This is a genomic window from Caulobacter sp. 17J80-11 (genome assembly GCF_014349105.1).
GTDB lineage: Bacteria > Pseudomonadota > Alphaproteobacteria > Caulobacterales > Caulobacteraceae > 17J80-11.
Map to the genome: position 1 here is coordinate 163,124 of NZ_JACSJI010000003.1, position 54,172 is coordinate 217,295.

At 70.5% G+C, this 54,172-nt stretch carries 58 protein-coding genes, 1 tRNA gene and 1 pseudogene (1 of these 60 only partly in view); 33 read left to right on the forward strand and 27 right to left on the reverse strand.

Annotated elements, in window-relative coordinates:
- The first annotated feature begins 26 nt into the window (after positions 1-26).
- Genes H8B08_RS04860 through H8B08_RS04885 form a run of 6 tightly spaced genes read left to right on the forward strand, consistent with a single transcriptional unit; the run spans position 27 to position 6,617 of the window.
- Positions 27-1,070: a rod shape-determining protein gene (locus H8B08_RS04860; protein ID WP_163263387.1), complete on the forward strand. Its 1,044-nt coding sequence runs from the start codon at positions 27-29 to the stop codon at positions 1,068-1,070.
- Between the two features lie 60 nt (positions 1,071-1,130).
- Positions 1,131-2,234, forward strand: coding sequence for a rod shape-determining protein MreC (mreC, locus tag H8B08_RS04865; protein WP_187449076.1), 1,104 nt, complete (start codon positions 1,131-1,133; stop codon positions 2,232-2,234).
- Positions 2,231-2,746, forward strand: a complete 516-nt coding sequence (locus H8B08_RS04870) for a hypothetical protein (protein WP_187449077.1) — start codon at positions 2,231-2,233, stop codon at positions 2,744-2,746. The genes mreC and H8B08_RS04870 overlap by 4 nt, the downstream gene beginning before the upstream one ends.
- Complete coding sequence (gene mrdA, locus H8B08_RS04875; protein WP_187449078.1) at positions 2,743-4,779, forward strand: penicillin-binding protein 2; 2,037 nt, start codon at positions 2,743-2,745, stop codon at positions 4,777-4,779. Before H8B08_RS04870 ends, mrdA begins: the two co-directional genes overlap by 4 nt.
- Entirely contained in the window at positions 4,776-5,930 is a 1,155-nt protein-coding gene (gene rodA / locus H8B08_RS04880) for a rod shape-determining protein RodA (RefSeq protein WP_187449079.1), read from the forward strand. Before mrdA ends, rodA begins: the two co-directional genes overlap by 4 nt.
- A 51-nt stretch (positions 5,931-5,981) precedes the next feature.
- Positions 5,982-6,617, forward strand: a complete 636-nt coding sequence (locus H8B08_RS04885) for a DUF6173 family protein (RefSeq protein ID WP_187449080.1) — start codon at positions 5,982-5,984, stop codon at positions 6,615-6,617.
- A gap of 1 nt (position 6,618) precedes the next feature.
- Here H8B08_RS04885 and pip read toward each other — a convergent pair whose 3' ends face one another.
- Both pip and H8B08_RS04895 read right to left on the reverse strand, forming a co-directional pair.
- On the reverse strand, positions 6,619-7,593 hold the full coding sequence (gene pip, locus H8B08_RS04890; RefSeq protein WP_187449081.1) for a prolyl aminopeptidase: 975 nt from the start codon (positions 7,591-7,593) through the stop codon (positions 6,619-6,621).
- 26 nt (positions 7,594-7,619) lie between these two features.
- A complete protein-coding gene (locus H8B08_RS04895; protein WP_187449082.1) occupies positions 7,620-7,994 on the reverse strand; it encodes a DUF423 domain-containing protein in 375 nt (124 codons plus the stop codon).
- 62 nt (positions 7,995-8,056) lie between these two features.
- On the opposite strand from H8B08_RS04895, the gene H8B08_RS04900 reads away from it, so the two are divergent.
- Positions 8,057-9,217, forward strand: a complete 1,161-nt coding sequence (locus H8B08_RS04900) for an MFS transporter (RefSeq protein ID WP_187449083.1) — start codon at positions 8,057-8,059, stop codon at positions 9,215-9,217.
- 37 nt (positions 9,218-9,254) lie between these two features.
- On the opposite strand, the gene H8B08_RS04905 is transcribed toward H8B08_RS04900, so the two are convergent.
- From H8B08_RS04905 to H8B08_RS04915, 3 genes are all read right to left on the reverse strand, one after another.
- Complete coding sequence (locus H8B08_RS04905; RefSeq protein ID WP_187449084.1) at positions 9,255-11,726, reverse strand: tipN; 2,472 nt, start codon at positions 11,724-11,726, stop codon at positions 9,255-9,257.
- A 123-nt stretch (positions 11,727-11,849) separates the two neighbouring features.
- Entirely contained in the window at positions 11,850-12,035 is a 186-nt protein-coding gene (locus tag H8B08_RS04910; protein WP_187449085.1) for a hypothetical protein, read from the reverse strand.
- Between the two features lie 134 nt (positions 12,036-12,169).
- On the reverse strand, positions 12,170-12,814 hold the full coding sequence (locus tag H8B08_RS04915) for a beta/gamma crystallin-related protein (RefSeq protein ID WP_187449086.1): 645 nt from the start codon (positions 12,812-12,814) through the stop codon (positions 12,170-12,172).
- 138 nt (positions 12,815-12,952) lie between these two features.
- On the opposite strand from H8B08_RS04915, the gene H8B08_RS04920 reads away from it, so the two are divergent.
- Entirely contained in the window at positions 12,953-14,470 is a 1,518-nt protein-coding gene (locus H8B08_RS04920) for a phospholipase D-like domain-containing protein (RefSeq protein ID WP_255500663.1), read from the forward strand.
- On the opposite strand, the gene H8B08_RS04925 is transcribed toward H8B08_RS04920, so the two are convergent.
- The 4 genes from H8B08_RS04925 to H8B08_RS04940 are packed head-to-tail and all read right to left on the reverse strand — an operon-like array spanning position 14,443 to position 17,390.
- A complete protein-coding gene (locus tag H8B08_RS04925) occupies positions 14,443-15,198 on the reverse strand; it encodes an endonuclease/exonuclease/phosphatase family protein (protein WP_187449087.1) in 756 nt (251 codons plus the stop codon). The two genes, H8B08_RS04920 and H8B08_RS04925, sit on opposite strands and share 28 nt — an antisense overlap.
- Positions 15,199-15,224: 26 nt before the next feature.
- The gene (locus H8B08_RS04930) at positions 15,225-15,911 is read right to left on the reverse strand and encodes a TPM domain-containing protein (protein ID WP_187449088.1); all 687 of its coding nucleotides are present in this window, start codon (positions 15,909-15,911) and stop codon (positions 15,225-15,227) included.
- Position 15,912: 1 nt separating this feature from the next.
- Entirely contained in the window at positions 15,913-16,719 is an 807-nt protein-coding gene (locus H8B08_RS04935; RefSeq protein WP_187449089.1) for a YgcG family protein, read from the reverse strand.
- On the reverse strand, positions 16,716-17,390 hold the full coding sequence (locus H8B08_RS04940; protein WP_187449090.1) for a LemA family protein: 675 nt from the start codon (positions 17,388-17,390) through the stop codon (positions 16,716-16,718). The genes H8B08_RS04935 and H8B08_RS04940 overlap by 4 nt, the downstream gene beginning before the upstream one ends.
- Positions 17,391-17,548: 158 nt before the next feature.
- Between H8B08_RS04940 and H8B08_RS04945 the strand changes: the two genes are divergently transcribed.
- Together H8B08_RS04945 and H8B08_RS04950 are read left to right on the forward strand one after the other, a co-directional pair.
- Positions 17,549-19,807: an ATP-binding protein gene (locus H8B08_RS04945; RefSeq protein WP_187449091.1), complete on the forward strand. Its 2,259-nt coding sequence runs from the start codon at positions 17,549-17,551 to the stop codon at positions 19,805-19,807.
- A gap of 53 nt (positions 19,808-19,860) precedes the next feature.
- The gene (locus H8B08_RS04950) at positions 19,861-20,280 is read left to right on the forward strand and encodes a secondary thiamine-phosphate synthase enzyme YjbQ (RefSeq protein ID WP_187449092.1); all 420 of its coding nucleotides are present in this window, start codon (positions 19,861-19,863) and stop codon (positions 20,278-20,280) included.
- 53 nt (positions 20,281-20,333) lie between these two features.
- Here the strand turns inward: H8B08_RS04950 and H8B08_RS04955 are convergent.
- Positions 20,334-20,409 (reverse strand) — tRNA-Lys (locus tag H8B08_RS04955).
- A 466-nt stretch (positions 20,410-20,875) separates the two neighbouring features.
- Here H8B08_RS04955 and H8B08_RS04960 point away from each other — a divergent pair.
- The 3 genes from H8B08_RS04960 (at position 20,876) to H8B08_RS04970 (ending at position 25,107) form a co-directional block, all read left to right on the forward strand.
- Positions 20,876-23,950: a TonB-dependent siderophore receptor gene (locus tag H8B08_RS04960; RefSeq protein WP_187449093.1), complete on the forward strand. Its 3,075-nt coding sequence runs from the start codon at positions 20,876-20,878 to the stop codon at positions 23,948-23,950.
- A 249-nt stretch (positions 23,951-24,199) separates the two neighbouring features.
- Positions 24,200-24,658 (forward strand): MarR family winged helix-turn-helix transcriptional regulator, encoded by a 459-nt coding sequence (locus H8B08_RS04965; protein ID WP_187449094.1) that lies wholly within the window; start codon positions 24,200-24,202, stop codon positions 24,656-24,658.
- A 92-nt stretch (positions 24,659-24,750) separates the two neighbouring features.
- On the forward strand, positions 24,751-25,107 hold the full coding sequence (locus tag H8B08_RS04970) for an Hpt domain-containing protein (RefSeq protein ID WP_187449095.1): 357 nt from the start codon (positions 24,751-24,753) through the stop codon (positions 25,105-25,107).
- Here H8B08_RS04970 and H8B08_RS04975 read toward each other — a convergent pair.
- Positions 25,086-25,436: a chorismate mutase gene (locus H8B08_RS04975; protein WP_187449096.1), complete on the reverse strand. Its 351-nt coding sequence runs from the start codon at positions 25,434-25,436 to the stop codon at positions 25,086-25,088. The genes H8B08_RS04970 and H8B08_RS04975 overlap by 22 nt on opposite strands.
- Before the next feature lie 135 nt (positions 25,437-25,571).
- Between H8B08_RS04975 and H8B08_RS04980 the strand changes: the two genes are divergently transcribed.
- The gene (locus H8B08_RS04980) at positions 25,572-26,648 is read left to right on the forward strand and encodes an NAD(P)/FAD-dependent oxidoreductase (protein ID WP_187449097.1); all 1,077 of its coding nucleotides are present in this window, start codon (positions 25,572-25,574) and stop codon (positions 26,646-26,648) included.
- Positions 26,649-26,830: 182 nt separating this feature from the next.
- Here H8B08_RS04980 and H8B08_RS04985 read toward each other — a convergent pair whose 3' ends face one another.
- Both H8B08_RS04985 and H8B08_RS04990 read right to left on the reverse strand, forming a co-directional pair.
- Positions 26,831-28,132, reverse strand: a complete 1,302-nt coding sequence (locus tag H8B08_RS04985; RefSeq protein WP_187449098.1) for a hemolysin family protein — start codon at positions 28,130-28,132, stop codon at positions 26,831-26,833.
- 96 nt (positions 28,133-28,228) lie between these two features.
- Positions 28,229-28,738, reverse strand: coding sequence for a 3D domain-containing protein (locus H8B08_RS04990; protein WP_187449099.1), 510 nt, complete (start codon positions 28,736-28,738; stop codon positions 28,229-28,231).
- Between the two features lie 362 nt (positions 28,739-29,100).
- On the opposite strand from H8B08_RS04990, the gene H8B08_RS04995 reads away from it, so the two are divergent.
- Genes H8B08_RS04995 through H8B08_RS05015 form a run of 5 tightly spaced genes read left to right on the forward strand, consistent with a single transcriptional unit; the run spans position 29,101 to position 31,651 of the window.
- Positions 29,101-29,694: a glutathione S-transferase family protein gene (locus H8B08_RS04995; RefSeq protein ID WP_187449100.1), complete on the forward strand. Its 594-nt coding sequence runs from the start codon at positions 29,101-29,103 to the stop codon at positions 29,692-29,694.
- Between the two features lie 57 nt (positions 29,695-29,751).
- Positions 29,752-30,084, forward strand: a complete 333-nt coding sequence (locus H8B08_RS05000; protein WP_222934313.1) for a 2Fe-2S iron-sulfur cluster-binding protein — start codon at positions 29,752-29,754, stop codon at positions 30,082-30,084.
- Positions 30,081-30,545 carry an NUDIX domain-containing protein gene (locus tag H8B08_RS05005; protein ID WP_187449101.1) on the forward strand — a complete coding sequence of 155 codons (465 nt, stop codon included), beginning with the start codon at positions 30,081-30,083 and terminating at the stop codon, positions 30,543-30,545. The genes H8B08_RS05000 and H8B08_RS05005 overlap by 4 nt, the downstream gene beginning before the upstream one ends.
- Positions 30,538-31,017 carry an STM3941 family protein gene (locus H8B08_RS05010; protein WP_187449102.1) on the forward strand — a complete coding sequence of 160 codons (480 nt, stop codon included), beginning with the start codon at positions 30,538-30,540 and terminating at the stop codon, positions 31,015-31,017. Before H8B08_RS05005 ends, H8B08_RS05010 begins: the two co-directional genes overlap by 8 nt.
- Positions 31,018-31,030: 13 nt before the next feature.
- The gene (locus H8B08_RS05015; protein ID WP_187449103.1) at positions 31,031-31,651 is read left to right on the forward strand and encodes a class I SAM-dependent methyltransferase; all 621 of its coding nucleotides are present in this window, start codon (positions 31,031-31,033) and stop codon (positions 31,649-31,651) included.
- Here the strand turns inward: H8B08_RS05015 and H8B08_RS05020 are convergent.
- Positions 31,648-33,123, reverse strand: coding sequence for an MATE family efflux transporter (locus tag H8B08_RS05020; protein ID WP_187449104.1), 1,476 nt, complete (start codon positions 33,121-33,123; stop codon positions 31,648-31,650). The two genes, H8B08_RS05015 and H8B08_RS05020, sit on opposite strands and share 4 nt — an antisense overlap.
- Before the next feature lie 186 nt (positions 33,124-33,309).
- Between H8B08_RS05020 and H8B08_RS05025 the strand changes: the two genes are divergently transcribed.
- Together H8B08_RS05025 and H8B08_RS05030 are read left to right on the forward strand one after the other, a co-directional pair.
- Entirely contained in the window at positions 33,310-33,486 is a 177-nt protein-coding gene (locus tag H8B08_RS05025) for a CsbD family protein (RefSeq protein WP_187449105.1), read from the forward strand.
- Positions 33,487-33,558: 72 nt separating this feature from the next.
- Positions 33,559-33,735: a CsbD family protein gene (locus H8B08_RS05030; RefSeq protein WP_187449106.1), complete on the forward strand. Its 177-nt coding sequence runs from the start codon at positions 33,559-33,561 to the stop codon at positions 33,733-33,735.
- A gap of 47 nt (positions 33,736-33,782) precedes the next feature.
- Here H8B08_RS05030 and H8B08_RS05035 read toward each other — a convergent pair whose 3' ends face one another.
- Genes H8B08_RS05035 through H8B08_RS05050 form a run of 4 tightly spaced genes read right to left on the reverse strand, consistent with a single transcriptional unit; the run spans position 33,783 to position 37,297 of the window.
- Positions 33,783-34,958, reverse strand: coding sequence for a VWA domain-containing protein (locus H8B08_RS05035; RefSeq protein ID WP_187449107.1), 1,176 nt, complete (start codon positions 34,956-34,958; stop codon positions 33,783-33,785).
- Positions 34,959-34,964: 6 nt separating this feature from the next.
- Positions 34,965-35,672, reverse strand: a complete 708-nt coding sequence (locus H8B08_RS05040; protein ID WP_187449108.1) for a hypothetical protein — start codon at positions 35,670-35,672, stop codon at positions 34,965-34,967.
- Between the two features lie 57 nt (positions 35,673-35,729).
- Positions 35,730-36,251 carry a GNAT family N-acetyltransferase gene (locus H8B08_RS05045; RefSeq protein WP_187449109.1) on the reverse strand — a complete coding sequence of 174 codons (522 nt, stop codon included), beginning with the start codon at positions 36,249-36,251 and terminating at the stop codon, positions 35,730-35,732.
- Between the two features lie 38 nt (positions 36,252-36,289).
- Complete coding sequence (locus tag H8B08_RS05050; protein ID WP_187449110.1) at positions 36,290-37,297, reverse strand: zinc-binding alcohol dehydrogenase family protein; 1,008 nt, start codon at positions 37,295-37,297, stop codon at positions 36,290-36,292.
- 99 nt (positions 37,298-37,396) lie between these two features.
- On the opposite strand from H8B08_RS05050, the gene H8B08_RS05055 reads away from it, so the two are divergent.
- From H8B08_RS05055 to dxs, 7 genes are all read left to right on the forward strand, one after another.
- Complete coding sequence (locus H8B08_RS05055) at positions 37,397-37,774, forward strand: helix-turn-helix domain-containing protein (protein ID WP_187449111.1); 378 nt, start codon at positions 37,397-37,399, stop codon at positions 37,772-37,774.
- Positions 37,774-38,697, forward strand: a complete 924-nt coding sequence (locus H8B08_RS05060; RefSeq protein WP_187449112.1) for a histone deacetylase family protein — start codon at positions 37,774-37,776, stop codon at positions 38,695-38,697. Before H8B08_RS05055 ends, H8B08_RS05060 begins: the two co-directional genes overlap by 1 nt.
- 62 nt (positions 38,698-38,759) lie before the next feature.
- Entirely contained in the window at positions 38,760-39,386 is a 627-nt protein-coding gene (locus H8B08_RS05065; protein WP_187449113.1) for a histidine phosphatase family protein, read from the forward strand.
- A 113-nt stretch (positions 39,387-39,499) separates the two neighbouring features.
- Entirely contained in the window at positions 39,500-39,745 is a 246-nt protein-coding gene (locus H8B08_RS05070) for an exodeoxyribonuclease VII small subunit (protein WP_163260983.1), read from the forward strand.
- On the forward strand, positions 39,745-40,107 hold the full coding sequence (locus H8B08_RS05075) for a tRNA-binding protein (protein ID WP_187449114.1): 363 nt from the start codon (positions 39,745-39,747) through the stop codon (positions 40,105-40,107). The genes H8B08_RS05070 and H8B08_RS05075 overlap by 1 nt, the downstream gene beginning before the upstream one ends.
- 29 nt (positions 40,108-40,136) lie before the next feature.
- Positions 40,137-41,012 (forward strand): polyprenyl synthetase family protein, encoded by an 876-nt coding sequence (locus H8B08_RS05080; RefSeq protein ID WP_370545406.1) that lies wholly within the window; start codon positions 40,137-40,139, stop codon positions 41,010-41,012.
- Between the two features lie 52 nt (positions 41,013-41,064).
- Positions 41,065-42,975 (forward strand): 1-deoxy-D-xylulose-5-phosphate synthase, encoded by a 1,911-nt coding sequence (gene dxs, locus H8B08_RS05085; RefSeq protein ID WP_187449116.1) that lies wholly within the window; start codon positions 41,065-41,067, stop codon positions 42,973-42,975.
- A gap of 6 nt (positions 42,976-42,981) precedes the next feature.
- Here the strand turns inward: dxs and H8B08_RS05090 are convergent, their stop codons facing one another.
- From H8B08_RS05090 to flgF, 9 genes are all read right to left on the reverse strand, one after another.
- Positions 42,982-43,461, reverse strand: coding sequence for a hypothetical protein (locus tag H8B08_RS05090; protein WP_187449117.1), 480 nt, complete (start codon positions 43,459-43,461; stop codon positions 42,982-42,984).
- Positions 43,462-43,504: 43 nt separating this feature from the next.
- Entirely contained in the window at positions 43,505-43,981 is a 477-nt protein-coding gene (locus tag H8B08_RS05095) for a hypothetical protein (protein WP_187449118.1), read from the reverse strand.
- Positions 43,978-44,535 (reverse strand): hypothetical protein, encoded by a 558-nt coding sequence (locus tag H8B08_RS05100; protein WP_187449119.1) that lies wholly within the window; start codon positions 44,533-44,535, stop codon positions 43,978-43,980. Before H8B08_RS05100 ends, H8B08_RS05095 begins: the two co-directional genes overlap by 4 nt.
- An 82-nt stretch (positions 44,536-44,617) precedes the next feature.
- Positions 44,618-45,025: a hypothetical protein gene (locus H8B08_RS05105; RefSeq protein ID WP_187449120.1), complete on the reverse strand. Its 408-nt coding sequence runs from the start codon at positions 45,023-45,025 to the stop codon at positions 44,618-44,620.
- A gap of 18 nt (positions 45,026-45,043) precedes the next feature.
- Entirely contained in the window at positions 45,044-45,502 is a 459-nt protein-coding gene (locus H8B08_RS05110; RefSeq protein ID WP_163260975.1) for a hypothetical protein, read from the reverse strand.
- Between the two features lie 96 nt (positions 45,503-45,598).
- A complete protein-coding gene (flgH, locus tag H8B08_RS05115; protein WP_370545399.1) occupies positions 45,599-46,324 on the reverse strand; it encodes a flagellar basal body L-ring protein FlgH in 726 nt (241 codons plus the stop codon).
- Between the two features lie 9 nt (positions 46,325-46,333).
- Complete coding sequence (flgA, locus tag H8B08_RS05120) at positions 46,334-47,104, reverse strand: flagellar basal body P-ring formation chaperone FlgA (protein WP_255500664.1); 771 nt, start codon at positions 47,102-47,104, stop codon at positions 46,334-46,336.
- An 8-nt stretch (positions 47,105-47,112) separates the two neighbouring features.
- On the reverse strand, positions 47,113-47,901 hold the full coding sequence (gene flgG, locus H8B08_RS05125; protein WP_187449123.1) for a flagellar basal-body rod protein FlgG: 789 nt from the start codon (positions 47,899-47,901) through the stop codon (positions 47,113-47,115).
- A gap of 11 nt (positions 47,902-47,912) precedes the next feature.
- Positions 47,913-48,653, reverse strand: a complete 741-nt coding sequence (gene flgF / locus H8B08_RS05130; RefSeq protein ID WP_187449124.1) for a flagellar basal-body rod protein FlgF — start codon at positions 48,651-48,653, stop codon at positions 47,913-47,915.
- 184 nt (positions 48,654-48,837) lie between these two features.
- Between flgF and H8B08_RS05135 the strand changes: the two genes are divergently transcribed.
- From H8B08_RS05135 to H8B08_RS05155, 5 genes and pseudogenes are all read left to right on the forward strand, one after another.
- Positions 48,838-49,476: a flagellar basal body-associated FliL family protein gene (locus tag H8B08_RS05135; protein ID WP_187449125.1), complete on the forward strand. Its 639-nt coding sequence runs from the start codon at positions 48,838-48,840 to the stop codon at positions 49,474-49,476.
- Positions 49,477-49,559: 83 nt separating this feature from the next.
- Positions 49,560-50,549: pseudogene (gene fliM / locus H8B08_RS05140) on the forward strand (flagellar motor switch protein FliM); the annotation flags it as partial.
- Positions 50,546-51,028, forward strand: a complete 483-nt coding sequence (locus H8B08_RS05145; RefSeq protein ID WP_187449126.1) for a DUF6468 domain-containing protein — start codon at positions 50,546-50,548, stop codon at positions 51,026-51,028. The pseudogene fliM and the gene H8B08_RS05145, both read left to right, overlap by 4 nt.
- Positions 51,025-51,756: a MotE family protein gene (locus H8B08_RS05150; RefSeq protein ID WP_187449127.1), complete on the forward strand. Its 732-nt coding sequence runs from the start codon at positions 51,025-51,027 to the stop codon at positions 51,754-51,756. The genes H8B08_RS05145 and H8B08_RS05150 overlap by 4 nt, the downstream gene beginning before the upstream one ends.
- 295 nt (positions 51,757-52,051) lie before the next feature.
- Positions 52,052-54,172, forward strand: the 5' portion of a protein-coding gene (locus tag H8B08_RS05155) for a tetratricopeptide repeat protein (RefSeq protein WP_370545400.1). The gene runs 813 nt beyond the window's last position; the window shows 2,121 of its 2,934 coding nt (coding positions 1-2,121); the start codon lies at positions 52,052-52,054; the stop codon falls past the right edge of the window.

A 54,172-nucleotide genomic window follows, 5' to 3' on the forward strand; every position in this document is an offset into this window, starting at 1 on the left:
GCATCATCGACGGGTCCCGTACGCCCATGCTCCAGCCCCTGTTCGGCATGATCTCGAACGACATCGCGATCGATCTCGGCACGGCCAACACCCTCATCTACATGAAGGGCAAGGGCATCGTGCTGAACGAGCCGTCCGTCGTCGCTCTTCGTAACGTCGGCGGCCGCAAGGTCGTTCACGCCGTGGGCATCGAGGCCAAGCAGATGCTGGGCCGCACCCCGGGTCACATGGAGGCGATCCGCCCCATGCGCGACGGCGTCATCGCCGACTTCGAAGTCGCCGAGGAGATGATCAAGCACTTCATCCGCAAGGTTCACAACCGCAAGAGCTTCGTGAACCCGAAGGTGATCGTGTGCGTGCCCTCCGGCGCCACCGCCGTCGAGCGCCGCGCCATCAACGATTCGTGCCTGAACGCCTCGGCCCGCCGCGTCGGCCTGATCGACGAGCCGATGGCCGCCGCGATCGGCGCCGGCCTGCCGATCCACGAGCCGACCGGCTCGATGGTCGTCGACATCGGCGGCGGCACCACCGAGGTGGCGGTTCTGTCCCTGTCCGGCATCGTCTACTCGCGCTCGGTGCGCGTGGGCGGCGACAAGATGGACGACAGCATCATCTCCTACATGCGCCGCAACCATAACCTGCTGATCGGCGAGACCACCGCCGAGCGCATCAAGAAGGACATCGGCACCGCCCGCGTCCCGCACGACGGCGAAGGCCTGTCGATCGAGGTCAAGGGCCGCGACCTGATGCAGGGCGTGCCGCGCGAAGTGCGCATCTCCGAGCGCCAGGCCGCCGAAGCGCTGGCCGAGCCGGTGTCGCAGATCATCGAAGCGGTGAAGGTCGCGCTGGAAGCCACTCCGCCGGAGCTGGCCGCCGACATCGCCGACAAGGGCATCATGCTGACCGGCGGCGGCGCGCTGCTGCGCGGCCTGGACGCCGAGATCCGCGACCAGACCGGCCTGCCGGTGTCGGTCGCCGACGATCCGCTGTCCTGCGTCGCGATCGGGTGCGGCAAGGTGCTCGAGCATCCGCGGTGGATGAAGGGCGTTTTGGACGCGACTCTCCCCTAAGATGACATCATGTCCGGACAGAAGGTCGGGACGAGACAGGGTTAAAAGGGGGCGACGGCGTTGTCTTTCCGAGACGGACCGTTCGAGAATCTGAAGGTGCCGCTGACCTGGACGGCGGCGGTCGCCCTCATACTCGCGGGAGCCGGTGCGCTCCTGCTGCTGCTCAACGACAAGCGTGAGCAACTGGACGCCAAGGCCTACGGCGCGCGCGGCGCGTTCGACGCCATCGCGGCGCCGGCCAACGGCATGTTCGCCCACCCGGTGCGCTGGGTCGGCCAGGCGTCCGACTGGGTCGACGACTACTTCTTCGCCGTCAGCGAGAACCGTCGCCTCAAGAAGCAGGTGGCTGAGCTCGAGGCGTGGCGCGACGCCGCCGTGGCGCTGAAGAACATCAACTCCCGTTACGAGTCGATGCTGCAGATCCGCACCGAGCCGCCGGTCCCGATGGTGACCGCGCGCGCCGTGTCGGAATCTCGCGGCCCGTTCGTCAACGCCCGCCTGATCGACTCCGGCTCGCGCAAGGGCATCAAGGTCGGCAACCCGGTGATCAACGAGCACGGCCTGGTCGGCCGTGTGGTCGGCGCCACCGCCTCGGTCAGCCGCGTGCTGCTGCTGACCGACGTGGCCAGCCGCACGCCGGTGCTGGTCAACCGCACCGACGCGCGCGCCATCCTGGTCGGCGACGGCAGCGGCAATCCCAAGCTGGAGTTCATCCGCGGCAAGGACGCGGTGAAGGCCGGCGACCAGATCCTCAGCTCAGGCGACGGCGGCGTGTTCCCCCGCGGCCTGCCGATCGGTGTCGCGGCCAAGGGCCTGGACGGCTCCTGGCGCGTGAAACTCTATTCCGACCGCGGCGCCGTGGACTTCGTGCGGGTGCTGCTGTTCGAAGACTTCGCCCAGCTGGTCAACCCGGAGGCGCTGAACGCTCCGCCGCTGACCGCGCTGAACAAGGCCGCGCCGCCGCCGTCGCCGGAACTGGCGGCCCGCATCGAGGCCCTGCACCCGACGCCCCACCCGGGCGCCGTCGCCGCGGCCCAGCCGCCGGCCGTGACCCTGGCCACGCCGCGTCCGGCCGCCACGGCCGCGCAGCCGACCGCCACGCCGCCCAAGCCCGCGGCGCCCGCCGCCGCCGCACCGACTCAAGGCAACGGGGGCCGGCCATGAGGGGGCGCGCGGTCCGCGTCGTGGGGCCGCTTCATTGGATCGGGTACCCCGCGCTCGCCGTCGTCGCCGCCACCCTGGTGTTCGCCACCCCGGTGCGGCTGTTCAGGCTCCCCCTGCCGGAGCCGATCTTTCCGATGGTCCTGGCCTTCGCCTGGCCGCTGATCCGGCCGTCCATGCTGGCCCCGGCGGTGCTGCTGGTGGTCGGCCTGTTCCTCGACCTGCTGTGGGGCGGACCCATGGGGCTGTGGGCGCTGAGCCTGCTGTGCGCCTATGGGGTGATCCTGTTCGCCCGGCCGCTGATCGTGGGCCAGGACGTGCGGGCCCTGCTGGGCTGGTACGTCGGGGCCACCATCCTGGCCTACGCGCTGGGCTACGTGTTCACGGCCATGGACGTGAAGGCCGCGCCCAGCCTGGTCGGCGCCTTCTTCCAGGTGCTGGTGACGGTCCTGCTGTTTCCACTGGCCAATAATCTGATCGAGCGCTTCGACGACGGGGACGTGCGCTTCCGATGAGCGAACCGGCGATCTTCTTCTCCGACGTCAACGAACGTCAGGGCGGGTTCCTGCGCCGCGCCATGCTGATGGGCGGGCTGACCAGCGCGGGCATCCTCGCGCTCGGCGCGCGCCTGGGCCAGCTGCAGCTGGTGCAGACCGGCCGCTACCAGACCATGTCGGCGGAAAACCAGTTCAACTTCCGCCTGGTGCCGCCGCCGCGCGGCCGCATCCTGGACCGCAACGGCGTGGTGCTGGCCGGCAACCGGCCGAGCTTCCGCCTGCTGGTGGTGCGCGACGAGACCAAGGATCTGGACGCCACGCTCGACGCCGTCGAGAAGCTGGTGCCCGAGACGGCCAACCGCCGCCGCTCGATGATCCGCGACATCAACCAGAGCCCGCGTTTCGCCCCGGTGCCGGTGGCGAACGACCTGACCTGGGAGGAGTTCGCGCGGGTCAACCTGCACGTCTCCGAACTGCCCGGCGTCATGGCCGACATGAACGAGGCGCGCTTCTACCCGTACGGCGGCGCCTTCGCCCACGTCATCGGCTACGTCGCCAAGGTGTCCGACAAGGACGTCCAGAAGGCTAGGGAAGGCGGCAAGACGCCGGACCCGATCCTGTTCAACCCCGGTTTCCGCATCGGGAAGCAGGGCATCGAGAAGGCGCTGGACGAGGACCTGCGCGGTGTTCCAGGCGGCCAGAAGGTCGAGGTGGACGCGCGCGGCCGGGTGGTCGGCGAGGATAATGAAGGCTCCCGGCCGGCGGTCCCCGGCAAGGAGGTCGTGCTCACCCTCGACGCCGACGTGCAGAACCGGGCGCTGGAGGTGTTCGGCGAGGAATCCGGCGCCTGCGTGGTCATGGACATCCGCACCGGCGACCTGCTGTGCCTGATGTCGGCCCCGGCCTTCGACGCCAACCTGTTCGTCGGCGGCGTTCCGTCCAAGGTCTATCGCGCGCTGGCCGACTACGAGCGCAAGCCGCTGCTCGACAAGGCTCTGTCCGGCACCTTCCCGCCGGGTTCGACCTTCAAGACGATGACCGGCCTGGCCGCCCTGCAGGCGGGCATCGACCCCAAGCGCCGCGTCCACTGCTCGGGCGGCTGGAGCTTCGGCGGGCGCACCTTCCGCTGCTGGAAGAAGGGCGGCCACGGCTCGCAGGACCTGCACGACGCCATCAAGAACTCCTGCGACACCTACTTCTACACCATGTCGCTGGAGATCGGCCCGGACCGCCTGGCCGAGGTGGCCAAGGCGTTCGGCCTGGGCGACACCTTCGACATCGGCATCTCCGGCCAGAAGAAGGGCATCGTTCCTTCGACCGCGTGGAAGAAGGAATACTTCAAGAAGGCGTCCAATCCGGACGCGCGGCGCTGGTGGCCGGGCGAGACGCCCAGCTACGCCATCGGCCAGGGCGCGCTGGCGGTGAACCCGCTGCAGCTGTGCGTGATGACCGCCCGCCTGGCCAACACCAAGAAGGCCATCCGGCCGCGCCTGATCAAGTCGATCGGCGGGGTGGAGCAGCCGTCCGGGGCCGAGGCGCCGGACCTGCCGTTCCCGCACGAGCACCTGGAGATTGTCCGCGGCGGCATGGCCGCGGTGGCCAACGACGTCACCGGCACCGCCTATCGCGCCAGCCAGCTGGGCCTCGGGCCCATCCAGATGGCCGGCAAGACCGGCACGGCCCAGGCCCGCAACTACAAGTCCGGTGAATCACGCGGCCCCCGCAACGCCAACTGGCAGCTGCGCGACCACGCCTGGTTCGTGGCCTTCGCGCCCTACGACGACCCGCGCTACGCCATCTCGCTGCTGATCCAGCACGCCCCGGCCGGCGGCGCCGCCGACGCCGCGCCGCGCGCGCGGGAGATCATGAAGGTGGTGCTGCTGAAGGATCCCGAGATCCGAAAGCGCATCGAACAGCCCTACGTCGAGCCCGCCGCTCCGGTCGACACCGGCGCGCCGCAGGACGAGCCGGACAGCTTCATCGGCTCGGAACCCACGGCGCCCGCGCCGCAAGGAACGCCGCAAGGAACGCCCCAAGGAGCGCCCACGTGACCGCCTCCGCCCTGACGCGTCCCGGCGAGCGGGACCGCCTTTCGGTCAAGTTCAGCGAGATCGACTGGCGCTTCGCCGGCCTGCTGTTCGCCATCGCCGGCGCCGGCTCGATGATGCTCTATTCGGTGGCCGGCGGCTCGTGGGAGCCCTGGGCCGCCAACCACCTGATCCGCTTCAGCCTCTGCTTCGCCCTGATGATCGCGCTGGGGCTGGTGGACCTGCGGGTGTGGATGGCGTCGGCCTATCCGGTCTACGCCATCGGCCTGGTCCTGCTGATCTGCGTGGAGCTGTTCGGCTACACCGCCATGGGCGCGACCCGCTGGCTGAACCTGGGCTTCACCCGCATCCAGCCGTCCGAGATCATGAAGATCGGCATCGTGCTGGCCCTGGCGCGCTTCTACCACGGGGCCTCGGCCAAGGACGCGTCGTTCTCCTTCAAGCTGCTGATCCCCGCGGCCATGATCGGCGCTCCCGTGCTGCTGGTCGCGCACCAGCCCGACCTCGGCACCGCCATGCTGATCGCGCTCACCGGGGCTGCGGTGATGTTCATGGCCGGGCTGAGCTGGAAGATCATCTTCACCGGCGTCGCCGGCCTCGCCGCCGCCGTCCCGCCGTTCGTCATGTTCGTCATGCACGACTACCAGCGGAAGCGGATCCTGACCTTCCTGGACCCGGAGTCCGACCCGTCGGGGTCCGGCTACCACATCATGCAGTCGACCATTTCGATCGGCTCGGGCGGACCGCTGGGCAAGGGCTACATTCTGGGCTCGCAAAGCCAGCTCGAGTTCCTGCCGGAAAAGCAGACCGACTTCATTTTCGCCGCCCTGGCGGAGGAGTTCGGCTTTGTCGGCTGCTTCTCGCTGCTGCTGCTCTACGCCGCCGTCATCCTGATCGCGCTGCGCATCGCCAGCCTGTCGCACAGCCACTTCGGCCGGCTGAGCGCGGCCGGCGTGACCGCCACCTTCGCCCTCTACGTGCTGATCAACGGCGCGATGGTGATGGGCATGGCGCCGGTCGTGGGCGTGCCCATGCCGCTGCTGTCCTATGGCGGCACCGTCATGCTGACCGTGATGATCGGCTTCGGCCTGGTGATGTCGACGCGGGTGCACCGCTATCTCGAACTGCCGAGCGGCCGCGGGTTCTTCTTCTAAGAAGGCCCCGGCCGCGCCGGAACGTCCTCGGCTTCCGAGGGTTGCCGGGGCATGGACGATCACGACCTTCGCAAGCTGGCCCTGCGCCTGTCCGTGGAAGCCTCGCCGGAAGCGCCCACGGGCGAGGGGCTGGGCCCGTGCGAGCCTTCCACGCCGCCGGCTACCCCGGCGGACGCCAAGGCGGCCTCCACGCCGGACGAAGAAGCGCAGGCCCTCGTGCCGATCAGCGCCTGGACCTCGCCGGAGGACGCCAAGGTCATGGCCGCGGGCATGAAGGCCAAGGCCAATCCGGCCGAGTGGACCTTCGAGCGCCTGTGCCGGATGATCGAGGACTTCGAGAACAAGCTCAGCGCCGACGAGGAGATCGGCGCCACCATCGTCGGCGCGCCCGGCGAGGGGGCCTTCCGGGTCGACGACATCGGCTTCTGGGGCCCGGACCTGATCATGTTCTACGGCAAGAACCAGCACGGTCGCGCCGTTCGCCTGATCCAGCACTATCAGCAGCTGTCGGTGCTGCTGTCGGCCCTCCCGCGCGAGGAGGAGGCCAGGCCGGCCCGCCGCATCGGCTTTGCGCTCCGCTCGCGCATGGAGGAGGCGGCGGCCGACAATGCGCCGGCCCCGCCGCCGGGCGGTCAGGCGCAGGCCGGGCCGGGGAAGGCGCCCGTGGGCAGAGGCGAACGCCCCTGACCTAGAGCTTCAGCGCCGTGTCCGTCGCCCGGACCAGGGCGTCGACTATGCCGGGTTCGGTCGAGGCGTGGCCGGCGTCGGGGATCACGTCCAGCCGGGCCTCGGGCCAGGCCTTCTTCAGCGACCAGGCGCTCTCCATCGGCGTGACCACGTCGAAGCGGCCCTGCACGATCCAGGCGGGGATGTGACGGATCTTGTCGATGTTCTTCAGGATCCAGCCGTCTTCCGGCAGGAAGCCGCCGTTGACGAAGTACCAGCACTCCAGCCGCGCGAAGGCGGTGGCGAAGTCGGGCTGGGCGAATTTGTCGGGCCGCGCCTCGGGACCGCGCACCGAGATGGTGTCGCCCTCCCACGAGCTCCAGGCGATCGCCGCCTCGGTCTGCACGACCGGGTCGCGATGGGTCAGGCGTTTGAAGTAGGCCGCCATCAGGTCGCCGCGCTCGGCCTCCGGGATCGGGGCCAGGAAACGCTCCCAGGCGTCGGGGAACAGCATGGAGGCCCCGTCCTGGTAGAACCAGGCCAGCTCCCGCTTGGTCAGCAGGAAGATCCCGCGCAGGATCAGCGCCTCGACCCGGTCGGGGTGGGTGATGGCGTAGGCCAGCGCCAGGGTCGACCCCCACGAGCCGCCGAACACCGTCCACTTTTCGATGCCGCAGCGCTCGCGCAGCCGCTCGATGTCCTCGATCAGGGTCCAGGTGGTGTTGTCTTCCAGCACCGCGTGTGGGCGGGACTTGCCGCAGCCGCGCTGGTCGAACAGCACGGTGCGCCAGGAGGTCGGATCGAAGAACCGGCGCATGCCGGGGTTCACGGCCCCCCCGGGGCCGCCGTGCAGCACCACGGCCGGCTTGCCGCCGGGCGCGCCGCATTCCTCGTAGTAGACCTCGTGGACCGAGCCCGTCGGCATCCAGCCGTAGGCGAACGGTTCCACTTCCGGATAGAGGCCGCGTCGGGCGGCGTCGATATTGAAGGCGGCCATCGCGTTCCTGTCTCCGAAACCGATGGTCACCCGTCAAGTTTTTCGTGCGGCGAAGCTTTCACCCGGACCGCCGTCCAGGCGAGCGCGGCCCAGCCCGCCAGCATCAGGACGCCGCCGATCGGCGTGACCGCGCCCAGCACGCGCGGGCCGCCCAACGCCATGGCGTAGAGGGTGGCGGCGAACACCGCCCCGCCCAGGTTCAGCAGCAGGGCGGCGGTCCGCGAGCGCCCGGCGCAGGCCAGGGCGGCGACCGCGTGCGCCAGCTGGTAGGCCGAACCGGTCCGCAGCCACGCGACCGCCTGCGGATCGCTCACGGCGTGGGCGGCGAAGGCGCCCAGGGCCACCGCCGCGAAGCCGTTGCCGGCGGCGAACAGGACGGCGGCGCGGTCTTGCCGATACATGTCAGGCTCCGTTTGCGTAGCGAGCCCTACCGCGTGGCGTCGACTCTGGTAAGCGGAAACCCGTGAAGGGCTCCACCCGTATTTCCGTCGCCTACGCCCTGCTGTTCACCGGCACCGGCGTCAGCCTGCCCTACATCTCGCTGTGGCTTCGGGCGGAGGGGCTGAGCGGGGCGGACATCGGCGTGATACTGGCCGCGCCCATGCTGGCCCGCATCGTCACCGGTCCCTTGCTGGCCGTATGGGCCGACAGCTTCCGGCTGCGGCGCACGGCCGTGGCGGTGCTGGCCTCGGTCACCTTCTGCGCCTACGTCGGCATGGCGCTGACCCGCGGCTTCGCGGCCTGGCTGCCGCTGTGGTTCGTGGCCGCCTCGTGCCTGGGCGCGATCCTGCCGCTGCTGGACGTGTTCTGCCTGCGCCGGTCGCGCAAGGACGGCTTCGACTACGCCCGCCCGCGCGGCATCGGCTCGCTGGCCTTCGTCGTCGCCAACGTGACCATGGGGGCCCTGCTGGCGATCTACACGACCGAGCTGATCATCGTCTGGGTCGCCGCGGTCAACGCCCTGCTGGCCCTGGCCGCCTGGCGGATCCTCCCCCACGAGCCGGTGGCCGACGACGGCGTGACGACCAGTCACGCGGACCGGTTCGCGGGCCTGGGCCGGCTGCTGGGCGACCCGACCTTCATGACGGCCATCGTGTCGTTCGGCCTGATCCAGGCGGCCCACGCCTTCTACTACGGCTTCTCCATCCTTAGCTGGAAGGCGCAGGGCGTCCCCCAAGCCTGGCACGGCCTGCTGTGGGCCACCGGGGTGGCGGCCGAAATCGTGTTCATGTGGTTCATGCAGCCGTTCCGCCGCCGGATGGGCCCCTGGCGGCTGGTGATGCTGGGCGGAGCGGCGGCGATGGTGCGCTGGACCGCCATGGCGTTCGCCCCGCCGTTGGCCTGGCTGTGGCCGCTGCAGATGCTGCACGCCTTCAGCTTCGCGGCGGCCTTCCTTGGCGGCCTGCAGATCATCGAGAAGCTCACGCCGCGGGAGAGCTCATCGGCGGCCCAGACCCTGAGCTCGGCCCTGTCCAGCGGCCTCCTGACGGGGCTGGGCACCATCATGGCGGGGCCGCTGTACGACCGCTACGGCGCCGGCGGCTACCTGGCCATGACGGCCATGGCCGGGCTGGGCCTGGTCGGGGTGTTCCGCCTGCGCAGGATGGTCGAGGCGAAGGGCTGAGCGCCCGTTCCGGATGGCGACCATCCGGAACGGGATCTCAGGCGTGGTCGCCGATGGCCGCGTCGATCAGCAGGTAGGTGCGGCCGGGTTCGGAGGAGAGCAGGGCGATCGTCATGTAGCCGTCCTCGTCCTTGCGCCGGGCGTCCTCCAGCAATTCCTCGTAGCGGGTCACATAGCGCTCGGCCTGGGCGCGCAGGCCCTTGTCCGACAGCACGCGGCGCGAGATCCGGCGGATCGCCGCCGGAGCCACGCGGCGGACCACCTCGCGGGCGGTGTCCGGATCGCCCTCATGGAAGGCGGCGGCGGCCTCCTCGACCCGCGCGCGGGGCAGCAGGGCGTTGGGATCGACGCCCAGGGCCTCGATCTCGTCGATCAGGCGGTCGGCCAAGTGCTCGTCGTCGACCTCCGGCTCGCCGGCCGGCGCCTTGTCCATGCCGCCCAGCAGGTCGCGCCAGGTCCAGCCGTCGGGCTCCTTCTTGCCGGCGGCGGCGTCGAACACGGTCTTGAACTCGTCGTCGGTCGCGGTCGGCGTCAGCTTCAGGCGAGGACGCAGGCCGGCGGGCGGCGCGGCGGGCGCTTCCGGCTCCGGACGGCGCTCGCGGCGCGCCGGCGCGGCTTCCGGCTGGGCCGGCGCCCGAGGGGCCGACGCGCCGTCGCCGGTGACCATGCCCATCATGCGCACGGTCTCCGACAGCATCTCGTAGTTCCGCTTCACGCGCTCCTGGAAGGCGGCGTCGACAGACTCGGTCTCCTCGGCCGCGCGGCGGGCGGCCGAGGCCAGGGCTTCGAGCCCCTGCTCGACGGCTTCCTTGATGTCGGCGACGTGGGCGTGGGCCTCGCGCGGCAGGCGGGCGACCCGCTGGTCGATCTCGCCCAGCGCCGATTCCACGTCGATCAGGGCCCCGCGCAGGGCGTTCAGGTTGGCGTCGAGGCGCGCGCCGGCGCGTTCGCCGGCCTCTTCGACCAGGGCGGAGGATTCGTCGATCAGGCGACGGGCCGTGTTCATCCGCGAGTCGAAGGCGTCGTCGGCCCGCTTGCCGGCCTCGAAGGCGGCCTCGCCCAGCCGGTCGACCCGGGCGCGGGCGGATTCCACCGAGGCGTCGGCCGAGCGGCGCGCCTCCTCGGCGGCGGCGGACAGGTCGGCCACGGCGCGGCTGGCGTCCTCGACCAGCTCGTCGCGGATCTGGGCGGCGGCGTCGGCCAGGCGTTCGATCGCCTCGCGGGTGCGGGTCTCGGACAGGTGGCGCTCGGCCTCAGACATCTCCGCCAGCTCGCGGAACTGCACGGCGGCCCCCTGCACCAGGTCGCGCATGGCTTCGGCGCCCTTGGCCGAGGTCTCGCCCAGTTCGCCGGCGGCCAGACGGGTGTGCGACAGGGCTTCGGTCAGCTGGGCGCGCTGGGTCTCGACCTGGGCGGAGAAGTCCTCCTGGTCGGTGCGCAGGGCGTAGGCGGCGGCCACCAGGGCCGCGCGGCTCTGCGACAGGCTCTCTTCGACCGAGCGGATCTGCTCGGCCACGCCGGTGCCGGCGGTCTCCAGGCGCATGGTCTGGCGGGCCAGGTCGTCGGCGGCCAGGCGCGCGGCGTCCTGGGCCTCGCCGGCGGCGGCGGCCAGGTCGGCGGCGCGCGCGGCCAGGGCGGCCTCGGCTTCGCGCAGCTGGGTCTGGGCGAGGTCGGAGGCGTCGGCGATCATCCGCGCCTGGCGCTCGACCGCGTCGACCACGCCCACCGACTGTTCGTCGAGGGTGCGGCCCAGCTTGCCCATCTCCTCGCGTTCGCGGCCCAGGGACTCGCCCAGGGCGCGGGCCGCGCGCGCGGCGGTCTCGGCGGCTTCGTTGAGGCGACGGGTCTCCACTTCCAGCGCGTCGCGCAGGGCGGCCAGTTCGGTCCGCGCCCGATCGGCCGCGCCGGTGGCCTGGTCGATCTCGGCGCGGATCTCGCGCACCACCTCGGCGGAGCGCTCGGACGCCAGGGCGGCCGGGGCCACCATGGCTTCGGACAGGTCGCGGGCGCGGCGGACCTCGGCGGCCAGGCGCGAGCCCTGACGGGCGACGTAGGCCATGACGAACAGCAGGCCGGCCGGGCCGATCGCCAGCAGGGCCAACAGCGCGGTGCGCAGCGGCGTCAGTTCGAAGGCGTTCTCGTAGCCGATGATGTAGGCGCCCACGCCGCCGACGCAGGCGGCCCACATCACCGCGGCCAGGGCGGCCAGCAGGTAGAGCAGGGTCGGCTTGTCCTTGGCGGCCGGCCGCTGGCCCGGACGGCGGTCGCGCGGGGCCGGGGGACGCGACAGCGCCGCCGGCGGCGTCTCGAACGCCTTGGCCACGGGCGCGGGCGTGTCCTGCACGGGCGGTTGCGGCTGCGGCGGCAGGCTCGGCTCAGGCCGGCCCTCGCCGCCGTCGGGTTCCGCCTTCGCCTCGACCGGCGGTTCCTCGCGCGCGGGCGCGACGGTCGCCGGATCCGGATCGACCTTTTGCGTCAGGGTCAGGGGCGGGCGGGATCGAACTCTCATGCGCGGCTCGTCTTGATCGCGCGCAGGCACGCAGACTGCGTATTTTCGCGCGTAAGACGAAACCTAGCCGCAAGTCCCGGACTCGGGAAGCGGAATGCGATTCGGGCGCGCGCCGTGGCGCGCTCAGCAGTCCTCGCCGGTCTCGGCCTTAGAAGTCGTCTCGGCGGCCGTCTGTTCCGGCTGGCCCGTGCGCTGGATCTCCGGCCGGTCGCCGGCTTGCGGCGCGTGCAGGTCGATCCCGAACTGGGCGAACAGGGCGACCGCCAGCGAAGTCACCACCGCGGCGATGAACTCGACGATCCCCTCCACCGCCCGCCTCCTCGGACTGCGATGGCGGCGTTATCTGACGAACATGGCCGCCCGGCAATGTGGGCGGCCATGAACTTTCGTTACGAGAGGGCGCGGCCCTTTCCGGGGGAGGGCGGAAAGGGCCGCGGGTCGGGTCAGCGCTTGCGGCAGAGCACGTCGCGCAGGACCGGCTGGTTGAAGACGACCCGGCCGGTGCGGTCGATAGCGCGCCGCGCGGTCTCGCTGTCGTCGTAGAAGGCCGGGGCGCCCAGGCCCAGGCGACGGCAGAAGAACTCCGCGCCGCCGCGCGCCGAGGCCACGTCGAGCCCGTTCAGCTTCGGCTGCCGGAAGAAGACCGTGGCGCGGCCCTCGTAGCCGTCGCGGATCGTGGAGGAGCCGCCGGTGGGGCGGTCGTCCCCCGGACGGTCGTCGCGCAGGGGCTCGGCCGACGAGACCATGCGGTTCAGGTTGAACCGGCCGAGGTCGCGCACGTCGCCGCTGACGGTCTGGCAGCGGCCGCCGAAGTCGGCGTGCTCGCAGATGCGCCACGCCCCGTCGCCGTCCACGCGCAGGCTCTGGGCCTTGTCGTTGAAGCCGCTGCGGGTGAAGTCGCGGTCGCGGGCGTCCAGCGTGAACGAGCGGCCCTGGAAGTTCGGATATTCGTAGAAGGTCACGCGGGCGCGGCCCTGGTCGCCGGGCCAGTCGCCGCGGCGGATCTCGGCGCTCTGCGACTGGGCGGAAGCGGCCGTCGCGCCGAGGACGGCGAGGCCGGTGAGGACGAGGGCGAGGGGCCGTTTCATGATTTTGTCTCCGGTGAGCTCGTTTGCTCTTGAGGACACCATAACAGCCAAGCCTGAACCGGCGTCGAACGCGGATCTTCATCTCGCGTTCACCTTCAGCGCGGGCCTGGGAAACCGCCGCGCTTCCCGGGTGTTGTCATGCCGACCGGAAACGCCATGGCGGCGGCCGGGGAGGGACCGACCGTCTTGCTGCTGCTGCCCGGAGCCACCTGCTGGCGTGTCGAGCGCGCCGGACGGGCGTCATTCCTTATGGAGAACGCGGCCTACTTCGCCGCGCTTCGGGACGCCCTGCTGAACGCACGGCGCTCGATCCTCCTGCTCGGCTGGCAGTTCGATCCGCGCACACGGCTGGATCCGGCCGCGCCGGCCCACGACCGCACCGGCGAGATCGGTTTTCTGCTGCGCAAGCTGGCGCGCGAGAACCCGAACCTGGACGTCAAGCTCTTGATCTGGCGCTCGCCCCTGCCGATCGCCTGGTCCCAGGACTTCTTTCCGATGCGGGCCGGGGCCTGGTTCAAGACGCAGGCGGTCGACTTCCGCCTCGACCGCGCCCGGCCGCTGGGGGCCTGCCACCACCAGAAGGTCGTGGTGATCGACGACAAGCTGGCCTTCTGCGGCGGCGGCGACGTGTCGGTGGACCGCTGGGATACCGCCGAGCACCTCGACCACGATCCGCGCCGCTGCACGCCGACCGGCCTGATCTGCCAGCCGCGTCACGAGGTCATGGCCATGGTCGACGGCGCGGCCGCGCGCGCGCTGGGCGATCTGGCGCGCGAGCGCTGGCGGGAGAAGACCGGCGAGCGCCTGCTGCCGGTCGAGGCGGAAGGCGATCCCTGGCCCGAGGGGGTGAAGCCCGACCTGCACGACGTGCGCGTCGGCATAGCCCGCACCGAGCCGGCCTGGCGCGGGCGCCCCGGCGTGCGCGAGAACGAGGCCCTGCACCTGGAGGCGATCGCCTCGGCGCGGAAGCTGATCTACCTGGAAAACCAGTACGTCACCTCGCCGGTGATCTCGGCGGCGCTGGCCCTGCGGCTCCAGGAGCCGGACGGGCCGGAGGTGGTCATCGTCTCGACCGCGCGGAGCCCCAGCTGGTTCGACCAGGCGGCCATGGACGGCGCACGCGGCGCCCTGCTGGCCCGCTTGCGGGCGGCTGACGCGCACGGGCGGTTCAGCGCCTGGACGCCGCTGACCGAGGAGGGCGGGGTGGTCGTCGTGCACTCCAAGGTGACGATCGTCGACGACCGCTTCCTGCGGGCAGGGTCGACCAATCTGAACAATCGCTCCTGCGGGTTCGACACGGAGTGCGACGTCGCCGTGGAGGCCGAGCGGGAAGGCGACGCGACGGCCCGCTTCATTCGCGCCTTCCGCCGCCGGCTGATCGGTCATTTCGTCGGGGTCTCGACCGAGTCCTATGCGGCGGCCGAGGAGGTGTTCGGCGGCGAGGTGGCCGGCACGATCCGGGCGCTGGATCCGGAAGGGCGGCGCCTGGCGCCGCTGGCGACCCGGCCGGCCTCGCGGGTGTCGAAGCTGATCGCCTACTGGCAGCTGGGCGATCCGTTCTCCCCGTCCGACGCCTGGCGACCGTGGCGGCGAAGACCGCTGGCGCGGCTGGTCAAGACCGCGGCGGCTCAGCCGGGCGAAGCGGCCCCGGACTGATCGAGCTCGAAGTCGATCACAAGCGGCAGGTGGTCCGAGGCCATGCGGGCCAGCGGCGAGAACGGGGCCTGCACGCCGGTGATCCGCACCGAGGGGCTGATGAAGCAATGGTCGATGCGCAGCACCGGGAAACCCGACGGGAAGGTCGGCACGGTGCGGGGGACGGCCGGCGTCTTCTGGGCGTCGCGCAGGCGGCTGGCGACCCGGGCGTAGGGACGGGTGACCGAGGTGGCGTTGAAGTCGCCGACCAGCATCACCGGATCGCGGCAGTCGGGATGGCCCAGCCATTCACGCCCGACCAGGGCGGCGGCCTGCAGGCGCTGCTCGCGCGGCACCAGGCCGAGGTGCGTGTTGAGCACCTGCAGCTCGACCCCGCCGACGTCCACCGCCACCCACAGCGCCCCGCGCGGCTCGTTGCCCGGCACGCCGGTGATGCCGGGCAGGGAGGCGGCGTGCACCAGCCGCTCGGGGAGGTGGGTCAGGACCGCATCGCCGTAGAGCTCTTCCTCCACCCGCATGGCCGGATGGAAATGGAAGGTCATTTCCAGCCGCTTGGCGATGGCGTGGGCCTGGTCCACGCCCTGGGTGCGGGCGCGGCCGACGTCGAGCTCCTGCAGGCACACGATGTCGGGCTCGGAGTCGGCGATCACCGCCGCGATCCGTTCCACGTCCAGCTTCCGGTCCACGCCGACGCAGCGGTGGACGTTGTAGGTCATGATCCGAGGCATGGCGCTCGGTGACTAACGCGGGGCGATCAGATTTCGACCAGTCGGTCCGGCAGTTCGTTCGGGTTTTCCGCGCCGGGCGGGAAGTGCTCGGCCAGCACCTTGCCGCACATGCCGATGGCCTCGACGAAGCCGTCGGCCGGGCGGCCGGCCTTGACCTGACGGACCAGGGCGGCGACCGCGTCGCCCCAGTGCTCCGCGCCCACCTTGGCGTGAATGCCCTCGTCGGCGACGATCTCGACGTGGTGGTCGGCCATGGAGGCGAAGATCAGCACGCCCGTGCGTCCGGCGGTCAGGTGCATGCCCTTGGCCAGGAACTGCTCCATCGCCGCCTTGTGCACCCGCTGGCGCTTCAGGCTGCGCGGGGTCAGGAAGCGGCGCACCGGCGGCAGGGAAGCGATCAGCAGCACCAGCACGAACACCGCCGCCTGCACCAGGGCGTAGGCGGTCAGCGCCGCGCCGACCGCGGCGTCGGTGGCCGACAGGTGCGCGGCGGTCCAGCCGCCGTCCAGGCCTCGCAGCCAGCCCAGGTCGAAGCCGAACGGCACCAGGGCCAGCGGCGCCAGCAGGGCGGCGACCGCCGCCCAGGCCAGCGGCACTTCGCGATAGTCGGAGACCTCGCGGGCGATCACGCAGATGATCTCGCCGGAGGTGTTGGCCTCGGCTTCGGCGATGGCCGCGTCGACGCGCGCGTGATCGGCGTTTGAAATCTTCATCTCACCACCCCCCCGAAGCGCCGCCGCCACCGAACGAACCGCCGCCGCCGCTGAAGCCGCCGCCGCCGCCGCCGCTGCCGCCGCCGCGACCGCCGCCGCTGCTGAGCAGGCTCCACAGGATGATCGGCAGCAGGCCGCTGTCGCGGCCGGGACGCCGGCGGCCGAAGCCGAGCGCGCGGAACACCGAGGTGAGGATGAAGAAGGCCACGAAGGCGATGAAGATGATCGCTTCCGGCTCGATCCGCGCCGGCTTGGCCTTCATCTCCTCGGCCGCTTCCTTGGCGCGCGCCTGCGCCTCGGCCGGGTCGAGGGTGAGTTGCTGGATCACCGCGTCGGTGCCGGCGACCACGCCGCCGGGATAATCGCCGTCGCGGAAGCGGGGCAGGATCTTCTGCTGGATGATGACGCTGGACAGGGCGTCGGTCAGGACCGGCTCCAGGCCGTAGCCGACCTCGAGCCGCACCTTGCGCTCGTTCGGCGCGACGATCAGCAGGACGCCGTTGTCGGCGCCCTTCTGGCCGATCTGCCAGTGCCGGCCCAGCTGGTAGCCGTAGTCCTCGATCTCGTAGTCCTGCAGCGAGGGCACGGTGACCACCACCATCTGGTCGGTGGTCGCCTGCTCCAGCGCGGCGAGCTTCTGGTCCAGCTCGGCCTCGGTCTCGGGCGGCAGGATGTTCGCCTGATCGACCACGCGGCCGGTCAGGGGCGGGAACTTCGGTTCCGCCTGGGCCCCTGGCGCGAACGCCAGGACGGCCACGAACGCGAGCGCCGTCGTACGGACGGCGCTCGCCAGGTTCGAGAGGATCATCGGGCCGGGGCGGGCGCCGTCGAGCCCGGCGCCGCCGAGGAAGCGCCGCTCGCCGGGGCGGGCCCGCCGAGGTTGAAGTTCACGCTGGGCGCGGCCTGGGCGCCGGCGGCCGCTTCGAACAGCTGCATCGGCTTGGAGCCGGCGTGGATGGTCTTGGCCCAGATGACGGTCGGGAAGGTGCGCAGCGAGATGTTGTAGTCGGTCGCAGCCTGGTTGTAGTCGCGCCGGGCGATGGCGATCCGGTTCTCGGTGCCTTCCAGCTGCGACTGCAGGGCCAGGAAGTTCTGGTTGGACTGCAGCTGCGGATAGTTCTCGACCACCAGCAGCAGTCGGCCCAGCGAGCTCGACAGCTCGTTCTGGGCGGCCTGGAACTGCTTGAACTTGGCCGGGTCACTGAGGTCGTCGGCGCTGACGTTGACCGAGGTCGCGCGAGCGCGGGCGTTCACCACGTCGGTCAGCACGGTGCGTTCCTGCACCGCCGCGCCCTGCACGGTGGCCACCAGGTTCGGCACCAGGTCGGCGCGCCGCTGGTACTGGGCCTGCACGTCGCCCCAGGCCTGCTTGGCCCGTTCTTCCTTGGTCGGGATGGTGTTGATCCCGCACCCCGCCAAAGCCACCGCGCCGGCCGCCACGGCCAGCAAAGCCATCAGACGTTTGGCTACGATCTTCATCTCGGTCCCCCTGCGCCAGCGCGCCGGTTTTCATATCAGGCGCAAGTGACAGCGTTATTTCACCGGAAAGGCAAGGGCCGCCTTTGTTCGCTGGCCCTCCAACCAAGGAAAATTAATCACCTTCTGGAATCCTGGCGGACCGAAGGAAAGGCGCCTGGGTGTTCCGGATCCTCTCTTGCCTGACGACCGCGCATGATTGGCGCCTCGTTCCGGTGGCGGCGCTGGTCTGTCTGGCGGCGACGCTCACCGCCTTCCGGCTGTACGCCAAGGCTTGCGCCTACAAGGGCGGACTGCGCGCGACCTGGACCGGCTTCACCGGCGTGGCCGCCGGGGCGGGGGTCTGGGCCACCCACTTCATCGCCGTGCTGGCCTACGAGCCGGGTTTCCGCACCGGCTACGCCCTGGGCCCCACCGCCCTGTCCCTGCTGGTCGCGATCGCGAGCACGGCGGCGGGCTTCGGCCTGGCCAGCTTCGGCGGCCCGCGCTGGCGCGCGGCCGGCGGCGCGCTGCTGGGCCTCGGCGTCGGCGCCATGCACTACACCGGCATGTCCGGCCTGCGGACCGAGGGCGTGCTGAGCTGGGACCCGGGCCTGGTGCTGGCCTCCCTGGCCGTGGGCGCGACCCTGTCGACCGCCGCCCTGTTCGCGGCCGGGAGCGCGACGAGCTGGCGGCGTTCCGCCGGCGCGGCGGTGCTCTACATGCTGGCCATCTGCAGCCTGCACTTCACCGGCATGGGCGCGATCACCATCGTGCCGGACTCCTCGGTCGCCGTTCCGCCGGAGCTCTTGGACCACCACACCCTGGCGGTCGCGGTCACCAGCCTGGCCGTCATGATCCTGTGCGCCGCGGTCGGCGCCACGGTGATGGAAGGGGTCGGCCGCCGGGACTCGCTGCGAAGCCTGCGCGGGGCCGTGGAGGCCTTGCCGCAGGCCATGTGCCTGTTCGACGCCGAGGACCGCTGCGTGATCTGGAACTCGCGGTACGAGGCGCTGAACATCGACAGCGTCGTGCGGCTGCGTCCCGGCCTGCCGTTCCGCGAGATGCTGGAAGCGGACCTGGCCGCCGGCCAGTATCCGGAGGCCGCCGGCCGCGAGGCGGAGTGGCTGGACGAACGCCTGGCCGCGCGCCGCGCCGCGCCCTGTACGCTGGAGCAGCGCACCGTCGACGGGCGCTGGATTCGTGTCGAGGACCGCCGCGCCGCCGACGGCGGGGTGGTCTCGGTGCTGACCGACGTCACCGACCTGAAGCGCGACGCCGAGGTGCTGGCCCAGGCCCGTGACGCGGCCGAGGCCGCCAACCGGGCCAAGAGCGAGTTCCTGGCCAATATGAGTCACGAAATCCGCACGCCCCTGAACGGCGTGCTGGGCGTGGCGGACGTGCTCGCCGGCCGGCCGATGGCCGCGAACGATCACGAACTGGTCGAGGTGATCCGCGCCTCGGGGCGGACCCTGGAGCGCCTGTTGTCGGACGTCCTCGACCTCGCGCGCGTGGAATCCGGGCGGCTCGATATCCAAACCGAGGCGTTCGATCTCGGAGACGCGGTTTGTTCCGTCGCGGCGCTGGCCGTGCCGCTGGCCGAAGCCAAGGGCATCGCTCTGAAGGTCGAGGCGGCGATCGACGCCGATCACGTCTTCGGCGATCCGATCCGCCTCAAGCAGGTGCTGACTAACCTGATCAGCAATGCGGTGAAGTTCACGGAGCGCGGTGAAGTGACCGTGCGGATCGTCCGGAACGGCGACGTCTACGAGTTCTCCGTGCGCGACACCGGGCTCGGCTTCGACGCCGCAACCAAGGCGCGCCTGTTCGACCGCTTCGAACAGGCCGACGGTTCGATCACCCGACAGTTCGGCGGCGCCGGCCTTGGATTGGCGATCTCGCGCCAGCTCGTCGAGCTTATGGGCGGGCGGCTGGAGTGCGACAGCACACCCGGAGCAGGCTCGACGTTCACCTTCGCCCTGCCGCTGCCGTCGGCCCCCAAAGCTCCCCCGGCGGACTTTCCGGCGACGGCTCCAGCGGTCGGGGCCGACCGGCCGATGCGCGTACTGCTGGCCGACGACCATCCGACCAACCGCCGGGTGGTGGAGCTGGTGCTCGACCAGGCCGGGGTGGAGCTGACCGCGGTGGCCGACGGCCTCGCCGCGCTGGAGGCTTTCCGCGTGGGCGCCTACGACGCCGTGCTGATGGACATGCAGATGCCGGTGATGGACGGGCTCTCGGCCACCCGGGCGATCCGCGACTACGAGCGGGATCGGGGGCTTGTCGCCACGCCGGTGATCATGCTGACCGCCAACGCCCTTCCCGAGCACGTCGAGGCGGCTCTGGACGCCGGCGCCGTGCGCCACCTGCCCAAGCCGATCTCCGCGCCTGGCCTGCTCATGGCCCTGGCCGAGGTCGTCGAAGAGCGCGCCGCCGCCTGAGCGGCCTCCGCCCGGCTTGCGCAGGCGGCCGAAGCGGTCCTGAGTGCCCGGCCATGCGTCAGGCCGTCCACACTCTCGAGATCGCCACGCCGGGGCGGGGCCTGACCGACGTCACCCGTCCGACCCGGGCCTGGGTCGACGCCCAGGGCATGGGCGAGGGCCTGCTGACCGTGTTCTGCCGGCACACCTCCGCCTCTCTGCTGATCCAGGAGAACGCCGACCCGGACGTGCGCGCCGACCTGGAGGCCTTCTTCGCCCGTCTCGCGCCGGAGCAGCCGGGCCTCTACCGGCACGACGCCGAAGGGCCGGACGACATGCCGGCCCACATCCGCGCGGCCCTGACTCAGACCCAGCTGTCGATTCCGCTGGTCGGCGGCCGCCTGGCGTTGGGGACGTGGCAGGGGATCTATCTGTTCGAGCACCGCCGCCGGCCGCACGCGCGCGAACTGGCGCTGCACCTGATCGGCGCCTGAAGCGGCCGCAGCGCCCGGAGGGGTCGCGCTGTCAGATTATGCGGAAGGAAGAATGGTGGGTGTACAAGGATTCGAACCTTGGACCCGCTGATTAAGAGTCAGCTGCTCTACCAACTGAGCTATACACCCGTCGCCGAAGCGAGGGCGCTCCTATAGGGGCTCACGCGCGGCTGGGCAAGCGCTCAATTCACTCGCGCGCCGCTTTGATGAGACCGACGTTCGGTCAACGGCAGACCCCGCCCGCAGATGCGCCGCCAGACAGGGCCTGAGTCGGGCGCCGACCGGCCTCAGGCCACTTCGTCGACCCGCGAAATCCTTGCGCGTCCGTAATGATACGGACGCTAAAACATCGGTTTTCTATAAAGATTACATGCATTTAATTTCGGCGCGCGATCGTGGCCCCGTGCGAAAACCCTTATTTTATTGGGAACTCGATTGTTGGATTGTTGCAGATTCGTAACAAGCTGAAGCGGGTATGACACCGGTGTTACAAAGCGTCTGGCCGGGCGTGCGCGCCCGTAGCTAAGCCTCTCCCCCTGCGACAGTCGCAGGCCGGGTCGCACGCCCGGTTGTTTTTGGGGGAAGTGAAATTCTCATGCTTAAAAGGCATCTGCTCGGCACCACCGTGGTCGCCGGGTTTGCCGCGCTCGGGGCGATGTCCATCGCGCCGGCCGCTTACGCTCAATCTGACGAAGCCAAGCCCGCCGAGGCTTCGGATCAGGAAAAGGCCGCCGACCAGGCCAACGTCGACGAACTGGTCGTCGTGGGCTCGCGTCTGCGTCGCGACACCTTCAACTCGCCCTCGCCGGTGCAGGTGGTGACCCGCGAAGAAACCATCATGGCCGGCTACGCTTCGGCCACCGCCGCCCTGCAGGGCACGGCGGTCACCGGTGGCGGCGCGCAGATCAACAACGCCTACGGCGGCTTCGTGACCAACGGCGGTCCGGGCGCCAACACCATCGGCCTGCGCGGCCTGGGCGCCGGGCGCACCCTGGTGCTGATCAACGGCCGCCGCGTGTCGCCGGCCGGCACCCGCGGTTCGGTCGGCTCGGCCGACCTGAACGTGCTGCCGAACGCCATGATCGACCGCGTGGAAATCCTGCGCGACGGCGCCTCGTCGATCTACGGCTCCGACGCCGTCGCCGGCGTGGTCAACGTCATGACCCGCAAGAGCGTCGACGGCCTGGAGTTCGAAGGCCAGTACAACATGCCGGCGCACGACGGCGGCGACGAGTCCCGCTTCTCGATCGTCGGCGGCACGCACGGCGACAACTGGCGGATCTCGGGCTCGTACGAGCACTACGAGCGCTCCGACCTGACCCTGGCCGATCGGGAATGGACGCGTTGCAACCGCGACATGATCCTGAAGAACTCGAACGTCCCGGCCAGCCTGCGCGAGACGATCGACCCGGTCACCGGCAAGGAAAAGTGCTACCCGATCACCGCGACCGGCTCGAACGGCGTGACGATCAACACGCTGGGCACCAGCAACATCAGCGGCGGCGTCGCGGCTCCGGGCGCGACGGGCACGACCTTCAACCGCTGGCGTCCGAACTCGGCGGTGACCACCGGCCTCGTCGGCTGGGAAGGCGTCGGCGGCGGCTCGACCACGAACACCAACATCCGCGACACCTTCGATCCGCGCACCCTGAACCGGTCGCTGATCTCGCCGGTGCAGATCGACACGGTGTTCGCCCAGGCCAGCTACGACCTGCACGCGCTGGGCGACGCCGAAGTGTACGGCGAGCTGCTGATCAACCAGCGTGACTCGCAGCAGACCGGCTACCGTCAGCTGTCGCTGGACTACCTGAAGGGCAGCCTGCTGATCCCGACCAACCTGCAGGGCAGCACCCTGGCGTCGGGGGCGACCAACACCTTCAGCGGCATCTTCCCGGGCCGTGACATCGGCGTGCGCAGCTTCATCGGCTTCGGCAACGACAAGAGCTCGCAGGGCGTCGACTTCACCAAGTTCACCGCCGGCGTTCGCGGCGACTTCTTCCTGCCCGAGTGGCGCTACGACGTGAACGTCACGTCCTCGCGCTCGGACTCGACGTACTCGCAGCAGTCCTGGATCACGCCGCGTCTGGGCGAGTCGCTGGACGTGGTGGCCGCTCCGGCCAGCATGGACCCGGCCCTGGTCCGCAAGGGCGCCGACGGCGTGACCAACGTCACCTGCGCGGTGAACATCACCAACCCGACCATCCGCTGTATCCCGGCTCCGGTGGTCAACGCCCAGAGCGTCGGCGGCGACCTGCCGGCGGACTGGATCAACTACACCTGGAAGACGGTCACCGGCTCCACCAAGTACAAGGAGACCCTGGTCAGCGCTTCGGTCGACGGTCCGCTGTTCGACCTGCCGGCGGGCAAGGTGATCGGCGCCTTCGGCGTCGAGTTCCGTGACGCGCACATCGACGACTCCCCGGCGCCGGAAAGCGTCGCGTCGCAGCTCTACAACCTGACCTCCTCGCAGCCGACCCGCGGCGAAGATTCGGTTTGGGAAGCTTTCGGCGAAGTCGAAGTGCCGATCCTGGCCGATCTGCCGTTCGCCGACGAGCTGACCGTCAACCTGTCGGCCCGTTACACCGACTACGACTCGTACGGCGCGGACTGGACCCACAAGGTGGCGGGCGTCTACAGCCCGTTCAGCTGGGCCTCGCTGCGCGCGTCCTACGGCACCTCGTTCCGCGCCCCGGCGCTGTTTGAGCAGTTCCTGGGCGCCACCACCGGCTTCGCGCAGGCCACGGTCGACCCGTGCACCCCGGGCGGCCTGGGCGCGAGCGATCCGGTCGTCATCGCGAACTGCCTGGCCGAAGTCGGTCCGGGCTTCACCCAGACCAGCGGCATCACCATCTACGGCGGTGGCGGCGCGGCTCAGGGCCTGAAGGCCGAAACCTCCGAGAACGTGACCTTCGGCCTGATCCTGCAGCCGGAACTGCCGAGCGCCTTCGGCAAGCTGGACGTGGCGGTCGACTACTTCGAGGTCGACATCCGCAACGGCGTGAACCGCATCGGGTCGAACAACCTGATGAGCCTCTGCTACTCCGACCCGAACTTCCGCGGTCCGGGCAGCGAAGGCTGGTGCCGTTACGTCACGCGTGACTCCGGCAAGAAGCTGACCATCTACGACAGCTACACCAACGTCTCGCGCCAGTACGTCGAAGGCATCGACTACAACGTGCGTTGGTCGCGTGAAGTCGGCCCCGGCGATCTGCGCGTCACCGCCGGCGTCACCCAGTACCTGTCGCAGGCCTCGGCCACCTTCGAGGACGCGCCGCTGATCGAGTCCAACGGCAGCCTGACCTCGCCGGAGTACACCGGCACCCTCGACGCCAGCTACAAGCTGGACAAGTGGACCTTCCGCTACGGCGCGGAATGGGTCGGGGCTCAGGACAGCGCGTTCCGTCGTCCGGCCACCGTTCCGGGCTTCCCGACCGTGAAGTGGACCGACGTCTACGACGTGAGCGTGCCGGACTACTTCCTGCACCACCTCTCGGTCCGCTACCAGGCGGACGACTGGTCGGCCATCGTGGGCGTCCGCAACGTGTTCGACGAGGAGCCGCCGACCATCTCGGCCGACGGCCGTACGAACCGTATCGGCAACGCGCCGCTGTACAGCGGCTACGACTACGTGGGCCGGTCCTTCTTCGTGAACCTCTCGAAGAAGTTCTGATCCAGGCGTAGCCACGGGAATTTGGGCGGCGGACTCCGGTCCGCCGCCCATTTTTTTTATGAAGCCGGTCAAAGGCCTCGCTTATCCCGTAGCGCTACGGACAAAAAATGGTCACAATTGCGCCGGGAGCCGGACATGATTCCGGGCGGGCGCGGGCGGGCGTCCGCATCTTCCTTATTCCGCCCGGTCGGACCAAGTATCCCCGATGGAGAGTTCCCCATGGCCGCGGCCCTTCCGGCAGGAGCGACGATGGACGAAGACGCGCCGATCGACGTGGGCGACGTCATGACTCTCATAGGGATGGAGCTGCGCCGCGCGCAGATCGCCTCGACGCGGCGGTTCGGCGAGCTGCTCGGGCCCAAGGGCGTCGCCCCCGGCCAGTACAGCGTGCTCAAGCTGATCGTCGCCAACCCCGGCCGCACCCAGTCGGCCCTGGCCGAAGCCCTGCGGCTGGACCGCTCGACCATGGTGCCGATCATCGACCGGCTGGAGGAGAGCGGCCTGGTGCGCCGGGTGCGCAAGCCGTCCGACCGCCGGGCCTACGCCCTGCAGGCCACCCCGGCCGGCGAGGCCTTCCTGGCCGAAATCGAGCCGCTGATCTCCTCGCTGGAAGCCGACATGGCCGCCAGCCTGGATCCGAACGAACGCGCCGTCCTGCTCAAGCTGCTGCGCCGGGTGACGGATTCGCTGGAGGCCGGCGACCGCTGAGCGGTCCGGCCTAAGCGTTTCGTTCACCAGCCGCGCCGATATTCCGACGCTTGAAGTCGGAGCGCGACGCTGCGCGCTCCAGGGAGGCGGACATGGCCAGGCGCGACCTGACTGGAGCGGTGGACTTCTCGGTGCTGGAGCGGCTGGCCGCCGGCGACGCGACCGTCGTCGAGGAGGTGCTGGACCTGTTCCGCGAGCAGGCGGCCCTGTGGGCGCCCCTGCTGGACGCCTCATCTCCGGGCTGGCGCGACGCCGCGCACACGGTGAAGGGCGCCTCCGGCGGCATCGGCGCCCACGCCCTGGCCGAAGCCTGCGGCCAGGCGGAAGCCTGTTCCGACGAGCTGGCCCAGCCGGCCCTGGACCGCGTGAAAGACGCGCTCGACACGGCCCTGGCCGACGTCGCCGCCTACCTGCACGAACGCGCGCTTCAGTCGCTGCGGGCGTCCTGACCGCGCAGGCGGTCAAAGGTCCCGAACTCGTGGGCGATGCAGCGGTCGATCAGGAGCCGCCACACCGGCTCGGCGATCGCCGGCGACAGGCCGGCCGGACCGGCCGCCGCCAGCACCTTGGCCACAACGTCCTCGATGCGCGCGTCGTCGTGCACGACCGAGCGGTCCGGCTTGATGCGCGCGGCGGCGTCCATGTAGCGCTGGCGCTCGGCGAGCAGGGTCACGAGGGCGCGGTCCAGCGCGTCCACGCCCTGGCGGACCTCCGCCATGGTCGTGCAGGCCTCGGGAGCGATCCGCGGATCGACGGGAAGGGTGGTGGGCGACGACATGGCCTCAGCGTTTAGGCCGTTCGCGCCCGCGCGCCAACCGCGAAGCTTATCGAGGTTTTCCTCGAGGCGATCCGGCCGTAAATAGCGCCGCGTCGCCGCCTCCCCGCGGCGGCCCTCCGGCCCGACAGGATCTCGATGACCCAGCACTCCGCGCCCGTCACCCTCGCCCCCGCGGGCGGCGACCACACGACCGACGTGATCATCGTCGGCGCCGGCCCCTGCGGCCTGTTCGCGGTGTTCGAGCTGGGCCTGCTCGACATGAAGGCGCACCTGATCGACATCCTGGACAAGCCGGGCGGCCAGTGCGCCGAGCTGTATCCGGAGAAGCCGATCTACGACATTCCGGCCTGGCCCGTGATCTCGGGTCAGGAGCTGACCGACCGGCTGATGGAGCAGATCGCGCCGTTCCACCCGACCTTCAGCCTGGGCGAGATGGCCACGGCGCTGGAGAAGACCGCCGACGGCAAGTGGAAGCTGACCACCGACATGGGCACCACCATCACCGCGCCGGTGGTGGTGATCGCCGCCGGCGGCGGCTCGTTCCAGCCGAAGAAGCCGCCGATCCCGGGCATCGAGGCGTTCGAGCAGCAGGGCGAGGGCCTGGGCGTGTTCTACGCCGTACGCCGCATGGAGCAGTTCCGCGGCCGCAAGCTGGTGATCTCCGGCGGCGGCGACTCGGCGCTGGACTGGGTGCTGAACCTGCAACCGCTGGCCGAGTGGGTGACCTTGATCCACCGCCGCGACGACTTCCGCGCCGCCCCGCACTCGGTGGCCAAGATGCGCGCCCTGGTCGAGGCCCGGAAGATGGACCTCGTGATCGGCCAGGCGGTCGAGCTGCAGGGGCCGGACGGCCCGCTGGAATCGGTGCTGGTCGAGGACAATTCGGGCGCGCGCCACTCCATCGCCTGCGACGCCTTCCTGCCGTTCTTCGGCCTGACCATGAAGCTGGGGCCGGTGGCCGAATTCGGCCTGAACCTGCACGAGAACCTGATCCCCGTGGACACCGAGAAGTTCGAAACCTCGACCTCGGGCATCTTCGCGGTCGGGGACATCAACTGGTACCCGGGCAAGCTGAAGCTGATCCTGTCCGGCTTCCACGAGGCGGCGCTGATGGCCCAGCAGGCCTTCCGCTACGTCTATCCGGAGAAGAAGCTGCGCTTCCAGTACACGACGAGCTCCAGCGACCTGCAGCGCAAGCTCGGGGTGAAGTGAGCCTTGCTCCTCCCCTGTGAGCGGTAGCGAACGGGGGAGGGGGACCGCCCGAAGGGCGGTGGTGGGGGCGAGCCGGCGCAGGACGGCTGGCGAATTTCAATGTCTGACGGAGCGGGCTGGGTACGCCCCCTCCACCATGCTCTGCATGGTCCCCCTCCCCCGCTTCGCAGGGGAGGAGAAAACTACCCCGCCCCGGGCTCGCGGGCGCGGCGCAGGATGACCTTGTCGATGCGGCGTTCGTCCATGTCGACGATCTCGACCTCGTAGCCGTCGACGCGCACCACCTCGCCCTCCTCGGGGATGCGGGCCACTTGATGCAGGATCAGGCCGGCCAGGGTGTGGTAGCCGGCGTCGGTCTCGAACTTCTCGCCCAGGGCCTGGCCGAGGTCGACCAGGTCCACCGAGGCGTCGACCAGGTAGGAGCCGTCCTCGCGCGGGCGCAGCACCGGCTCGGCGGTGTCGTGTTCTTCCGGGAAGTCGCCGGCGATCATCTCCAGGATGTCGGCGGTGGTCACCACGCCCTGGAAGGCCCCGAACTCGTCGACCACGAAGGCGATGTGCAGGCGCGAGCCCTTGAACAGCTCCATGGCCCGCAGCAGCGAGGCGGTCTCGGGGATGAACAGGGGCGTCTGGACCAGCGGCTCCAGGTCGAGCCGGCCGGTGTCGAGGAAGGCGTCCAGCAGGTCCTTCTTGTGGACGACGCCCTGGGGGTTGTCGATGTCGGCCTCGCGGGTGACCACAATCCGCGAATAGGGGCAGGCGCGGACCTCCGCCCGCAGCTGGTCTTCGGGATCGGTCAGCGACACCCAGTAGACGTCCGGCCGCGGGGTCATGGCGACGCGCACCGGCCGGTCGCCCAGCCGCATGACCTCGTGGATCATCACCTCTTCCTGCGGCTCGATCACGCCGGCGCTGGCGCCCTCGGCCAGCACGGTGCGGACCTCCTCGTGGGTCACGGCCGAGCCGTCGCGGTCGCGTACGCCCATCAGCCGCAGCACGGCGGCGGTCGAATGGGTCAGCAGCGCCACGAACGGGCTCAGGGCCGAGGCGACGAAGGCCAGCGGCCCCGACACTCGAGACGCGATCGCCTCGGGGAAGATCTGCGCCAGGCGCTTGGGCACCAGTTCGCCGACGATCAGCGACAGATAGGTGATGATCACCACCACCAGCGCCGTCGCGATCGCGTGGGCGTAGGGCGCGAGCCCGGGAATCGTCGCCAGGGGGGCGGCCAGGGCGCCGGACAGGCTGGCCTGGCCGTAGGCGCCGGCCAGAATGCCGATCAGGGTGATCCCAACCTGCACCGCCGAGAAAAAGCGGGTGGGATCCTCCGACAGGGCCAGGGCCTTGGCGGCGCCCTTGTCGCCCTTCTCCGCCTGGCCCTGCAGCCTCGCTCTGCGCGAGGACACCAGGGCCATTTCGGACATGGAGAACAGCCCGTTCAGCAGAACGAGCAGAAGCACGACGACAATGGGCAGGAAGATCATCTATCCGGGGCCGGAGCGGCCGCCCTCACGGGGCGTGAGGCGGAATATGTCCGCTCGGCCGGATTAAGCAAAGGGGGAGGGGGCCGCGGCCCGGCGTCATTCCGCCGGCGGGCAGCCCGTGAAGGTGCCCGCCTTGGCGACCGACAGCTTGGCGAGGTTGAACTTGAAGGCGGGCTTCATCGAAGCCTTGCCGTGGCCGGTGAACAGGTCGATCCGGTTGCCCTTGATCGCCCCGCCGGTGTCGGAAGCGTACCAGTAGCCGTCGTGCTTGCTGCCGTCGGGCATGGTCATGCCTACGGTTTCGGCGATGAACAGGATGGTGCGCCGCGGGATCATGGTCGGATCGACCGCCACGGTGCGCATCGCCACCGGCTTGCAGCCGAGGGAATCCTTGCCGCCGACGCCGGCGGCGCCGAAGTGGTAGAGCGTCGCCTTCATCAGTCCCATCGGGGCGAGGCCGCCACCCAGCTTCTTGCCGGATTTCGAGCCCTGATCCTGATGGATGACCTTGTAGGCGGTCGAAGTGTTGGCCGCAGGGGCCGCGTGCGCGCCCGCCGCGGCGCCCGAAATGGCGAGAGCGGCGAGCCCGCCGAGAAGAAGTCGCATGGGTAGCTCCTGGTTCTCGAAACGGTCGGTGCAGGACTAAATAAGACCTACCGACGTTCCCGAGGCAACGATCACAGAGCGTTTCAGCGTGCGACACGCGCGCACACCCGAGCGCAAACCCTTTGAAAATCAGGGTCGAAGCGACCCTTCCCGCGACCGGGAACCGGCCCGGCCGCGTCGCGGGACGGGCCGTTCGGAACCAGTTTCGGGTCACTTATGCTGGTGTTCCACCTCGATATGCTCGTCTCAGGCGCTACGCCTTTCGGCGAGGATGAAATTGCATTGGGGGCCGGATGCGATCCGCTTGAGCGGGGCCGCGTTATTCGCCATTACTTAGAAACAATTCTCTGGCGGCCGCTCCCATGACCCTGCGCGTCTACGGCGACTCGATTTCCGGCAATTGCCACAAGGTGCGCTGGGTGCTGGACCGGCTGAGCCGTCCTTACGAGTGGCGCGAGACGGACGTGCTTTCCGGCGCGACCCGCACGCCGGAGTTCCTGGCCATCAATCCCGCGGGCCAGGTGCCGACCGTGGTGCTGGAGGACGGCCGCACCCTGGCGCAGTCCAACGCCATCATGCTGCACCTGGCTGAGGGAACCGACCTGGTCCCGGCCGACGCCTACGACCGCGCGCGCATGTTCGAATGGCTGTTCTGGGAACAGTACAGCCACGAGCCTTACGTGGCGGTGCGCCGCTTCCACCTGCACTACCTGAAGAAGGCCCCCGCCGAGCTGGATCCGAAGCTGTTTGAGCGCGGCTCGGCGGCGCTGGCCCGTATGGAGGCGGGGCTGGCCGACGGGGACTATCTGGCGGGCGGACGCCTCAGCCTCGCGGACCTGGCGCTGCTGGCCTACACGCGGCTTTCGCATGAAGGCGGGTTCGACCTTCGCCTCTATCCGCGGGTGCGGGCCTGGGTCGCGCGGGTCGAGGGCGATCTCGGCCTTCCGGCGGCCTGAGCGCGTCTTGCGGGCGCGCCGGTTGCCCGCGGCGAACGGGCGTCGTAACCCCGCCGCATGAGCGAAGACGAAGAACTGTACATCCAGGTCACCGACCGCGAGGGGAACGTCCACCGCCTGCCGGCGCTTTCGGGCTGGCGGGTGATGGAGATCATCAAGGACGCCGGCCTGCCGCTGAAGGCGGAGTGCGGCGGCGCGCTGGAGTGCGCCACCTGCCACGTCTATGTCGACGGCGCCTGGACGGACCGCGTGCACCCGAAGTCGGACGAAGAGGACGAGAAACTGGACGAGGCCTTCATGGTCAAAGGCAATTCGCGCCTGTCCTGCCAGATCCTGATGTCCGACGAGCTGAACGGCCTGGAAGTCACCCTGGCGCCGGAGGGCGAATGAGCGATCCGCGCGCCTTGCAGTTCGGCGAGCAGAAGCCGGGGCTAGACTACCAGGACCGTCCCTGCGCCTTCGGCGTCCTGCCGCGCGACGGGAAGATCGCCTGCGTGCAGGTGGATCGGGGCGAGGGCTCGTATTTCGACCTGCCGGGCGGCGCGATCGACGGCGGCGAGACGGAAGCCGAGGCGCTGGTGCGCGAGTTCGCCGAGGAGACCGGGCTGACGGTGCGGGCCGGCGAGACCTTCGCCTGGGCCGGCCAGTACTTCCAGAAGAGCGACGGCCAGCCGGTGAACAATCTGGCCGCATTCGTCACGGCCGATGCGGTCGGCGAGGACCCGTCCGCCAAGGTCGAGGAAGACCACGAGCTGGTCTGGCTGGACCCGCACGACGCCCTGGCTAAGCTGCGTCACGACGCCCACGCGTGGGCGGTGGCGGCTTGGCTGAGGCGGGGGAAACGTGGGTGAAGTCGAGCAGGTGATCGTCGGCGCGCGCTGGAAGTACGCGCTGATGACCGTGGGCAGTCTGGCGTTCGTCGCGGGGGGCGTGTGGCTGCTGGATCGGGCGTACGAAAGTCCCAAGGCCTTCATCGGGAGCTGGGGCGCGATCGTTTTCTTCGGCTTCTGCGCGGTGATGGGCGCGGCCATGACCTGGAAGCCGCCGCGCCTGAGGCTCACCGCCGACGCGCTGGTCGTCGAGCCGACGTTCGGCAGGCCGCGCCGGCACCTCTGGGCCGATATCGACTGTTTCCTGATCTGGCAGGTCCGCCGCAGTCGCGGGGTCGGGCTGAGATACGTCGAAGGCCGCCGCAAGCGGAACGTGGCGGCCGCGGCCCTCGGGTTCGACTACGACGCCTCGCTGCCGACCGGATGGCCGATGTCGACCGACGCCCTCGCCGCGCGCCTGACCGAGTTCAAGGCGCGGCGGGCGGCGGCCTGAGGCGCGTCGGCCCATGACCTCCTGGTGGGACCGCCAGATCGCCCCGCGCCTGATCGCCTGCGCCTGCGCGCAGCCGCCGATTATGGCCGAGCGGGCGAAGATCGTGCCGCAGGCGCGCGGGCGGGTGCTGGAGCTGGGCTTCGGCGGCGGGCTGAACTTCCGCTTTTATGATCCTGACGTGGTCCAGGCGGTGTTCGGCGTCGATCCCTCGGCGGAGCTGCGCGCCCGCGCCGCGAGCGCGCCGCGGCCGGCGGGGCTGAAGCTCGACCTGCGCGACGGCGTCGGGGAGGCGCTGCCGTTCGACGACGCCGATTTCGACTGCGTGGTCTGCACCTTCACCCTGTGTTCGGTGGCCGATCCGGCCGGGACCCTGGTCGAGGCGAAGCGGGTGCTGAAGCCGGGCGGCCGGTTCCTGTTCAGCGAGCATGGCCTGTCGCCCGAGCGCGGCGTGGCGGCCTGGCAGCGCCGCGTCGAGCCGGTCTGGCGCCGGCTGGCCGGCGGCTGTCGGCTGACCCGCACGCCGGCGGCGACGATCCAGGCCTGCGGCTTCGCGCTGGACGGGGTCGAGCGGGGCTATTTGCGCGGCGCGCCGAAGATCGCCGGCTGGCTGGAGCAGGGCGTGGCGCGCGCCTAACGGTCGGCGGCCGCGGCGGGCGTCTCGTACTCGGCCTCACGGTCCATGGACGGCACGGAGACGCCGGTGTCGGCGGCCTCGCCGGTCGCCGGGACCTCCGGGGCCATGCGCGCCTGACGCCACTTGCCGAACCGGTAGTAGAGCATGGCCAGCGTCGTGGAGACGACCGCGCCCAGCGGGAAGCTCCACCACACCGCGTCGGGCCCCAGCGTGTCCCGCAGCGCCCAGGCGAAGGGCACGCGCACCACCAGCAGCGAGATGCACAGGATGACCAGCGGCGGCGTCACCGCCCCGGTCGCGCGCACCACGCCGAACAGGACGATGGTGATCCCGAACAGCACGAAGGACCAGCTGGCCACCGAGTTGATATGGACGGCGATGTCCACCGCCTCGCTGTCCGAGGGCAGGAACAGGCGTAGGGCGTAGCGGTCCGCGACATAGAGCAAGGCCACCAGCGCGCCGGTCAGGACGATGTTGAACAGCACGCCGATGCGGGCGATCCGCTCCACCCGGTCCCAGCGGCCCGCGCCCACGTTCTGGGCCGCCATGGACGAGACCGCCGCCCCGATCGCCAGCGCCGGCATCTGCACGTAGGTCCACAGCTGGGCCGCGACGCCGTAGGCGGCGGCGGTGGCCACCCCGAAGGCGTTGACCAGTCCCATCATCACCAGCGCCGCCAGCGAGATGACGATCATCTGCAGGCCCATCGGCACGCCTTTGACGACGATGGCGCGCAGCAGGTCAGGGCGGGGCTTGAAGTGTCCGAACTCTCCCGGCCCCGGCAGCAAGGGGTGGCGGCGCGCGTAGAGCAGGACCAGCAGGGCGGTCAGGCTGACCGCCTGGGCCAGCAGGGTGGAGGCGGCCGCGCCTGCGATGCCGAGCTCGGGGAACGGCCCCAGCCCGCGGATCAGCATCGGGTTCAGGGCGATGTCGAGCCCCACGGACATGGCCATGAAATAGAATGGCGTGCGGGCGTCGCCGGCCCCGCGCAGGGCCGCCATGGCGAAGGCGAAGGCGTTCATCACCGGCACGGCCAGGAAGATCACCCGCAGATAGCTGACCGCGAAGTCGAAGGCCGCCGGCGGGGTGCCCAGCATGTGCAGGATGGCCGGGGTCAGCAGCCATCCGGCCAGGGCCAGGGCCGCCGAGGCGATCACGAAAAAGCTCGCCCCCGTGCCGACCACGCACTTGGCCAGGTCCAGGTCGCGGCGGCCCCAGGCCTGACCGATCAGGATGGTCGCCGCCATCGACACGCCGAACACGGTCCCCAGCATCAGGAACAGCACCAGGTTGGCGTTGGAGGTCGCGGTCAGCGCCGCCTCGCCCAGCAGGTTGCCGATCCAGATGGCGTTGACCGAGCCGTTGAGCGACTGCAGCACGTTCGCGCCCAGCACGGGCAGGGCGAACAGGGCCAGCGTCCGGCCGATGGGGCCTTCGACCAGGTTCGCCGGACGGGCGTGACCGGAGCTCACGCCGCGCCGACCGTCGCCGCGGAAGAAATCGGGTCGACCAAGGCGCACTCCTTACAAGACGTCGAGGTCCAACGCGCAAAGCTGGGATCGAGTTCTGGTGCGTCGCAGGGCTCCCCCGGCGGGCCGGAACGGTTGGGCCTGCGGGCCGTTGCGCCCCTAAGGGGACGCGCGATCTGGAGTTCCCCGATGGACAAGGATCGGGTCGAAGGCGCCGCTCGGGAGACGGGCGGCAGGATGAAGGAAGGCGTAGGCCGCGTGCTCGGCGACACGCGCCTGCAGGCGGAAGGCCGGAGCCAGACTTTCTGGGGCCGCGTCCAGCACGCCTGGGGCGACATGAAGGACGTCTTCCGCGGCCACCACTGATCTCGGAACGCATGGCCCGCCCCGGCCGTTGGCCGTGTCTGGGCTGTGGGACGAGCGTAACGGAGTACGATTATGGACAAGGACCGCATCGAAGGCGCGGGCAAGCAAGCCGCTGGGAAGATGAAGGAAGCAGCCGGGAAGATGACCGGCGACGAGAAGCTGAAGGCCGAGGGCCGCGCCCAGAAGACCGAGGGCAAGGTCCAGAACACGGTCGGCGGCGTGAAGGACACGCTGCGCGGTCGGCAATGACCTGAGCGGCGGGCGGCGGCCATTTTCCGGGCGGCCGCCGCCCGTCCTTAGCGCCCCAATTCCTTCATGGCCCGGTCCAGCCCCTCGATGGTGAGCGGGAACATCCGGTCGCCCATGATCTGGCGGATCATCTCGGTGGACTGGGTGTAGTTCCAGAACCGCTCGGCCGTGGGGTTCAGCCACACCGCCTTGGCGTAGGTGTCGGCGACCCGCTGCAGCCAGACCGCGCCGGCCTCCTCGTTCCAGTGCTCGATCGAACCGCCCGGCATGGCCACCTCGTAGGGGCTCATGGTGGCGTCGCCGACAAAGATCACCTTCCAGTCGGGCGGGAAGCGGTGCAGCACGTCCCAGGTCGGCGTCTTCTCGTCGTGGCGGCGGCGGTTGTCCTTCCACACGCCCTCGTACAGGCAGTTGTGGAAGTAGAAGAATTCCAGGTTCTTGAACTCGGTGCGCGCGGCCGAGAACAGCTCCTCGCAGAGCTTGATGTGGCTGTCCATCGAGCCGCCGACGTCGAGGAACAGCAGCACCTTCACCGTGTTGCGCCGCTCGGGCTTCAGCACGACGTCGAGATAGCCGTGCCGGGCGGTCGACTCGATGGTCTCGGCCAGGTCCAGCTCTTCCTCGGCGCCCTCGCGGGCCCATTTGCGCAGGCGGCGCAGCGCGACCTTGATGTTGCGGGTGCCCAGTTCGACGCTGTCGTCCAGGTTCCTGTACTCGCGCTTGTCCCAGACCTTCACCGCCCGGCCGTTGCGCGAGCTCTCCTGGCCGATGCGCACGCCCTCGGGATTGTAGCCGTAGGCGCCGAAGGGCGAGGTTCCGGCCGTGCCGATCCACTTGGAGCCGCCCTCGTGGCGCTCCTTCTGCTCCTCCAGCCGCTTGCGCAGCTCGTCCATCAGCTTCTCGAAGCCGCCCATGGCCTCGATGCGCGCCTTCTCCTCGTCGGTCAGGAAGCGCTCGTTCAACCGGCGCAGCCACTCGTCGGGGATTTCGACGACGGCGGTCTCGTCCAGGCGCTCCAGCCCCTTGAACACGGAGCCGAACACCCGGTCGAACTTGTCGAGGTTCTTCTCGTCCTTCACCAGGACGGCGCGCGACAGATAGTAGAACTCGTCGACCGAACGGCCCACGACCTGACGGTCCAGGCCCTCCATCAGCGCCAGCCACTCCTTGAGCGACACGGGCACCTTGGCCTGGCGAAGTTCGGTGAAGAAGCGAAGCAGCATGAAGCCCTAGGGAAGCGCCGTCGGTGTCGAGTGGGCCGCGACAGCTTGCGCCTTCATGGCGAAGTCGACCAGCACCATCGTCATCATGGATTCGGCCTCCACGTCGAGGCCGACCGCGTCGTCCAGCGGGCCGGTCACCCACTGCTTGATGCGCCAGCCGTCGACCACGGCCACGGACACGCGGGTGTACAGCTTGCGTCCGTCCAGCTCGACCACGAAGCGCCCGGTGCGGTGGTCGGCCAGGGGCAGGGGCCGGCCGTCCATGTCGACCTCGGCGTTCTGGGCGTGGTCGCCCTCGTAGGTCTGGGCGAACGGCGTGGCCAGCTTCACGTTATCGACCGCCCGCCGGAACGCGTCGTCCAGTCCGCCGTCGGCGGCCCGCGCCGCCTGCAGCGACTGGAACACGCCGTTGACCTCGCTGACGCAGCCGACCTCGTCGCCGCGGACCTCCGTGGGCTCGGCCGGCGGATAGACCTGGATGCGGTTGGTGCGGTCGCCGGGGGCGAAGGTGCACAGCAGGCCGCTCTTGGTGTGCCGCGCGCCCAGCAGCAGGCCCTGCGGCTCGTTGACGAACAGGGTCTCGGCGTTCGCCTTGCGGATCAGGGCGTCGGTTTCGGCGCGGGTGTCTGCGCGCTCGATCCAGGGATCGGCCTGGGCGGCGCCGCCGAGCAGTCCCGAAGCGGCGAGGGCGGCGAGGAGGGAGCGAGCTGTCATCCTGGCGCCTCCATCGCGCGGGCGCCGCCTGCGCCCCGTTGCCCCGCGCCGCGCTCCTCAGGCCTTCCGGAGGATGAACTCGCGGTCGCGCACCCGACCCACTGGGAACTCGTACTCGCCGGCCAACTCGAAGCCGTAGGCGCCGTAGAGGCGCTGCGCCTTGTCGTTGCCGCTCCACACACCAATCCAGAGCGGGCCCGTAAAGTTGCGCTGGAGCCAGTCCATCGAGGCGTCCATCAGCGTGCGGCCCAGCCCGGTCCCTTGCGCCTCGCGGGCGACATAGAGGCGCTTGAGCTCGCCGTGCTCGGCGCTGGCGTCCGGGTGGGGCAGGTTGCAGGGGCCTGACTGCATGTAGGCGACGAGCCGCCCCTCGTCCTCGGCCACCAGCCAGAACGAGGTCGGGTCCGCCAAGCGCGAGCGCGTGGCCTCCAGGCCGAACGCCTCCTCCAGGAAGTCCGCGAGATCCTCGTCCGGATACGGAATCGCGAAGCCGTGGACGAAGGTCTCGACGAAGGTGCGCTTGCCCAGCTCGGACAGGGCTTCGACGTCGGCGGGAACAGGGGGGCGGATGGTGACCATGGCGGGTCTCTAGCGCTGCTGCGGGCCCTGTCCAAGGTTCAGAATCCTTCCAGCGCGAGCTTGCCGACGGTGCGGCCGCTTTCGATGCGCGCGTGCGCCGCCGTCAGGGTCGCGGCGTCGATGCGGCCGACGGTTTCCGACCAGGTGGTGCGCAGCACGCCCGCGTCGACCAGTCGGGCGACTTCGGCCAGCAGGCGGTGCTGTTCGATCATGTCCGGGGTTTCGTAGTCGGAGCGGGCGAACATCATCTCCCAGACCAGGGCGGCGCTCTTGTTTTTCAGCAGGCGCACGTCGAGCGGCGCGTCGGCTTCGATGACGCCGATCGCGCCTTGCGGGGCGACGATCTCGGCCAGGGCGGGAAAGTGCTCGGCGCTGTGGGTGAGGCTGGCGACGTAGCGCACCTGCGGCCGGCCGAGTTCGGCCAGCTGCGGGCCGAGCGGGCGCGTGTGGTCGATCACGTGGTGGGCGCCGAGCCCCGCCACCCAGTCGCGCGTCTCCGGACGCGACGCGGTGGCGATCACGGTCAGCTTCGTCAGTCGCCGGGCCAGCTGAATCAAGGCGGAGCCCACGCCGCCGGCGCCGCCGACCACCAGCAGGTCGCCGGTCTCCTCGTGTCCGGCCCGCAGGCGGTCGAACAGCAGCTCCCAGGCGGTGATGAAGGTCAGCGGGAGGACCGCCGCCTCGGCGAACGACAACGTCTTCGGCTTCGGGCCGACGATGCGCTCGTCGACTAACTGCACTTCGGCGTTGGAGCCGGGACGGCCGTAGGCGCCGGCGTAGAACACCTCGTCGCCCGGGCGAAACAGCGTCGCCTCGGGGCCGACCGCCTCGACCACGCCGGCGGCGTCGAAGCCGAGAATGCGGATGTCGCCCGACTCGAGAGGGCGTCCGCTCCGGACCTTGGTGTCGACCGGGTTCACCGAGACGGCTTTCACGCGCACACGCAGATCGCGGCCGGCCGGGGCGCCGGGGTCCGGCGCGTCGAAGTCGACCAGGGCGTCAGGTTCAGAGACGGGGGCGGGCTTGCGGTAGCCGACGGCTTTCATGGAGCGATCCTTTCTCGCGACGAACTGGCGTCGCGGCTTGCAGATCGCGGGTCGGCTTCCTTCTCGCAAGTACGGCTGTTTTGTGTATGTAGTATCCAAATGGATACTATTGCGCCCGGACGACCGGCCGTCGGCTATGCCGACCCGAAGGAGTGCGTGGTCGAGGCGACCCTCGACCTGATCGGCGGCAAATGGAAAGGGGTGATCCTCTATCACCTGCAGGACGGCCGGCTGCGGTTCAACGAGCTGCGCCGCAAGCTCGGCGCGATCACCCAGCGCATGCTGACAAAACAGCTCCGCGAGCTCGAGGAGGCCGGCCTGGTGATCCGCACGGTCTACGCCGAGGTCCCGCCCCGGGTGGAGTATCGCCTGTCGCCGGCGGGCGAGAGTCTCGCGCCGGTGATCGCCGCGCTGAAGGCCTGGGGGCAGGCCCACATCTCCGACGGCAAGTTGGTGCGTACGGACGAGGCCGCCTGATGACGCTCGCGTATTACACTCACCCCGACATGCTCGAGCACCGCATGGGGACCGGTCATCCGGAAAGCCCCGAGCGGCTGCTGGCCGTGACCGGGGCGCTCGACGCCGCCGCCGGGCTGAAGCTCGACCGCCGCGAGACGCCGGAGGCGGCGCTGGCCGACCTCGCACGCGTGCACCCGCAGGCCTATGTCGAGCGCATGCTGGCGGCGTCGCCGCAAAGCGGCGTGCGGGTGCTGGACGCCGACACCCTGCTGTCGCCGGGCAGCGTGCGCGCCGCGCGGCTGGCGGCCGGCGCGGTGGTCGCCGCGGTCGAGGCGGTGGCGGCCGGCGAGGCCGAGCGGGCCTTCTGCGCCATCCGCCCGCCCGGCCACCACGCCGAGCCCGACACGGCGATGGGCTTCTGCCTGTTCTCCAACGTGGCGGTGGCGGCGCGGGTGGCCCAGGCGCGCGGCCTGGCCAAGGTCGCGGTGGTCGACTTCGACGTGCACCACGGCAACGGCACCCAGGCGGCCTTCGAGGCCGATCCCAGCCTGTTCTTCGCCTCCATCCACCAGTCGCCGCTCTATCCGGGCTCAGGCGCCGAGAGCGAGACCGGCGTCGGCAACCTGGTCAACGCGCCCGTGCCGCCGCACGCAGCCCGCGAGCTGTGGCGCGGCGCCTTCGAGACCCGGCTAATGCCGGCGCTGGACGCCTTCGCCCCGGACCTGATCCTGATCTCGGCCGGCTTCGACGCCCACCGGCGCGACCCGCTGGCCCACCAGTCGCTGGAGGAGGACGACTTCGCCTTCGTCACGCGCGCCGTCCTGGAGGTGGCGCGCCGCCGCTGCGGCGGTCGGGTTGTCTCGTCTCTCGAGGGCGGGTACGACCTTGAAGCGCTTGGCAGATCAGCCGTCGCGCACGCACGAGCGCTGCAGGAGAGGTGAGCGTGACGGGGTCGGAAGGGGAAGGTCCGATCGGTCGCGCCCTCGAAAACGTTACAGGGGGCATGACGATCGACACCCTTGAAGGCCAGGCGCCGCCGCCGGCGGCTCGCTCCTGCAAGCCGGGGTCGATCACGCTCGCTCGCCACGGCGAGCCCGCCCTGTCCCGCAAGGTGAAGCTCCATTCCGCCGGCTACCGCGACTGGTGGGGCCGCTACGAGGAAGGCGGCCTGCTGGCCGGCCAGGTCCCGCCCGACCTGCTGAAGGCCGCGGCCGAAGGCGCCGGCGAAGTGGTGGCCTCGACACGGCCGCGTGCGGTCGAGACGGCCCGCGCGGTGTGCGGCGAGCGCGCCTTCGCCACCGACGTGCGCTTCATCGAGGCGCCGCTGCCGCCGCCGCAGTTTCCGAAGTACCTGCGCTTCTCGCCGCGCACCTGGGGCGTGATCTCGCGCTTCTGGTGGTGGTTCTTCGACCATCACCAGGGCGAGGAGACCCGCGACCAGGCCAAGGCCCGCGCCCATGAGGCCGCCAAGGCGCTGGTGAAGATGGCCGAGGAGGGCCAGGACGTGCTGGTGCTGGCGCATGGCTTCTTCAACGGTATGGTCGGAGTGGAGCTGCGCCGCATGGGCTGGAAGCTCGTCCGCGACGAGGGCTTCCGCTACTGGTCTGCCCGCCGCTTCGAGAAGCGCTGATCGCGCGGCGGCCGGCGCCGCTTTCCGTAGGCCAGATTTCCCCAATCGCGCGTTGCCCGCGTCGGACGCGGCGTCTAGGTTGGCGCGCCCGACGTTTCCCCGCTTTGGCGCTCATGACCGACACCACCGAAATCGCCGCCCTCTCCTTCGAGGAGGCGCTCGCCCAACTCGAGAAGATCGTCGCCGAGCTGGAGTCCGGTCAGGCTCCGCTTGAGCGCTCGATCGCCATGTACGAGCGCGGCGCGGAGTTGAAGGCGCACTGCGAGAAGCGCCTGGAGGCCGCGCGCCTGCGCGTCGAGAAGATCGTGGTGGGCCAAGGCGGCGAGGCCCGCGGCGCGGAGCCGGCCGAGTTCTCCTGATGGCAGACGGTTCGCCCCGCCTCACGCCGCAGATCACCTTCGACGATTTCATGAAGGTGGACGTGCGGGTCGGCACGGTTCTGAAGGCCGAGCCGTTCCCGGAAGCGCGCAAGCCGGCCTTCAAGCTCACTATCGACTTCGGTCCGGAGATCGGGATCAAGCGCTCGTCGGCCCAGATCACCCAGCAGTACGCGGTCGAGGAACTGGTCGGCCGCCGGGTGGCGGCGGTGGTGAACTTCCCGCCGCGCCAGATCGGCCCGTTCATGTCCCAGGTGCTCTGCCTGGGCTTCCCCAACGAAGGCGGCGACGTGGTGCTGCTCACCGTCGATCGCCCGGTCCCGAACGGAGGGAGGCTGTTTTGACCCCGTCCCCCGCTCAAGCCGACCTCGACCTGATCGCCCGCCGGGTGGCGGAGACCGCCGACCTGGTGACGGTGGCGCTCGACCAGTTGCTGCCGCGCGCCGAAGGGCCGGAACAGCGGCTGATGGAGGCCATGCGTTACGCGGCGCTGGGCCCCGGCAAACGCCTGCGCCCGTTCTTCGCCATGGAGGCGGCGCGGCTGTTCGACGTGGAGGAGCGCCCGGTGCTGCGCGCCGCCTGCGCGCTGGAGCTGATCCACACCTACAGCCTGGTCCACGACGACTTGCCGGCCATGGACGACGACGACATGCGTCGCGGCCGTCCGACCGTGCACAAGGCTTATGACGAGGCGGTGGCGATCCTGGTGGGCGACGCCCTGCAGACCGCCGCCTTCGAGATCATGGCCCACCCGGACACCCACGAGGATCCGCACGTGCGTTCCGAACTCGTGCGCCGGCTGGCCCGCGCGTCCGGCGCGCAGGGCATGGTCGGCGGCCAGATGATCGACCTGCTGGGCGTGCGCGACGATCTGGGCGCCGCTGCGCGCATGCAGCGGATGAAGACCGGGGCGCTGATCGCGTTCTCGTTCGAGATCCCGCTGATCATCGCCGGCGCGCCGGAGAACGAGCGCCAGGCCCTGATGAACTTCGCCCAGGACATTGGGCTCGCCTACCAGATCGTCGACGACCTGCTGGACGCCGAAGGCGACGAGGACCTGCTGGGCAAGGCCGCCCAGAAGGACGTCGCCAAGGGCAAGGCCAACTTCGTCACCCTGCTGGGCGTCGGCGCCGCGAAGGAGCGGGTGGAGCTGCTGGCCGACCAGGCGCGCCGCCGCCTCGATCCGTTCGGCGAGGACGCCAGATATCTGCGGGACAGCGTCGACTTCGTGCTAAAGCGTCGCGCCTGACCCTGTTCGCGCGTTTAGGCTTCGTCCGAAGCCAGAGGTTTTTCGAGACTCCATGCCCCCGCACACGCCTCTCCTGGACAAGGTGCAGACCCCGGCCGACACCCGGGAGCTGTCGATCGCCGAGCTGCGCCAACTGGCCGACGAAGTGCGGGCCGAGACCATCGACGCCGTCTCCCAGACCGGCGGCCACCTGGGCGCGGGCTTGGGCGTGGTCGAGCTGACCGTGGCGCTTCACCACGTGTTCCAGACCCCGAAGGACATCCTGATCTGGGATGTCGGTCACCAGGCCTATCCGCACAAGATCCTGACCGGCCGGCGCGACCGCATCCGCACCCTGCGCCAGGGCGGCGGCCTGTCGGGCTTCACCAAGCGGGCCGAAAGCGAATACGACCCGTTCGGCGCCGCCCACGCGGCCACCTCGATCTCCGCGGCGCTCGGCTTCTGCGCCGCGCGCGACCAGCGCGGCGAGGACAACAAGGTCATCGCCGTGATCGGCGACGGCTCGATGAGCGCGGGCATGGCCTACGAGGCCATGAACAACGCCGCCGAGACCACCAAGCAGCTCGTGGTCGTGCTGAACGACAACGACATGTCGATCGCCCCGCCGGTCGGCGGCATGAGCGCCTATCTGGCCGGCCTGGTGTCCGGCGGCGCCTACCGCCAGGTGCGCAAGATCGGCAAGACCGTGGCCGGGGCCCTGCCGCGCCCGCTGCGCGACGCCGCCCGCAAGGCCGAGGAATACGCCCGCGGCATGGTCACCGGCGGCACCCTGTTCGAGGAGCTGGGCTTCTACTACGTCGGCCCGATCGACGGTCATGACCTCGACCACTTGGTCCCCGTGCTGCGCAACGTCTCGCAGATCAACGACCGCCCGGTGCTGGTCCACGTCGTCACGCAGAAGGGCAAGGGCTACGCCCCGGCCGAGAGCGCCGAGGACAAGTACCACGGCGTGGTGAAGTTCGACGTGGTCACCGGCGCCCAGGCCAAGCCGCCGTCCAACGCGCCCAGCTACACCAAGGTGTTCGGCAAGGAGCTGATCAAGCGGGCCGAACGCGATCCGTCCATCGTGGCGATCACCGCGGCCATGCCGACCGGCACCGGCCTGGACCTGTTCGGCCAGGCCTTCCCGGACCGCACCTACGACGTCGGCATCGCCGAGCAGCACGCGGTGACCTTCGCCGCGGGCCTGGCCGCCGACGGCATGAAGCCGTTCTGCGCGCTCTATTCGACCTTCCTGCAGCGCGGCTACGACCAGGTGGTCCACGACGTGGCCATCCAGAAGCTGCCCGTGCGCTTCGCCATCGACCGCGCCGGCCTGGTCGGCGCCGACGGCCCGACCCACGCCGGCAGCTTCGACGTCGGCTATCTCGGGGCTCTGCCGGACTTCGTGATCATGGCCGCCGCCGACGAGGCGGAGCTGGCCCACATGATCGCCACCGCCTGCGAGATCGACGACCGCCCGTCCGCCTTCCGTTATCCGCGCGGCGACGGCGTGGGCGTGGAGATCCCGGAACTCGCGGCCCCGCTGGAGATCGGCAAGGGCCGCGTGATGCGCGAGGGGACCTCGGTCGCCCTGCTGTCGCTGGGCACCCGCCTGGAAGCCTCGCTGAAGGCCGCCGACCTGCTGGCCGCGCGCGGCGTCTCGGCCACGGTCGTGGACGCCCGCTTCGCCAAGCCGCTGGACGCCGATCTGATCCTGCGCCTGGCCCGCGAGCACGAGGCGCTGATCACGGTCGAGGAAGGCTCGATCGGCGGCTTCGGCGCCTTCGTCCTGCACCTGCTGGCCGATCGCGGCGCGCTGGATCGCGGGCTGAAGGTGCGCACCCTGACCCTGCCGGACGTGTTCCAGGACCAGGACAAGCCGGAAGCCATGTACGTCCAGGCCGGTCTCGACGCCGACGGCATCGCGCGCGCGGCGCTGAACGCGCTGGGCGTGGACGGCTCGCGGGCGGCTCGGGCCTAAGCGCCGCTAGCCGCCGCAGGCGTCGAAGAACTTCCGGATCTGGGGCAGCGCGGTTCCGCTGTTCACCACGATCTCCTGCTCGCCGACGGTGAGCTCGCCGGTCGCGCGGAAGTCGCGCATGACCGGATCGCGCGCGTTCACCATGGCCGAAACCATGCGGGTGCCGTCCGGCGCCTTGGATTCCGTGGCCAGTAGGGTGGTCTTGGTCTTGCCCGACGACAGGATCAGGCGCGGCGGGCCCTCCGGCGCGGTCGGCTGCGGGTGCGAGATCTCGAGCTCGGCGGTGCGGGCCAGGGCGCAGGTGATGGTCAGGGCCAGCGGCTCGAAGCCCGGCCCGGTGTAGGTCAGCACCTCCACCCCGCCGGCGTCGGAATAGGTCCAGCTCAGGCCGTTGTTTATGGCCGACTGGGTCTGGGCGGCGCCCTTCACGCCGTGCGAGCAGCCGGCGACGGCGAGGGTCAGGATCAGCAGGATGGTGCGTGTCACCGCGCCGAAACAGCCGAGGCAGCTGGACAGTTCCGCTGGCGGCTCAGCTTTCGCACCAGGTGAGGAAGCGATCGACCGCCGTGTTTCCGGATTGGGCGGCGTAGCGGCGCGTTTCGGATCCGACCACCACCCCCATCCAGCCGCCCTTGCGCAGGCCGGCCAGCAACGGCGCGGTCAGCGGCAGTTCGGCGTCCAGGTCGACGCCGTCGTGGGTCTGCGACTCGACTGCGGAAGCGGGCAGGGGCGTGGGCGCGACCCCTTCGGCGCTCGCGACAATCTCGGGCTCGGTCCCGTCGGGCGCCGGACGCGACAGCAGGACTTTCTTGCCGCCCTTGTCGCATTCCAGGAGCAGCAGCAGTTCGTCCGTCTCCGGCGTGCCGTAGGCCAGCTTGCCGGTCTCGCCGTCGGTCTGGAAGAACCAGTCCAGCCCCGGCGTCGGCGCGATTGGCGCGGTCGCCCGCGGGCCGGCGCAGGCGCTGGCCAGCAGGGCCGAGGCGGTGACGGCGGCGACACGGATCACGATTTCGGCGGCGCGTAGTAGGGCGCTTTAGGATCGGGCGTGAGGATCTCGCCGCGGCAGTAGGCCAGCAGACGGCGCAGGCCGTCGCGCGCCTGCGGCGGCGCGGTGGCCGGCGCCTTCTGTCCGTTCGGCAGGGTGATCTCCATCGTGCCGTTGTCGATGAAGGCGGCGATGGTCGGGTCGGTCAGCGGCGCCGGGGCCACGATCCGGGCGCCGCCCGCGCCGGCTGTCGGGGAGGGCTCGATCCGTCCGGCCAGCCTGGAGGTGTGGCCGCCGGAGCTGAGCTCGACGGTGAACGGTCCGACCCTGTCCGACGTCAGGTTGTCCAAGGTCAGCTCCATGTGGCGGCTTTCGCCGCGGCGGCAGGCGACGTTGGCCTGGACCTCACCGGGCTTGGGGGCCTGCCCGCTGACCCAGCCGGGCGCGTTGGTCACTTCGGGCACGGCGTTCGGACCCGCCTGCGCCGGCCCCGGCTTCGCGCGTTCGCCGCTCTCCTGGCGCGAGCACGCCGCCAGCATCAGCAGCCCCAGGGCCAGGATCGCCGTCCGCCGCATCGCCGTACTCCGTGCCGTACCGAGGCGCGCGCCTCCGCGCTTTCTGCAACTCGGCCGGGCGCGCCGCGTTCCCGGCGGCGGCTCAACTGCCGCAGCGACGGGCGAGCTGCTGGAGCTTGTCGGTCGGGGGGGTGACGGCGGCCGTTCCGGACGCGCTTTTCACCGCCAGCTTTCCGGAGCGCACCAGGCTCAGAAACACCGGGTCGCCGACCGGCAGGGTGACCACCAGCAGGTCCTTTCGGTCGGCCAGCGGGGCGGTGGTCGTGGCGGCCTCGGAACTCAGCTCGGCGGTCCCGCCCTCGCCGGTCAGCTTGTACAGGGTGAGCTTCACTTCGCCGCTGCGGGGCGCGCACTGGAACACCGCCTCGAGCCGATCGGTGTCGGGAATCTCCAGCGCCAGGGCGACCTGGTTGGGGTTGTCGTAGAGCGACCAGGTCCACCCGCCGGCGGGCTGCGCGGCCAGCGCGAGCAGGGCGGCGAGGGCGATCACGGCGCGGGCTCCTCCGGTTCAGGTGCAGTGGGCGAAAAAGCGACGGACCTCGCGTTTGTCGGCGGCGCTGGCCGGCATGGGCCGGGCGTGTTCGGTATCGATGACCGACAGCCGGCCCGTCTTGGCAAAGTTCTCCAACGCCGCGGCGTGGCTGGAAGTTTCCGTTTCGAACGCCGTGCCGCCGCTCTCCGGGTCGGCGTAGGTCACGCCCTGTAGCCGCGTGCTCTTGCGTCCGGAGGCCAGCACCAGGCTCGGGCGGCCGGCTTCGCTGTCGCTGTAAACCCGCACCGCGCCGGAATGCGCTTCGCACGTCAGCATCAGCCCGACGTTGTCGCTGTTCGGCGGGCCGTAGGCCAACTTAGCCAGACTGTCTTCGAAGTAGAGATGCCAGCTCGCGGGCGGTTCGCGCGCGCCCAGCGAGGCTTCAGCGACAGCCAGCGTGAGGAAAACGACCCAAACCAGAAATATCTTGAGCATGCGTACGCCCCCGACACTTCATGGAAACGTCGGGGGAGGTGGGCCGGTTCACTTCGCCGTCCCTGAAATGTGAACGCCGTTAGTTGAGCCGATCTGTCAGAACGGCGAGAAGCGCTCCACGAGCGCCTGGCCGACCGGGGGCGCCTGGACACGCGTGACGTCGCCGCGGCCGCCATACGAGATGCGGGCTTCGGCGATCTGGGTGTGCTTGATGGTGTTGGCCGAGGAGATGTCCTCGGGGCGCACGATGCCGGCCACGGTCAGCTCGCGGATCTCGCGGTTGGTGCGCACTTCCTGGCGCCCCTGGATCACCAGGTTGCCGTTGGGCAGCACGCCGGTGACCACGGCGGCGATGGTCAGGCTGACCTTTTCGGAGCGGTTGATGGCGCCGGAGCCCTTGGAGGCGCTCTCGCCGCCCAGGTCGATCATCTTGGACGGGTCGTAGCCGCCCGGCAGAACTTTCCCAAGGCTCGATTCAAGGCCGAGCAGGTTGTTCACCCCGGCCTGCATCTCGTTCGAGCGCGAGCGCTGGGTCGAGTTGTTCAGCTGGGCGCGGTCGTCGATGTCGACCTGCACGGTCAGGATGTCGCCGATGTTGCGGGCGCGCTGGTCGTTGAAGAAGGTGCGCGCGCCGGCCCGCCACAGCGAGTTGGCCGAGGCCGCCTGCGGCGTGGGCTGCGGCAGGATCTGCTGCTGCACCGGCACCAGGGCGGCCGGATAGCCGATCGGCGCCAGTTCAGGGCCTTTCACCGTCTCGGCGACGGTCGAGCAGGCGCCCAGCAGGAGGGCGGCGGAGACGAGGAGCAGAGCCTGGGCGCGCACGGACATACCTCAGCGAAGGGCGAAACGGCTGGCCTTGAGGCTGTCCGCCTCGGGGCCGACGACGGCCCGGCCGGGGCCGGTCGCGACGGCTTCAATCGTCTTCTTCGACTGGGGGTTGAGGACCGAGAAGGTCTCTCCCGCGGAAGCGTTCTGTAGCGCGCTCCCCTGCAACACAAGGTTAACGCCGCCGACCGAGTAGGCGACGGAGACCAGCTCGCCCTTGTGGATCACCAGGGCGGCGGCCAGGTCCCGGTTCGCAACCGGCGCGCCGGCGCGCACCGGCCGCTTGGCCGACTGGCCGATCACGGTTTCCGCGTCGCGCGGCGCGTCGGCGGGGGCGAGGTGGGCCTGCACCTTGGTCCAGACCACGTCCTCGGGGCGCACGGTCTCGCCGGCGGCGAGGCTGCGCGAATAGGTCAGCACCTCGACCGTGGCGGCCGACGGCCCGGCCGCGGCGGCGGTCACGACGGCGCCGCCCGCGGGCGCGCCGCTACGCACCACCAGGCGCTGGAAGCCTTCGGCGTTGGCCCAGTCCAGGCCGTTGGCGCGGGCCAGGCGCTGCACGCCGGCGGCGTCCAGCACGACGCTGGAGCCCGCCTGCGGACCGCGCGCGACCACCACGTTGGACACCCGGCCCGCGCCCTCGAACAGGTCGCCCAGGGTGACCGCGCCGTCGGCGTCGGCGAGGTCGCCGCGCAGCGACACCGGCGCGCCGGCGCAGGCCTGGCCGGCGACGGCCAGGGCGGCGGCGCAGACGAGGAGGGCGGAAAGCTTGCGCATCATCCGCCTCACGACCGCAGGGCCGAGGTCGCCTGCAGCATCTCGTCGGCTGCGGTGACGATCTTGGAGTTCATCTCGTAGGCGCGCTGAGCCACGATCAGGGCGGTGATCTCCCCGACCGCGTCCACGTTGGAGGCTTCGGTGTAGCCCTGCAGCAGCTGGCCGTAACCGACCTCGCCCGGCTGGCCCAGGGTGGGGGCGCCCGACGCGGTCGTCTCCTTGAACAGGTTGTCGCCGACCGCTTCCAGGCCGCCCTCGTTGAAGAACTCGGCCAACTCGAGCTGGCCGACCGTCTGCGGCGCGACCTGGCCGTCGATGATCGCCTGCACCTGGCCGGTCTTGGAGATCACCACGTCCTTGGCGTTCGGCGGAATCTGGATTTCGGGCTGGACCAGATAGCCGTCGTCGGTGACCAGCTGGCCCTGGTCGTTGGGCGAGAAGTTGCCGGCGCGGGTGTAGGCGATCTCGCCCGACGGCAGCAGCACCTGGAAGTAGCCCTTGCCCTGGATGGCCAGGTCGAAGGTGTTCTCCGTGTGGGTCAGGTTGCCCTGCGAGGTGATGCGGTAGACCGAACCGGCCTTCACGCCCGAGCCGACCTGGATGCCGGTCGGGACCACCGTGCCGGTGTCCGACGACTGCGCGCCCATGCGCTCGACGTTCTGGTAGAGCAGGTCCTGGAACTCGGCCCGCTGCCGCTTGAAGCCAACCGTGTTCATGTTGGCGATGTTGTTGGAGATGACCTCCACGTTCAGCTGCTGGGCTTCCATGCCGGTGGCGGCGATGCGCAGAGCTCTCATGGGCTAACTCCTCAGCTGACGCGGCCCAGCCGCTCGACCGAGCGACGGGAAAGATCGGTGGACTGGTCGATCATCTTGGAGATCCGCTCGTAGGCGCGCGTGATCTCGATCAGGTTGGTGATCTCGACGACCGGTTTGACGTTGGAGCCTTCCAGCACGCCCTGGCGGATGCGCGCGTCGGTGGCGGCTTCCGGCTGCTGGTTGGAGGCGTTGGCGTAGAGATTGTCGCCGTCCTTCGACAGCGCCGACAGGGCGGGGAAGCGGACCACGCCGATGCGGCCCACGCGCTCGCCGTCCTGCGTGACGATGCCGTCGGCCGAGACGGACGGCGGCGACTTGCGCGGGTCCAGCAGGATCTCGCCGCCGCCTTCGCCCATCACCGGGAAGCCCTGCTGGGTGACCAGCCGGCCCTGCGGGTCGGTGGTGAAACGGCCGTCGCGGGTGAAGCGCGCGCCCTGCGGGGCGTTGATCTGGAAGAAGGCGTCCTCGCCCTCGACCGCGAAGTCGAAGGTGTTCCCGGTGACGCGCATCTCGCCGGCGCGGAAGTCGCGGCCGACGCCGTTGTCGAGCACGAAGCTGGCCGGGGCCTTGATCGGGTCGTTGCGGGCGCCGCGGCCCAGCTCCGTGCCGACCATCAGCTGCTCGACCTTGAAGCCCACGGTGTCGGCGTTGGCGACGTTGTTGGCCGCGATGTCGAGCTCGCGGCGCAGCGTCATCTGGCGGGACAGGGCGATGTAGGCGACGTTTTCCACGAGGGAGGCTCCGTTCGCGCTTCCCTCTGCAACGCCCGGGCCAAGTGGTTAACGCCCTTGTTTTTCAAGGGATCGGCCGATCGGGCCCCCGCGGCGCCGGGCAAAACTTGCCGCCTTCGGCCGGATTCCGAACGGATCGTTAACCAAACCCGGCCGATCCTTCCCTCGAGGTACGGGGCCGGTGATGTTTTCCTTTCTCAAGAAGAAGGCTGCCAAGGACGCCGCGCCGGCTGAGGGCGAGGCGCCCGAATCGGCTGGCGGGGACGGCGAGGGCGGCGAGGGCTCCAAGAAGAAGCCGCCGCTGAAGGTCCTGATCATGGCCGGCGTCGCGGCCGTCCTGGTGCTGGGCGGCGGCGGGGCGGGCGTCTTCATGCTGATGAAGCCGAAGGCCGCCAAGACCGACGCCGTGGCCGAGGCTGGCCACGAGAAGCCCGAGAAGAAAAAGAAGAAGAAAGAGGGCGGCCACGGCGGCGGCAAGGGCGAGAAGACGCTGGGCGAAGTCCGCGAGGGCCCCGACGGCGTGACCTTCTACACGCTGCCCGATCTGGTGGTGAACATGCAGTCGCTGGACGGCCGCCCGTCGTTCCTGAAGCTGAAGCTCACCTTCGAACTGTCGGACGAATCTGTCACGGAGCGGCTGGAAGCCGACGCGCCGCGCCTGCAGGACGCGCTGCAGAGCTTCCTGCGCGAACTGCGCCCCGAGGACCTCTCGGGCAGCCAGGGCAGCTATCAACTGCGCATGGAAATCCTGCGCCGCGTCAATCTGATCGTGGCGCCGGAGAAGGTCGACGCCGTACTGATCGAAGAAATGCTGATCCAGTAAAGGCTTAGCTTCCAGCGATGTCCGATCCCTTCGCACAACAGGCCGCAGAGCTCGGCTGGCCGACCGACGAGGAAGACGGTCTCGGCGGCGGCGAGCGCATCCTGAACCAGGACGAGATCGACAGCCTGCTCGGCTTCGACCTCTCGCAGGACGAGTCGTCCGAGCGTTCGGGCGTGCGGGCCATCATCAATTCGGCGCTGGTCTCCTACGAGCGCCTGCCGATGCTGGAGATCGTGTTCGACCGCCTGGTGCGGTTGATGACGACCAGCTTGCGCAACTTCACCTCCGACAACGTCGAGGTGAGCCTGGACAACATTTCGTCGATCCGTTTCGGCGACTACCTGAACTCGATCCCGCTGCCGGCCATCCTGGGCGTGTTCCGGGCCGAGGAGCTGGACAACTACGGCCTGCTGACGGTCGACTCCAACCTGATCTACTCGATCGTCGACGTGCTGCTGGGCGGCCGTCGCGGCACCGCGGCGCTGCGCATCGAGGGCCGCCCCTACACCACCATCGAGCGGGTGCTGGTGCAGCGGATGGTCGAGGTCGTGCTGGCGGACGCCAAGGCGGCGTTCGAGCCGCTGACCCCGGTCAGCTTCCACCTGGACCGCCTGGAGACCAACCCGCGCTTCGCCGCCATCGCCCGACCGGCCAACGCCGCCATCCTGGTGAAGCTGCGCATCGACATGGAAGACCGCGGCGGTCGAATCGAGCTCCTGTTGCCCTACGCGACGCTGGAGCCGATCCGGAAGATGCTGCTGCAGCAGTTCATGGGCGAGAAGTTCGGCCGGGACAACATCTGGGAGGGCCACCTCGCCACCGAGCTCTGGACCACGCAGATGGAGGTCCGCGCCGTGCTCGACGAGCAGCAGGTGCCGCTGTCGCGCGTGCTGGATCTGAAGGTCGGCGAGACCCTGATGCTCAACGTCGGGCCCGACAGCTTGGTCGACGTCCGCTGCGGCAGCATTCCCCTGACCAAGGGGCGCATGGGCCGGCGTGGCCAGAACATCGCCGTGCGGGTCGAGCACCCGCTGACCCCCGCCGCCAAGCGGGCCCTGACGAGCCTCAAATGAGCATCGTCGCCGTCGCGCTTCAGGTCCTCCTGGCCGTCCTGCTGATCGCGGCCCTGGTCTACGGCTGGCGGCTGGACAAGAAGCTGCGCGCGCTGCGCGATAGCCAGATCGCCTTCGCCGCCTCGGTGCGCGACCTCGACCTGGCCGCCGCCCGCGCCGAGGCCGGGCTGGAGAACCTGCGCCGCGCCGGCGAGGAGGCCCACGACGGCCTGCACGACCGCATCCTCAAGGCCCGCGAACTGAAGGCGCAGCTGGAAGCCCTGATCGCCCGGGCCGAACGCACGCCGGCGCCCGCGCCGGTCCGATCGCTGCCGGAACCGGAACGTCCGGCCCTGCCGCGCCCGCGCGCCGAAGACCGCCTGAAGCCGCTCGAGCCCGCGCCGCTGCGCCGGCCGCGCGCGCTCGACGACGACCTGTTCGACCCCAATCCCGCGCCCGTCGCCCCCCGGCGTCGTCGGGCCTTCGGAGACGACCGATGAGCGCCCCGCGCCTCCTGCCCCTGATCGCCGTCGCCGCCGGCGGCGTGCTCGCCGTGCAGGCGGTCTCCGGCCTGGAGGCCGCGCCCGAGTTCCTGAAGGGCTCGCAGGCCCACGCCGAGGAGGCCGCGCCGGGAAAGATCGCGCCGAAGCCGGCCGTGCCCGCCGCCGCCGCGGCCGCGCCGGCCGTCGCGGTCAAGCCGCCGGCCCCGGTGTGCGCGCCCTCGGCCACCGATCTCGCCAAGGCCGCCGGCCTGTCACCGGCCGAGCTGCGCGTTCTGCAGAGCCTGCAGAGCCGCCGCGGCGAACTGGACGACCGCGAGAAGAACCTCGACACCCAGCTGGCCCTGATGGCCGCCGCCGAGGCCAAGCTCGACGCCAAGCTGAAGGCGCTGGAGGCCCTGAAGGGCGACATCAACGGCCTGCTGGCCCAGGGCGACCAGCGCGAGGCCGCCGAGATCGCGCGCCTGGTGAAGGTCTACGAGGCCATGAAGCCGAAGGACGCCGCGGACGTCATGGCTCAGCTCGACGACAAGGTGCGCCTGCCGGTCGCCTCGAAGATGAAGGAGCGCTCGCTGGCCGCGGTGCTCGCCGCCATGCCGGCGGCCGAAGCCCGCAAGCTGACCGAGAAGCTGGCCATGCGCTACGCCGCCGCCGATGCGGCCGCCGAGAAGCTGGCCGATCCGAAGGCGCCGGCCGCCGCCGCCAAGCCCGCCGCCAAGGCGGGCTGATGATCTCCTCCCCTGCGTAGCGGGGGAGGGGGGACCACGCGAAGCGTGGTGGAGGGGGCGAGCCGCAGGCGCTCCCTTTAATCTTCCGCTCTTGGCGGCTGGTCGTCGTCGTGCGCCGGGTTCGCCCCCTCCACCGCCTTCGGCGGTCCCCCTCCCCCGTTCGCTGCGCTCACAGGGGAGGAGAGGGGTTAGCGTTAACCGCGGCCTAACCGGGTTCGCGGAGGCTGCACCCCACATGAGCCGCCCTGCGTCCGAGTCGCGCCCCAGATCGCGCCGCGTCGTTCTGAACACGACGGTGGCGATCGCGTGCGCGGGCGCCATCGCCGGCGGCCCCATCGCCGAGGCCGCCGGGCCGCCGCCCGTCGCCCCGATCGCCTCGGCGGCTCAGGTTCAAATCCTGGTCGGCGAAAACGCCGAGATCTCCCGGGTCGAGTTCCACGGCGGCGCCGGCGCCCGCGCGGCCGTCCGCCGCGACGGGCGCGACGTGGTCGTGCGCCTGCCCGGCGCCGGACGGCCCGACATCGGCCGGTTGCGCGCCGACCCGCCGCTGGGCGTCGAGAAGGTCGAGACGCGTGCGGTCGCCGGCGGTGTGGAGCTGGTCTTCACCCTGGCCGATGGCGCGGAAGCCAAGACCGGCCACGCCGACGGCGCCGTCTACCTGCACGTCTTCCGACCGCCCCCCGAGGCGGCGCGGGCGGCCGAACGGCCTGATCCGGTGCCGAAGTCCGGCTCGGTCGACGTGCTGGCCGAGGCGGGGAAGGACCGCCTCAGCCTCAGCTTCCCCTGGGCCGCTCCCGTGGGCGCCGCCGTGTTCCGGCGCGGCGAGGCGGTCTGGATCGTGTTCGACGCCAAGGCCAAGCTGGACCTGTCCAAGGCGCCCAAGGCGCTGGGCCCGGTCGACCGGATCCGCTGGACCTCCGGCCCGGGCTGGACGGTCGCCCGCGTCGAGGCGCCGGAGGACGTGCCGGTCGACGTCGAGGCGCAGGGCGCGACCTGGACCGTCGTGTTCGGCGGGCCGCTGCAGCCGCCCCAAGGCGAGGTGAAGATCAAGCGCGACGACGAGTCCGGGCCGCCGGCCCTGACCGCGACCCTGTCGGGGGCTGGGCGCGTGGTGTGGCTGAAGGACCCGGCCGTGGGCGACCGCTTCGCCGCGGTCACCGCTCTGGCCCCGGTGAAGACCGCCGGACGACGGCGCGAGTACGTCGAGGCCACCCTGATCCCGACGGCCCACGGTCTGGCGATCGAGGCGGCCGCCGGCGACCTGCAGGTCGACACTAACGGCGATCTGGTGCGCATCACCCGCCCGGGCGGCCTGAAGCTGTCGTCGCCGGTCGCGGCCCGCGCCGCGGCCGTTCCGGCAGAACTGCCCAAGCCCGCCCTGCTGCCGGCGGTGATCAAGGCGGAGGAGTGGGCCCAGACCGGCGCCGGCGGCTTCCTGGCCCGCCATCGCCAGTTGCAGGACCTCGCCGCCGAGGAGGCGCAGCAGGCCGACGCCGGCGTGAACGCGCGCATGGCGCTGGCGCGCTTCCTGGTCGGGAGCGAGCTGTCCTACGAGGCCATCGGCGTGCTGGACGGCCTGGCCCGTCAGAACCAGGCGGTGCTGGCCGACCCCGAGTTCCGCGGCCTGCGTGGCGCGGCGCGCGCCATGGTTGGCCGCTGGCGCGAGGCGCAGGCCGACTTCTCCGCGCCCGTGCTGGCGTCGGACGAGTCGGCGGAGCTCTGGCGCGGCTACACCGACGCGCGGCTGGGCCACTACGCCGACGCCCGCAAAGGCTTCCAGCAGGGCGCGCGGGCCATCGACCTGTTCCCGGCCAAGTGGAAAGCCCGCTTCGCCATCGAGCACGCCCGCGCCGCCATAGAGACCGGCGACCTGCGCGCCGCCCGCTCGCTGCTGGCCTACGGTCTCGAGCAGCCGGCCCCGGCGCTGGACAAGCTGGCCGGCCGGCTGGTGCAGGCGCGGCTGTTCGAACTGGAGGGCGACAGCGCCCGGGCCCTGAAGATCTACGATCTGGTGGCGCAGGCCTCCTACGACGCCATCGCCACCCCGGCGAAGCTGCGCGCCACCAAGATCCGCCTGGACCAAGGCCTGACGCCCGCGCCGACCGCGATCAAGGCGCTGGACAGCCTGCGCTTCCGCTGGCGCGGCGACGCCACCGAGGTGGAGGTGATCCGCACCCTGGGCGAGATCTACCTGCAGCAGGGCCGCTATCGCGAGGCGCTGGACGCCCTGCGCTCGGCCGGCGGGCGGCTGCCGGATTCGCCGGGCGCCGTGCAGCTGCAGGCCGATTTGAGCAACGCCTTCCGCGGCCTGTTCCTCGACGGCCTGGCCGACGGGCTGGAGCCGATCCAGGCCCTGGCCCTGTTCTACGATTTCCGCGAGCTGACCCCGGTCGGGGCCGACGGCGACGAGATGGTG

Bases quoted from the DNA above. Each gene is read 5' to 3' on its own strand.
- H8B08_RS04860 (WP_163263387.1), top strand. From the start codon at position 27: ATGCTCCAGCCCCTGTTCGGCATGATCTCGAACGACATCGCGATCGAT.
- H8B08_RS04870 (WP_187449077.1), top strand. From the start codon at position 2,231: ATGAGGGGGCGCGCGGTCCGCGTCGTGGGGCCGCTTCATTGGATCGGG.
- mrdA (WP_187449078.1), top strand. From the start codon at position 2,743: ATGAGCGAACCGGCGATCTTCTTCTCCGACGTCAACGAACGTCAGGGC.
- H8B08_RS04885 (WP_187449080.1), top strand. From the start codon at position 5,982: ATGGACGATCACGACCTTCGCAAGCTGGCCCTGCGCCTGTCCGTGGAA.
- pip (WP_187449081.1), bottom strand. From the start codon at position 7,593: ATGGCCGCCTTCAATATCGACGCCGCCCGACGCGGCCTCTATCCGGAA.
- H8B08_RS04895 (WP_187449082.1), bottom strand. From the start codon at position 7,994: ATGTATCGGCAAGACCGCGCCGCCGTCCTGTTCGCCGCCGGCAACGGC.
- H8B08_RS04905 (WP_187449084.1), bottom strand. From the start codon at position 11,726: ATGAGAGTTCGATCCCGCCCGCCCCTGACCCTGACGCAAAAGGTCGAT.
- H8B08_RS04915 (WP_187449086.1), bottom strand. From the start codon at position 12,814: ATGAAACGGCCCCTCGCCCTCGTCCTCACCGGCCTCGCCGTCCTCGGC.
- H8B08_RS04920 (WP_255500663.1), top strand. From the start codon at position 12,953: ATGCCGACCGGAAACGCCATGGCGGCGGCCGGGGAGGGACCGACCGTC.
- H8B08_RS04925 (WP_187449087.1), bottom strand. From the start codon at position 15,198: ATGCCTCGGATCATGACCTACAACGTCCACCGCTGCGTCGGCGTGGAC.
- H8B08_RS04930 (WP_187449088.1), bottom strand. From the start codon at position 15,911: ATGAAGATTTCAAACGCCGATCACGCGCGCGTCGACGCGGCCATCGCC.
- H8B08_RS04935 (WP_187449089.1), bottom strand. From the start codon at position 16,719: ATGATCCTCTCGAACCTGGCGAGCGCCGTCCGTACGACGGCGCTCGCG.
- H8B08_RS04940 (WP_187449090.1), bottom strand. From the start codon at position 17,390: ATGAAGATCGTAGCCAAACGTCTGATGGCTTTGCTGGCCGTGGCGGCC.
- H8B08_RS04950 (WP_187449092.1), top strand. From the start codon at position 19,861: ATGCGTCAGGCCGTCCACACTCTCGAGATCGCCACGCCGGGGCGGGGC.
- H8B08_RS04960 (WP_187449093.1), top strand. From the start codon at position 20,876: ATGCTTAAAAGGCATCTGCTCGGCACCACCGTGGTCGCCGGGTTTGCC.
- H8B08_RS04965 (WP_187449094.1), top strand. From the start codon at position 24,200: ATGGACGAAGACGCGCCGATCGACGTGGGCGACGTCATGACTCTCATA.
- H8B08_RS04970 (WP_187449095.1), top strand. From the start codon at position 24,751: ATGGCCAGGCGCGACCTGACTGGAGCGGTGGACTTCTCGGTGCTGGAG.
- H8B08_RS04975 (WP_187449096.1), bottom strand. From the start codon at position 25,436: ATGTCGTCGCCCACCACCCTTCCCGTCGATCCGCGGATCGCTCCCGAG.
- H8B08_RS04980 (WP_187449097.1), top strand. From the start codon at position 25,572: ATGACCCAGCACTCCGCGCCCGTCACCCTCGCCCCCGCGGGCGGCGAC.
- H8B08_RS04985 (WP_187449098.1), bottom strand. From the start codon at position 28,132: ATGATCTTCCTGCCCATTGTCGTCGTGCTTCTGCTCGTTCTGCTGAAC.
- H8B08_RS04990 (WP_187449099.1), bottom strand. From the start codon at position 28,738: ATGCGACTTCTTCTCGGCGGGCTCGCCGCTCTCGCCATTTCGGGCGCC.
- H8B08_RS04995 (WP_187449100.1), top strand. From the start codon at position 29,101: ATGACCCTGCGCGTCTACGGCGACTCGATTTCCGGCAATTGCCACAAG.
- H8B08_RS05000 (WP_222934313.1), top strand. From the start codon at position 29,752: ATGAGCGAAGACGAAGAACTGTACATCCAGGTCACCGACCGCGAGGGG.
- H8B08_RS05005 (WP_187449101.1), top strand. From the start codon at position 30,081: ATGAGCGATCCGCGCGCCTTGCAGTTCGGCGAGCAGAAGCCGGGGCTA.
- H8B08_RS05015 (WP_187449103.1), top strand. From the start codon at position 31,031: ATGACCTCCTGGTGGGACCGCCAGATCGCCCCGCGCCTGATCGCCTGC.
- H8B08_RS05025 (WP_187449105.1), top strand. From the start codon at position 33,310: ATGGACAAGGATCGGGTCGAAGGCGCCGCTCGGGAGACGGGCGGCAGG.
- H8B08_RS05030 (WP_187449106.1), top strand. From the start codon at position 33,559: ATGGACAAGGACCGCATCGAAGGCGCGGGCAAGCAAGCCGCTGGGAAG.
- H8B08_RS05035 (WP_187449107.1), bottom strand. From the start codon at position 34,958: ATGCTGCTTCGCTTCTTCACCGAACTTCGCCAGGCCAAGGTGCCCGTG.
- H8B08_RS05040 (WP_187449108.1), bottom strand. From the start codon at position 35,672: ATGACAGCTCGCTCCCTCCTCGCCGCCCTCGCCGCTTCGGGACTGCTC.
- H8B08_RS05045 (WP_187449109.1), bottom strand. From the start codon at position 36,251: ATGGTCACCATCCGCCCCCCTGTTCCCGCCGACGTCGAAGCCCTGTCC.
- H8B08_RS05050 (WP_187449110.1), bottom strand. From the start codon at position 37,297: ATGAAAGCCGTCGGCTACCGCAAGCCCGCCCCCGTCTCTGAACCTGAC.
- H8B08_RS05055 (WP_187449111.1), top strand. From the start codon at position 37,397: ATGGATACTATTGCGCCCGGACGACCGGCCGTCGGCTATGCCGACCCG.
- H8B08_RS05060 (WP_187449112.1), top strand. From the start codon at position 37,774: ATGACGCTCGCGTATTACACTCACCCCGACATGCTCGAGCACCGCATG.
- H8B08_RS05065 (WP_187449113.1), top strand. From the start codon at position 38,760: ATGACGATCGACACCCTTGAAGGCCAGGCGCCGCCGCCGGCGGCTCGC.
- H8B08_RS05070 (WP_163260983.1), top strand. From the start codon at position 39,500: ATGACCGACACCACCGAAATCGCCGCCCTCTCCTTCGAGGAGGCGCTC.
- H8B08_RS05075 (WP_187449114.1), top strand. From the start codon at position 39,745: ATGGCAGACGGTTCGCCCCGCCTCACGCCGCAGATCACCTTCGACGAT.
- dxs (WP_187449116.1), top strand. From the start codon at position 41,065: ATGCCCCCGCACACGCCTCTCCTGGACAAGGTGCAGACCCCGGCCGAC.
- H8B08_RS05100 (WP_187449119.1), bottom strand. From the start codon at position 44,535: ATGCGGCGGACGGCGATCCTGGCCCTGGGGCTGCTGATGCTGGCGGCG.
- H8B08_RS05110 (WP_163260975.1), bottom strand. From the start codon at position 45,502: ATGCTCAAGATATTTCTGGTTTGGGTCGTTTTCCTCACGCTGGCTGTC.
- flgA (WP_255500664.1), bottom strand. From the start codon at position 47,104: ATGCGCAAGCTTTCCGCCCTCCTCGTCTGCGCCGCCGCCCTGGCCGTC.
- flgG (WP_187449123.1), bottom strand. From the start codon at position 47,901: ATGAGAGCTCTGCGCATCGCCGCCACCGGCATGGAAGCCCAGCAGCTG.
- H8B08_RS05135 (WP_187449125.1), top strand. From the start codon at position 48,838: ATGTTTTCCTTTCTCAAGAAGAAGGCTGCCAAGGACGCCGCGCCGGCT.
- H8B08_RS05145 (WP_187449126.1), top strand. From the start codon at position 50,546: ATGAGCATCGTCGCCGTCGCGCTTCAGGTCCTCCTGGCCGTCCTGCTG.
- H8B08_RS05150 (WP_187449127.1), top strand. From the start codon at position 51,025: ATGAGCGCCCCGCGCCTCCTGCCCCTGATCGCCGTCGCCGCCGGCGGC.